This is a genomic window from bacterium (assembly GCA_021158245.1).
Taxonomy (GTDB): domain Bacteria; phylum Zhuqueibacterota; class QNDG01; order QNDG01; family QNDG01; genus QNDG01.
Map to the genome: position 1 here is coordinate 1 of JAGGVB010000195.1, position 57,671 is coordinate 57,671.

The window sequence follows — 57,671 nt, forward strand, 5'->3', positions numbered from 1 at the left end:
GATAATTATGCCATAGAATTTAATAAACAAAATCTTCCCATAGTACTTGTAGATTCTTTTCATTCCAGCATGGATTCATTTTTTATAGAAAATAAAAAGGGTGCATATGCAGCTACAAAGCATTTAATTGATCTTGGGCATAAACGTGTAGGCATGATAGATGCGCAGTTGAAAAGCACTCCCGCAAAAATCAGGCTTGAAGGTTATAAATCAGCACTTAAAGACAAAGATATTCCTTTTGATAAAAAATATCTTGTGATCAGTGATTCTGATGAAAAAAGCGACGGTTTCAGCAGAGAAGCTGGTTATAGTGCAATGAAAAAACTTTTAATGCTTGGGGAAGAAAGGCCTACTGCTGTATTCGTTTCAAGCGATATTCAGGCAGTCGGTGCAATGAAGGCCATACGTGAACATAAATTAACAGTTCCTGATGATATAGCTATAATCGGATTTGATGATATAGAATTTTCCGAGGCCATTGGATTAAGCACAATGAAACAGCCCATGTTTGAGATGGGGAAAATGGCTGTTGAAATACTTCTGCAGAGAATATCCGGACAAATATCCGGTGTTTTTCATAAAAAATTTATACCTGAACTTATAATTCGAGATACATGCTGAAGTAATTAATTTAAAATTTATTGCATTAAACAGGGGTATGACTAATGAAAAAAAGATATGCGTTGCTTTTTTCATCCCTTCTTTCGATTCTGATTATTTTAACATCTACCCACTATTTAATTGCCGGAACAACCGGCAAAGTAAGAGGAATAATTACTGACGGGACAACGGGACAGCCTTTGATCGGCGCAAATATTATACTGGAAAATACCTTTCTCGGCGCAGCAGCTAATTTAAAGGGAGAGTACTATATAATTAATGTACCGCCGGGAATTTATACTATCCGTGCAACTATGATGGGCTATAAATCTCTTAGAATACAAAATGTCAGGGTTTCGGTTGACTTGACTACTACAATAAATATTTCTATGAATCCTGCAGTAGTTGAAACAGGGAAAAGCGTTACTATTGTAGCAAAGAGAGAAATGGTTGTAAAAGATTTAACCGCTTCCACGGCTGTTGTTGATGCAGCTGCAATGAGGTCTCTTCCAATCTCTGAGGTTTCAGAAGCTGTTCAACTGCAGGCAGGAATTGTTCGTGATGCAGGAGGCGGGCTTCATGTACGCGGGGGCAGGAGCGGAGAAGTAAGTTACTGGATAGACGGAGTTCCCGTAACAGATGTTTATGACGGCAGTTCTGTGGTTGAAGTAAATAAAGACATGGTTCAGGAACTGCAGGTTGTAAGCGGAGCCTTTAATGCCGAATATGGGCAGGCGATGTCAGGTATAGTTAATATAACAACTAAACAGGGAAATAATAAATTCGGAGGCTCTTTCACTTCTTATATTGGCGATCACATTAGCAGTCATGAATCAATATTCATGGGTATTAACGATATTAATCCCCTTGCTCTGAAAAATATCGAAGCAAGTATCCACGGCCCGATTGTCAAAGATAAAATATTTTTCTATGTGAATGCACGTTCATACAGATCAGACGGATGGCTTTATGGTAAACGCAAATACAATCCGGAAGCTTCAACAATTGCAATGCAGGGGATCAATGGTGACTGGCTGGAAGAAAACGCCCCTGACTATTTTGCCTCCAGTAAAGTTACAGACCCCGTGAATAATCTTCGTGGTTTCCAGTATATTTTGGGTACTAACAGGCAAATTGATTCTCTTGTCACATGGCAGATGCTGCCGGACTCCAAAAGAACTGTTCCTGACAGTTTCTACACTTATTACAACATGCTTAGAAATAATCATAAAAACGGTAAAGGCGACGGAGCCTATGTACCCATGAACTGGAATAAAAAATTCTATGCACAGGCAAAATTGATTTACAGAATTACTCCGTCTTTGCGGTTAACGTATAATTTTATATATGATAATGTCCGATACAATGACTATGAGAGAGATTTTCTGCTTAATCCTGACGGCGCAACAAGTAAATTCCGTGTCGGAGAAACACATATTGTGCAGTTGGTCCATACAATAAGCAACAGGACATTTTACAAAATAGCTTTCTCTCATTATACAAAAGGATTTAAAAGGTATCTCTACGAAGACATGCATGACCCCGGATATGTTCATCCTGATTTTTCTCTGCAGCAGGCTTATTCATTTAAAACAGGAGGAACATCTAATACTAATTTCCAAAGAGAAACAGGAACATCTGTTCTCAAAGGAGATCTGACAAGCCAGATTACTAATACGCACCAGATAAAAACAGGTGTTGAATACAGGGTGTATAAAGTATCTCAACAGGATATCTCTTTAAGGCCCTCTGTTAATCAGTCTCAGATAGACCTTGTTTTTGACAACCCGTATATAAAGACACGCGTAATGCCTGACAGTACAATTTATTCAAGCAGATATGTTCATCATCCAAAAGCTATATCCGCTTATATTCAGGATAAGATGGAATTTAAAGATATGATTGTAAATATCGGTGTCAGATTCGACTATTTTTCTCCTGACGGAGTTGTACTTAATGATGAAAGCGATCCGACTATTACAAATCCTATACGTGCTGAAAACAGATATCACGATTGGGGAAGTGACGGAGTGCCCAACACTCACGATGCTGACGGTACGGAAGGCAACGGAATATGGGATGCAGGAGAACCTGCAGTCACTATCTCAGAGAGGGAAAATTATTGGTACGGCAGAGCAAAAAGCAAGTTTCAGGTTAGTCCCCGTATAGGCTTTTCATTCCCTATTACCGAAGGGGGAGTTATCCATTTTTCCTACGGCCACTTTTTCCAGGTACCAAGGTTTGAGCTGCTTTATCAGAACCCTGATTTTGAGCTCGGATCAGGAACGGGTAATGTAGGAATTATAGGCAATGCAGACCTTGAGCCGGAGCAGACCATCAGCGGAGAGCTGGGGATTCAGCAGATGCTGAGTGATGATATAGCTTTATCCTTAACCGGTTATTTTCGCGATGTGAGGAACCTTACAGGAACAAGGGCTAAGGAGATAGTACTTTTCGGAGGAGCTGCAAAGTACAGTAAATTCATCAACAGTGATTTCGGATTTATCAGAGGTATTGTTGTGGCTCTTGATAAAAGATTCTCAAATAAGTTCAGTGCGTCAGTTGATTATACCATGCAGATTGCAAAAGGCACTAATTCAGATCCTGATCAGGCACGGAATGCGCTTGCAGGCGGAACCCTTCCTGAAGTTCAGCTTACTTCTTTAAACTGGGATCAGAAACATACTGTTAATGCATCTTTTTCATACAGTGATAAGAACTGGGGTTTCAGCCTTCTCGGGCAGTGGGGAAGCGGATTTCCATACACACCGAGAGCTACTACAGACATATCCACCCTTCTTACAAACAGCGAGAGAAAACCGGGAACGTACAATGTTGATTTAAGGGCTTACAGGGATTTCAAAATAGGATCAGGTAAATTGACTCTGTTTATGAGAGTTTTCAATCTGTTTGATACTTTAAATGAGCTTAATGTATACAATGATACAGGCCGCGCAGGATTTACTACAGATGAATTAACAGCAGCATCAACCAATCCTTCGCAGTATATAAATTCTCTTAATCAATGGTTTACAAATGCAGCATTTTATTCTCAGCCGAGAAGAGTTGAGATAGGGTTTACATATTCTTTTTAGTACGGAGTTTATATAATGAATAAAATATTAAACAGAACCATTATTGTACTCTTGTTACTCTCTTTCAGTTCGATATTTGCCCAAAGCGGGAGGCAATACAGGCGTTCTTCAGTAATGCGCGGGAATTTGGTGAAGACTGTATTTGGTAACTGGGGAGTAATCGGACAGCCTGCCGAGAAAGGCGACAGAGGGGCCTGGATTTATGACAACGACGGCTACATAGGAGACGTAAGCCCTTTGGTTGGTGCTGAAGTTGTTTCACAGGATAAGACATTCCACTCTGTTGTTGTATGCCCCGTTGACAGGCCGACAAAACAGCATGAGTTGTCGCCATCGGGGCAGTATTGGGGATTTGAACCTGTTGCAGGATATATCAATGAAGGGAAAGAAGGCGTTTCGCTTTTCAGTGATCCTGCTTCATGGCCGAGTCTTTGGCCTGATAAAATGAACGATCCTGAAGATGCAGGCTGGCCGGGTTCATGGAATGGCTTTTTCGGAAAAACTACAACAGCATCTGAAGAGTGTTATTTTGTAATGGATGACAATAACGATCAGGAATTTAATTATTCTGAAAATAATAAATGGCATGTGGCATTTAAGCCTGATGCGGCTGATCCGTCCAGAAATGGATTGGGGCTCGTTGTAAAAGTCCGTGCGATGCAGTGGTCGGATTTTTTGGCTCAGGATTGTATTTTCTGGCTTTATGAAATAACAAACACAAGTACAACAGATTACAGTAAAGTTGTTTTCGGTATGCTTGTAGGCACATATGTGGGAGTAACATCTACTGAAAATTACAATGAATATGATGACGACTATTCATTTTTTGATGTTCAGAATGATTTGACTTTTACTGCAGATTATGATGACAACTGCAGCAGAAATCCGCGCTGGGTTGGAGATGTTGGAGTCGTAGGTTATGCATTTCTCGAAAGTCCAGGCAATCCTTACGACGGAATAGACAATGACCATGACTCTGACAGCAATCCTTATATACACGGCACAGGCCCGTTTTTCTCTGAGGATGATTTTAAGAGCAGTGTAATCATGCCTGGTGACAAAGTTGTTCTTATTGACGATAACTACAACAGAACAGTAGTGGAAGTGCCAAACTATGATACTACTTTTGTAACAAGAGGTACAACAACAGGCCAGCATGCAGCAATTAGTATAGTACCGGGGGAGACTGAACTTGCTGAAGGTAATGTGATTTTTAAGGACGGGAAGCAATCCATTAATCCCAATGCCTACGATGGAATAGATAATGATCTTGACGGACTGATAGATGAAAATTATTATCTTCATTACAGGCAGATCAGGAAGGATCAAAAAGGGCATACTCTGATTGATATATTGAGCCCTGTACGCCACAAGGACTATATCAATGGAATAGGTGTGAATGATCCCTTGATTGATGAAAGACGCGATGACGGTATTGACAATGATGGTGACTGGAACTCCGAGTATGACGATGTGGGAGCAGACGGGATTATGGGTACAAACGACAGGGGAGAAGGAGACGGTATCCCCACTCCCGGAGAGCCCAATTTTGATCAGACGGATGTTGATGAATCAGATCAGATCGGCCTTACAAGTTTTGAATATTTTACTCCGTCAAATGATTTTTCAATGGCTGATGATGAGGATTTATGGAAACGTCTTTCTCCCGGGCATTTTGAAGTACCTGAATCAATAGTTAACAATAAACCTCAGCGGGGTGAGGACGGAGACTTTTTTTACGGCTCAGGATACTTTCCTCTCAGGGCAGGAGAGACTCAGCGGTTTTCTCTTGCACTTGTTTACGGTGATGGCGGCGGGCCTGATATGGATATTACTGATTTAATGAACAATAGAAAAACAGTTCAGAAAATATACGATAGTGATTATAGATTCCCGCCTGCCCCGGATAAACCGAAACTGAAGATTGTACCCGGAGATGGGAAGGTAACTCTTTACTGGGACAGAAAATCCGAAGAATCTTATGATCCTGTTTTGCATGAATATGATTTTGAGGGTTACAAAATATACAAAGCTACTGACCATAATTTCAATGAAGTATTTGATGTAACAGATGCAAGCGGTACTAAAATATCGTACAAACCTCTTGCCCAGTTTGATGTAAAAGATGAGTATGAGGGGTATTTCAGAGCAGGTGAAGATTTATTCCAGCAGAGCAAAGGAGCATCTTTTTATCTTGGTGAAAACAGCGGTTTAAAGCACAGTTTCGTTGATACTGATGTTGAAAACGGGAGACGGTATTTCTATGCTGTTGTGTCTTATGACAGAGGAAATGAAGAAACAAATATTTTCCCCAAAGAGTGTGACAAACGAATTGATGTCCTGCCCTCAGGAGAAGTAAAAACATTTCAGAATACAGCTGTTGTTATTCCAAATGCACCTGTAATTGGTTATAAACCTCCTGACGGCAGTGTTAAAATAAATTCAGATAATATCATCGGCACAGGATCTGTTTATTATAAGGTTGTTGATGAAGAAGCTTTGACGGGGCATAAATACAGAATTGAATTTTTTGATACTTCGGATGACGGAATTGACAATAATGATAATTGGGATCAGACTAAAGACGACGTGGGAACGGACGGTATTCCAAATTCAAATGACACAGACGATACCGAAAATAATGGTTTACCTGATTCAGGAGAGCCCAATCTGGATTATTTCGATGCAGCCGAATACTTTGTACCAATTACCACATCTTATTCAGTTCGCGATTTGACCGGATTAACAGAGTTGTTTTACAGCAAGGACACTCTTTATGTAAGGCTGGCTCATAAACATTTAATAAAAAGTTCTGTAAAAGTTACAAATCAGAACGGTGAGGATGTCCCTGATAGTAAATTAAATATTGATTATGTGAATGGAAAAATACGCGGCAAAAATAACGGTGATTTACTTTATGGAGAAAGCTATTCTATTACTTACCAATACTACCCTGTATACAGAAGCCTGTATATGGAAAAGAGCCCATATGCAGGGGAAACAAAGGATACATATAACTTCGATGGAATTTTCCTCTCTTTCCAGAATGAGTGGAATGTTATACTTGATACTTTAGCATCAGAATGGAGTACTCCGAACAAAGGCTATAATTTTACGGTAAATATAATTGATACATATTTCGGTTCAGAACATTTGCTTGGGTTAAGACATCCTTCCGATTATCAGATTATTTTTAATGATGCAATTGTAGATACTTCTCTTGAAATGACAAAGTATTTTGTAAAACCGATTCCGGTTAATTTCCGCATCTGGAATAAGACTGACCGGAAGTTTATTGATTTTATCTATAATGATACTGACAGAAATCAGGTTCTTTCTCCTTATGATGAACTGATATTTGTAGAGGGATATGAACCTGGTAAGACATTTTTTACATGGGATATATTTTTTACAAGCCTCACTGATACTACATACTCCTTTGGTACAGGAGATACCTTAACTATCAAAATAAAAAAACCGTTCAGAGCCGGAGATATTTTTGAATTCAGTACTGAAACACCGAGTATTGATAATTCAGTTGCATCCAGTCAAATGGATGAGATAAAAGTCGTACCCAATCCTTATGTTTCTGCAACTGCCCATGAACTGCCTTTACCGCCTGCAATAACCAGCGGGCGCGGTGAAAGAAAAATAGATTTTATACATCTTCCTGTGAATTCAAAGGTCCATATATTCACTGCAATGGGTGAGCATGTAATTACTCTTGAACAGGACGGTTCAATGTTTAACGGCACTTTATCCTGGAATCTTAAAACAAAAGAGAATCTTGATGTTGCTTCAGGTATTTATTTTTACGTTGTAGAATCTCCTGCAGGAGTTAAGCGCGGGAAATTGGGAATAATTAAATAATCGGTTATGTCAGATAACCCGGAGATATCCATGCAAAATAAGATAAAAAAAATAACTTTCTTGCTTGTGATTCTGGCCGGAAGCCTTGCAGTGCAGAAAATTGAAGCACAGTCAAAAGTGGGTACTTCATCAGCAGCGTTTCTTGGGATTGGAATTGGTTCACGTGCTGCTGCAATGGGAGGCGCTTTTACAGCATTAGCAAATGATGCATCTGCTTTGTATTATAATCCGGGCGGTATTGCGAGGATGGGAAAATCCCAGTTTGTTTTTTCTCATACTAACTGGATTGTTGATACAAATCTGAACTGGATTGGCCTGGTAATTAAACTTGACAATTCCAATGCTGTCGGTTTGAGTATTACACAGCTTGATTACGGCCAGGAGGAAGTGACAAATGTTTATCATCCTGAGGGAACAGGTGAGATGTGGACAGCAAAAGACCTTGTTCTTGCTCTTTCATACAGCCGTTTGCTGACTGACAGATTTTCAATAGGCGGCAGTGCAAAATACATTCAGCAAAAACTCTGGAATGAATCGGCATCAGCATTCGCCATTGATGTAGGGCTGCTTTTTATTACTGATTTTAAGGACATGAAGATAGGCATGAGTATTTCAAATTTTGGTAATGATATGCGAATGCAGGGAAAGGATCTTTTAAAGAGAATTGATATTGATCCTGATCATTTGGGAGATAACGAAACCATTGTAGGGAATCTGAAAACCAATTCATGGCCTCTTCCCCTGTTTTTCCGCGTAGGCGTATCAATGGATGTTGTCAAAATCGCAAGGAACAAAATTACATTAGCAGCAGATGCGTTCCGTCCAAGCAATAACTCCGGAAGTGTTAATGTCGGCGGAGAGTTTTCGTTTAATAATATGTTTTTCCTGAGAGGCGGGTATAAATCTTTGTTTATGAAAAAAACAGAAGAGGGGTTTACAGCAGGTATTGGAGTAAATGTCCCTATGTCCGGCGGATATACATGGTGCGTTGATTATACTTATATGGATTTTGGAGTTTTTGAAAATATAAAAATGATTTCAGCATCAGTAAAATTTTAAGGTTTTTTCAGGAGGGAGGTGAGAAATTCAAATTAATACGTGGTTTATATGAAAACAGGGGAATTTGACAATTTAGGAGGTAGGAAATGAAAAGATTTACTCTTTTGGCAGTTTTAGTCTTACTGCTTGCAGTTGCTGCTCTTAATGCACAAACCGTGAATGTTACTTTTCTGGTAAATACAGCAGCCGTACCAGATACATTAGGTCCGAATTCTGTTGTACAATTAAGAGGAAGCGGCGGAGATTTAACATGGGATGGCGGCTCAGCGATTTTTCTCCATAATGTCGGGGGAGATTACTGGCAGGGTACGTATGCTTTTCCTGCGAACACAACAATTGAATACAAATTCTATACTAACGCGGAACATGATACTGTATATGCGGGAGCAGGATGGGAGCATCAAGGCTGGGAAGGCGATCTGGCAGGAGGTAATCGTCAATTAGTACTTGGTGGTGTTGACACTACATTAGACCTCCAGTTTGTAAATGGCTGGAAGCAGGGAGCAACACAGTTCGAAGCGCCTTATGAAACAAATGATACTACTGCTGTCGTATATGTTCGAGTAAATATGCAGGGATGGGATGATTTTAATCCGAATACTCAGGTAATAGGATTACGAGGATCAAATACAAGTGATTGGGGAGAAACCGGGGATATTTCCTGGGGTACCACATATCCGTTAACAAGAGAAACAAATCATGTTAATGGCGGCAGCCAGAGATATTCAGGAGGCTATTTTTACTCAGGAGCTGTTCATGTGCCCAATACATATATTGGAGGAAGTATTCAATACAAAGTAGTTGTTCACAATGCAGGTGCTGATTTGAGCGAGGACTGGGGAAATATGGTGTATAACTCGGATCATCAGGATGTTGTGCGTGTCAGTGCAGATGATACGACTGCTCACTGGTTCTGGTTTGATGATCATAAACCAATTATAGTGAATCATCAGGATACTGTAATTGTTAATTTCCAGGCAGATATGAGCAAAGCAATTACAAACCGCGGATTTGCTTACGGCGATACAATTGAAGTCAGGTCCGGTTACTTTGGAACAGCGTCAGCGGTTAGTATTAAACAAATGGTACGCCAGGGATTTACAAATATTTATGCTGCAACTGATACAATTATTAGTTCAGTCGGGTCTGACCTGGATTATCAGTATTATCTGATTAAGAACGGTATTGAATACAGAGAGGTTTATTATAACTTCTACTATGCAGGACAGACTACAGGTGAGGCAGAAAGAAGAGCTGCTGATATAAGTTCAAAATCTCTGACAGTACAGGATATTTCCGATAGTCAGACAGACCTGCACAGAATGCCGCTTTTCAGAAACACTCAGACTTTAAGCCAGGACGTACTTGTTACATTTACATGCGATGTGCGGCCTGCTATTTATCAGCTCAAAGCCGGTGCTACTCTTGATGATATTCAGGGAAACCTTGATATATCAGACCCGGATTCTGTAATGATCCTTGGAGCTGCTATCAACGGCCCTGCAAGCGGCGGCTGGGGGACATGGGGCCCCGGCCTTATGTCAGATGCAGCTCATCAGATGTTTGATGACGGCACTAATGGCGATGCTGTTGCCGGGGATAGTATTTTTACTCTCCAGATTCAATTCTACAAAGATAGCACAAATAATGTCATAGGCCAGGAATTCAAGTTTGGAATCGGCGGCGGTGATAATGAAGGCGGTAAAGGCGGATACGGAAATAATCATATTGAAAATATTGACGATACTCAGAATACCTATACCATTGCTTCGCAGTTCGGAAGCATTAATCCTGCCTTCTACAGTGCATGGGATTATGATAATCAGGGCCCGTCAACTGGTGTTGAAGAAGATGGAATAGTGCCGTATGTTTTCTCTCTGCAGAACAACTATCCTAATCCGTTCAATCCCGAAACAACAATAAGATATACTTTGGGATCAGCGGAAAAGGTTAATCTTGCTGTTTACGACATGCTGGGGCGCAAGATTGCTACATTAGTCAATGCAAACCAGAAAGCAGGAGCATATACAGTTCGCTGGACAGGTAAAGATGATGCAGGAAGGAGTGCAAGTTCAGGAATGTATATATACCGCATTGAAGCAGGAAGCTTCAAAGTTTCGCACAAGATGGTATTGATGAAATAGGCTGGATTTAATTATTCGCTTAAATTAAAATCCGATCAGATAACAGGGGAGGGATGAAATTCTCTCCCCTGTTTTAAAAAGGCAGAGAATAATAATCCAGGAAGGTAAAAATAGTTTTGATAAAAGCAGTGAAAAAAACAATAATCAGGGTTTATATTTTCCTTTTGATTATTCTGAATACACCTGTTTTTTCTCAGAATAGCGTATCAGTTACATTCTGCTGTTATCCTTCAGGAGAAAACGTTGTAAGAGCATTCGTTCCTGGTACTTTTAACAACTGGGGGCCTAATTCAAACGGACGGATTTATCTGGGATCGCTATCACAGATGACCTTTATAGATTCGCTGTGCCTTTATGTCAAAAAACAAGATCTTACGGAAGGGAGTACTTACGAATACAAGTTTTACGAACACTACAATGATTCGGGAACAGATTATGCATGGATTACTGATCCTCTTAATCCTGGAAAGAATTCTTCTAATTACAATAATTCAGTACTCCATATAAAAAAAGGTTTTATTTTTGAGATTGCACCGGGGAACGGTTCAATTATTAATGATTCCCGGCCTGTTTTCAGTGCAAGTCTGTGTATTGATGCAAAGGATTCCATTCTTACTAACCAGTCGGAAATCTTCATTGATAATGTGTTTTACGGGAATGTTGATGATATCTTTATACCTGAGTTATCCATTGTTCATTCAAAACTGCCCTATCTTAATAACGGACTGCATTCTGTCAGGATTGAGGTTAAAACCTTAAACGGGTTGTCATTTTGCGATTCAACTGAATTCTCAGTTAAAGCAGGAGGTGTGTATTTTGTAACTCCGGATATCGACAGTCTTCTTGCTCCTGTCTATAATGTAAGATGGAAAGTTGAAACATCCCAAAAAGCAGTAAAGAAAATTACGTTCAATCAAATCGGCCGGTACCCGATTAATTTTACACCAAAATCTTCAGGACTGTATGAATATGCGATAACAGCATCGCATGGAAGAAATCAATATCAAGTGATTGTGGAAGACACTGCTGGGGCCATATCATATTCAGATACTTTAAATCTGGTTTATCCTGTTTCAAAAAAACCGGCAGCGAGAATAGATTTTGAGCTTCAGGGGGATGATATCTTGCTAAATGGCATCTGTGAGTATCATTACGGACAAAAATTGTCATATATCTGGAAGAATCAGGATACAAATTCTCTTGTTATTGAAGAAGCTGAGTCTTGTACAACGCGCACCGTACGAATTCCAAAACCGGTTTTACCGGGAGATTATTCATTTAAGCTGACAATTTACGATGAAAATGGTGATTCGGGTTCTGCTGTAAATTTTTTTACTGTGAACCGTGATTCAACTGTTACTTTTCCTGATTATGCTGCTGTTCCTCAATGGGTAAGAGATACGCGTATTTATTCATTGTTTTTTAAATCTTTTACTGCTGAAGCTACGATTGCAGCAGCAACACAAAAGCTTGATTATATAAAAGATATGGGATTTAATGTTATTTGGGTACTGCCTGTCATGGATGTTGAGGGAGAAATTGACAGAAATACAAATATAGGGTATAATATAATTAATTTATATAAAATAGAGCCGTCTTACGGAACCTCAGAAGATTTCAGGCAATTTGTAAAAGAGGCGCACAGAAGAGGTCTTAGGGTCATTCTTGATGTTACACCTAATCATGTCAGCCGTTCACATCCTATTGCCCTTGATGTACGTTCAAAAGGTATTTACAGCAGATATTATGACTTTTTTCAGCACAAAATTATCCCGCATAATGATAACGGCCTGGGCCAGACAGTATCTCAGGACGGCATTGTTTATTATACGGGATTTTCAAGTGCACTCTTAAACTGGAACTGGTCAGATGATGAAGCCCGCAAGTACATGCTGGATGTTTATACATATTGGCTGCAGGAGTACAACATAGACGGTTTCAGGTTTGACGTTTATTGGGGGCCTCACAGGCGTTACGGAAGAGAAGATTTTGATATCCATTTGAGGGAAGCTTTGCGAAAGCAAAAAGCCGACATTTTCCTCCTCGGAGAGACCTCAGGTACCGGAGAAGGTACAGAGGCTCAGTATGCTGATAAGGGAGGAGGAATAGACGCTGCGTATGACTGGGTATTCAGCGGAACAGTTGCGTCATTCCCGTCTGTAGTATCTTTGGATGGAGTTTTGTATAACAGCGGATTCAGGCCCGGGCAAAATTCATATTTTTTAAGATTTCTTGAAAATCATGATGAATTACGTGTGGCATACAGGTACAACAGTATTAACAAAACAATACCCGTATCAACAGCCATGTTTCTATCAACCGGAATCCCTATGATCTGGCAGGGGCAGGAAGTGGGAATGGGTTATGAAATGACCGGATCAAAGGAGTATCTTGCACGTTCAATCGTACAATGGGATTTATCCGGAAGAGAGAAGATTCTCGTCCATTATCAGAAACTTGCCCAGATAAGAAAACAGTTCCCTGCATTCGGACACCAGCCTGAAGATACGAATGGTGATAATAAAATTAACAGTGCAGATGAAAATGTTATACCGCGCTTAAGTACCTCGGATTCTAAAGTTTTTGCTTTTGCAAGGCCGTGGAAAGACAGAAACGGACTCGTTGTAATCAACATGGGCCCTTCCCGGACAGATGTTCAGGTTAACCTGAATCTGGCAAATTGGGCCAAATTTTCACATGTATATTCCGGTGATAACAAGTACTTTTTGAATGACTTATACAACAATAATTCAATCATGGAACAGGGGAAAGAACTTGATACACTAAGTGTGAATTTAGGGCCTTATGATGTTGCTGTATTTACAATCTCCTGTACAAAAGATTCCTTGATTCTGCCTGAAATCAAAACCGGATTTAAACAGGATAATGAAAAACATTTACCTGCAGAATTTCAACTTATGCAGAATTTCCCAAATCCCTTTAATGGAGAGACTGCCATCAATTACAATATTGTGTGCAGCGGAGAGGTTGAACTCTCAATTTTTAACATAAGAGGACAGAGGATAAAAACAATTATTAACAAGCATCAAAACCCTGGTTTTTATTCAGTATCATGGAATGGCAGGGATGACGGCGGTTTAAGTGTCAGCAGCGGGATATATTTATGTGTTCTCAGGTTTAATAAAATTATTAATGTTAAGAAATTAATTTTAAGCAGATAATGAAAAGATATACACAAATTATTATAATTCTCCTGCTGTGTGCAGGCTCTCTTTTTGGGCAGAATTCATACAGAGCCGGCCATTATCAGGAATATTTTGTAAAAAATAACAGAATAATTGTCAAGTTTGATTCTGTTGATATTTCCATATCCTTTTTAAAAGATAATATTTTCAGGTTTGCAATATCCGGGAAAGATGCAGAAAATGAAAGTGTTTCCGAAGTAGTTTATAAAAATGCGTTACTCCTTGATAGTTTAAAAATTAAATCCTGCCGAAATGCAATTTCCATTTCATATAAAAAAGTAAATTTGAAAGTAAATACAAATCCTTTGTCAATAAAAGTTGTAAATGAAAAGGGAAATACAATTTTAGAAGGTTTTCAGGAAGAAATGGTTAAAATTTCCGGACAATCCGTTAGGATAACCTTTAAAATGCAGAAGAACGACCATTTTTACGGTTTCGGAGAAAAGTGTCTGCCTTTTGACCGCAGGGGATACAAGTTCAGAATGTACAATACCCAGGTTTATGGCTACAGAAAAGAAACATCGGTAATGAGTATAAATATTCCTTTCTTCATTAATCCTGCAGGTTACGGGCTCTATTTTGATTCCTTTAAACCGTCATTTTTCGATCTCGGCAATTCTGATAAGGATTGTTTTTACTTCAGCGCTAATGAGAGGAATCTTTCATTTTATATGATTATCGGCAATAGTATAAAAAAAATTCTTTCCAATTATACATGGCTGACCGGAAGACAGCCCATGCCGCCCAGATGGGCAATGGGTTACCTACAGTCAAAATACGGGTATAAAAACGAAAAAGAGGCCAGGGATATTGTAAATTCATTTATTAAAAAAAGAATACCTTTAAGTGCTTTGATTCTCGATCTGTACTGGTTCGGCGGAATGCAGAAGATGGGTGCACTGAATTGGGATGAGAAATTATGGCCTGGATCGAATTCAATGGTAGAGGATTTTCTCTCTTCAGGTGTTAGAACTGTTTTGATAGAAGAACCATATGTAAATATTCAATCGACAAATTTTAAGGAGGCCGATTCTTTATCATATTTTGGATTCGATAAATCCGGCTCTGCATTAATTGATTCAACCTGGGCCGGACAGTGTGCTGTCATTGATATGACAAATCCGAAAGCAGCTGAATGGTGGTGGAAAAAGCACGTCCCTCTTATTAAGACCGGAATTGCCGGATGGTGGACGGATTTGGGAGAACCTGAATCAAATCCTCCTGAAATGAATTATTTGAAAGGCAGATCCTGCACGATTAATAATATCTATAATTTAATATGGAGCAGAACTCTTTTTAAAGGATATGAATCGGATTTTCCGAACAAACGCGTTTTTATGCTGACAAGATCCGGTTTTGCAGGAATGCAGAGATGGGGCACCTTCCCGTGGTCAGGCGATGTGGACAGAAGCTTCGGAGGACTTAAGTGCCAGATTCCAATAATGCTTGGAATGGGTATGTCCGGTGTCGGGTTCATGCATTCGGATATCGGAGGTTATGTGGGAAAACCTGATTCCGAACTCTATGCGAGATGGATAGCGTTTGGTGCATTTTCCCCGATAATGCGTGCACATGGAGTTGAAAAAGGTACAGAGCCGTGGTCTTTTGGCGAAGAGACAGAAAAGATTGCGAGAAGATATATTGATATCAGGTATAAACTTAGACCCTACAATTACTCCCTTGCCTACCTCAACCATATTAAAGGATGGCCTCTTGCAAGGCCTCTGGTTTTCAATTATCCTGATGATGAGAAAGTTTTAAATATGTCCGATGAATATCTGTGGGGTGATGATTTCCTTGTTGCTCCTGTACTTGAAAAAGGTGTCAGAACACGCGATGTATATTTCCCTGAGGGAGAATGGATTGATTTCTGGAGCGGCAAAATATTTTACGGCAAAAGTACACAAAAAGTAAGCGCTCCTTTGGACAAAATACCTGTATTTATAAGAAACGGCGCAATTATTCCGCAGCTTTACAGCTCTTCTCCAAACAAGCAGCTTAACAGAGATACTCTTGTTGTAGATTTTTATCCGAAAGGGTATTCGAAATTTACTCTGTATGAAGATGACTGTGAAACGAATGAATATATGTCAGGAATGTACGCAACAACATTTTTTTATCTGAAAGAAGAAGTTAATCTTGTAAATGTTTATATAGGGCCTTGTACGGGAACATATTCCAATAAGCCTGATATTAGATTATATTTGCTGAAAATACACAATGTTAAAACCAAACCTGTTTTTGTTTCCGTAAACAAAGGAATTATTTCAAAAAAGAACAAAAAATTTGCAGAAAGATGGATATATAACAGTCCGGATAAAACACTGAAGATATTCATTTCTGCTCATTCTAATAAATCTTACTTTATCAAATACTGCTTGTAATAATAAACTGGCAAGGAGGAGACATGGCAATAGTTGATTATCTTATAGTGATAATTTATATAATTGCAATTATTTTTGTCGGCATAATAGTTCAGCGAAAAGCATCGGCTGGTATTGATTCATATTTCCTCGGCAACAGGCATCTGCCCTGGTGGGCTTTGGGAGCATCAGGCATGGCTTCCAATCTTGATGTGAGCGGAACCATGATAAATACTGCATGGATTTTTGCACTCGGCGCAACAGGAATGTTTATTGAGATCAGAGGCGGTGTCACTCTTATAATGGCATTTCTTATGATATTTATGGGCAAATGGAACCGCAGAGCAAGAGTCATGACTATGGCAGAGTGGATGCGGTTCAGATTCGGGCCCAAAAGGGAAGGGGATGTCGCAAGGCTGGTTTCCGCTATCTCTATAATTATAGTAACTATTGCAATGGTGACCTATTTTGCAGTAGGCTCAGGTAAATTTATCAGTACATTCCTCGGCATACCTGATATAGGCAGAATAGAAGATCCTCTTACTCAGGAAGAGGTAAAATCTCTTGAAAGTTCAATCGAGATTGTGAAAAACAGGACGGATATTTTTCTGTCTGATGTTACTCAGGCATCTATGGAACTGCCTATGGCAAAATCGATGGAACGGGGAATGCAAAACATTGAATCCGGGTTTTTATCTATAAAAGAACACCCGAATAATATTACAAAATTATCGCGATTATCCCTGAAATTAAAAGATCAGTCTAATTTAATAAAATCAATCCGGCGGTCAGATAAATTTACTCAAATAATAAATAAAGAGCCTGACGGAGATTTATCTCTGCATTTTAATGACTTGTCAGCTCAATTCCTGAATTTTGAGCAGCAGTTTCAGAATTCGGCCTGTTATTCGATTTTTATTAGGGCACAATTTCTTGCTGCTTTTATGATGATATTTCTTGCCATGATTTATACTGTTGCCAGCGGATTGTATGGAGTTGTCTGGACAGATGTTTTCCAGGGGGCGCTGATTTTCGGAACAATATTCTATATATGTGTTACAACTTTTACAAATTTTAGAGTCCCGGAGAAATTTTTTATCTCAATACCCATGAAAGACGGTACTTTTCAGGCGCTGTCAACAACGAGAGAGGTGTGGACAAGCATTATACCGTCATTTCAGCTGCATTTTCCTGCTGATTCTGTTTATTCAATTTACAATCTGTTCGGAATTGCAATTCTTTTCTATTTGATAAAAGTAACTATTGAGGGAAGTGGAGGAACCTCTGGATACATGATTCAGAGGTATTTTGCATCTAAGAGCGACAGAGAGGCCGGGCTGCTCTCTCTGTTCTGGACATTCCTGCTCTCATTCAGATGGCCGTTTATTGCTTCAATTGCTGTTATGGGTGTTGTTTTCGGCACAACCAACGGAGTGATTAACGACCCCGAAACAGTGTTGCCTATTGTTATAAATAAACTGGTTCCTGCCGGAGTAAAAGGATTTCTCGTTGCAGGGTTGATTGCAGCAGCAATGTCGACTTTTGACTCTACGGTTAATGCGGGGGCATCGTACTGGGTCAAGGATATTTATCAGGCATATTTAAACCCGAAAGCATCTGAAAAGAAATTAATGCTTCACAGCAGGTGGGCATCAGTTATAATTGTAATTTTCGGACTTATATTCAGCCTGTTCATTAAAAATATTAATGAAATTTGGGGATGGATAACAATGAGCATCGGGGCAGGAATGATCATCCCGACTCTTGTTCGCTGGTACTGGTGGAGGCTTAACGGATATGGGTTTGCAATAGGAACTGCTGCAGGAATGATAGCTGCAATTATCCAGAGAATTATGTTTCCTCATGTGCCTGAGTATGTTTCGTTTGCTTTTGCCAGCAGTATCTCCTTTGCTGCCATGCTTATAGGAACATACGCTACCAGGCCGACAGATGACGATGTACTTTTTGAATTCTATAAAACGACCCGTCCGTTTGGGTTTTGGAGAAGTGTTCGTAAAAGATTTCCCGAATCTTTGCTTGCGAAAATTGATACTGAAAACCGCAGAGATAAACGTGCAATATGGCTTGCAGTTCCGTGGCAGCTTGTAATGTTTCTTATGTGGATAACGCTTATTATGAGACAGTGGGTGTACTTTTTTGAACTTCTTGCTGTATTAATTGCCCTTTCAGCCAGTCTCTATTTTATGTGGTTCAGGCATCTCTCAAAGGAAGTCAAAGTAGAAGCTGAAGTTTAATAAATTGAGGAGTTTATGGAAAACAGAAAAAGCGGCCTTCTCCTTCATATAACCTCTCTGCCGTCTAAGTTCGGCATAGGAGATTTGGGCCCTTCGGCATATAAATTTGTGGATTTCTTAAAAGAGGCAGGCCAGCATTTTTGGCAGATTTTACCTTTAAATCCAACTGACCTTTATCACGATAATTCACCATACCGCAGTGTTTCGGCATTTGCATTTAACACTCTTTTAATTAGCCCTGAGTTTTTGGTGCACGACGGGCTTGTTGATTCTGATGATATTAATATCAATATTGATAAAAACAGAATTGATTATAAAAAAGTCACATCCTGGAAGCAGGGGGTTTTTGAGAAAGCATTTTCGAAATTTTCTTTATTAAAAAATGAAACAGAGTTTGAAGAATTCTGCATTAAAAATCAGTCATGGTTGGAAGATTTTGCTCTTTTTACTGCTTTAAAAGAACATTTTAAGGGCAAGTCGTGGATTGAATGGCCTGATCCTTTAAAAAACCGCAACAAAGAGATTTTGTCAAAAATGCGTAATGAACTCGGATCAGGAATCATGAAAGTAAAGTTCCTCCAATATATTTTTTATAAGCAGTGGAACCAGTTAAAGAAATACTGTAATGATAATGGAGTAGAGATAATCGGAGATATCCCGATTTATGTGACACTTGACAGTTCAGACGTGTGGACGAATTCCGAGCTTTTTAAACTTGACGAAAATAAAAATCCGATTAAAGTTGCAGGCGTACCGCCTGATTATTTCAGTAAAACCGGCCAGTTATGGAGTAATCCTGTTTACAGATGGGATATCATGAAAAAAAACAGGTACAAGTGGTGGATTGACAGGGTACGCCACAATGAAAATATATTTGATATATTCAGGATTGACCATTTTAGAGGATTTATTGCCTTTTGGGAAGTTGATGCTAAGGAAGATACGGCAAAGAACGGAACATGGGTTAAGGCTCCGGCAAAAGATTTTTTTCGTACTCTGACCGCTGAATTGCCCGGGCTAAAGATAATTGCAGAGGATTTAGGATCTATAACTCCTGATGTCGTAGAAATAATTGATATTTTTAATTTTCCGGGTATGCGTGTTATACAATTCGCTTTCGGAAAGAATTTTCCGAAGAGTGAGCATTTACCGGATAATGTGATTACAAACTGTTTATTCTATACAGGAACTCACGATAATAACACTGTTAAGGGCTGGTTTAAAAAAGAGACTGATAAAAAGCAGCGCAGAAGAGTTTCTGAATATGCAGGGCAAAAAGTTACAAAGAAAAATGTAGCAGATATTATGATAAAACTTGTAATGGATTCAAAAGCAAATATCTGCATTATTCCGGTGCAGGATATTCTTTCACTTGATGAAAAAAGCAGGATGAATATTCCTGCAATAAATAGAGGTAATTGGAGATGGAAGCTGAAAGAGGGGCAGTTAGAAAATACCATTGTTGCTCAATTATCAAAGATGGTGAAAATTTATCGCAGGAAATAAAAAATTTGTCTGCTGTTAGGAGATTTTTATAATGCAGGGCAGAATTATTGAATTTATTTTTAAATAAGTACTGCAAATTTAGCAGGAGGGAAAACGTGTTATATAAAGTACACAGATATTGTAAAATTAACTTGCATTTTACTATGAGAATTTTTATAATATCTGTCTGCATTAAATCATTCCACCTATCAGAGAGTGGAACAGTTTATGGAAGTTGGAATTGTTATTCCGGCATATAATGCCGAGTCAAATATAAAGAACGTTCTTTTAAAAATTTTTAAGTACGTAAAGCCGGATAATATTTTTGTAATAGATGACGGATCTGCAGACAGAACATCGGAAATTGCTGATGAATTAAATGTAAAATGTATTCGTCACAATACAAATCTCGGTAAAGGAGAAGCTCTTAAAACCGGTTTCAGTGCGGCAGGGAAAACAGGGGTGGATGCGGTTATCACTATTGACAGTGACGGGCAGCATGACCCTGATAAAATTCCAGAATTTATCAGGATTATGGAGCATAACAATTCGGATATTGTTTTGGGAACAAGATCATTCGGATTATCAAATATGCCGATTGATCGGATTTTGTCAAACAGGCTAAGCTCTCTTGTCGTATCTCTTGTCTGCGGAAAATGGATTCCTGACAGCCAGTGCGGATACAGAATGATCAGGCTGAAAAGCCTTGATGCTCTTTCTCTTACAAGCAGTAATTTTGAACTTGAGAGTGAACTTCTGATTAAAGCTGCACGGCAGAAGAGGAATATTACTTTTTGTCCTGTTCCTGTAATTTATAACGGGACAGGCAGTAAAATTAACAGATTAAAAGATACTAAGCGTTTTTGTAAAATGATTATTGGAATTATCGGAAAAAGATGATGCTTGAGAACCTTGTTCATATTTTTAAATCTCTTCCGAAAGAAGCTGTTACCGCATTGATTGCAACTCTTCCGATTTTTGAATTAAGAGGAGCAATACCCTGGGCACTGTCAGCTCCTCCCATAGGAGGAGGGCTTTCATGGCAGAGTGCGTACCTTTTTGCAGTAATAGGAAATTTTATACCTGTTATTCCGATTCTTCTGCTCCTTGAACCTGTTGCAAAGGTTGTACGGAAGGTTAAGATAGGGGACAGTTTTTTAAACTGGCTTTTTGCAAGAACAAGAAAAAAGAGCGGAGTTATTGAAAAGTACGAAGCCCTTGGGCTCATAATATTTGTGGGTATTCCTCTTCCTGTTACAGGAGCGTGGACAGGTGCAATAGCGGCATTTATTTTTGGGATTCCTCTTAAGTATTCAATCCCGTGCATTATTGCAGGAATTCTTCTTGCAGGGGTTATTGTTACTCTTGCATCTTTGGGAGTTATAAATTTTATCGGTGTTATAGGAAACGGGGCGTAGCGCAGCCCGGTTAGCGCGCATGCTTCGGGAGCATGAGGTCGAGAGTTCAAATCTCTCCGCCCCGACAAAAGGGGCCGTCTATTAATGTCGGCCCCTTATTTAAGTATTTATCAAACCACATCAGCATACGGTAAAGAACATCAACCCTGTGCTGTTTTTCTCTGAAACCGTGATTTTCTCTCGGATACCTTACAAAACGGGTTTCAACTCCGTATCTCTTTAACCCCCTGTAAAACTGGCTGCATTGGGCTATGGGGTCAATAACGTCATTTTCTCCGCATAAAATCAAGGTGGGTGTTTTAACGTTTTTAACATAAGTTATGGGAGACATGCGGATAAAATCATCGAGATTCTCGTACGGAGTGCCAAGATACCAGGTGTCATAAGGATTAATACCAGGTGTTTCTGACCCGTATTCAACTGCAAGATCAATAACAGGCGCTCCTGATACTGCTGCTTTAAACATGTTTGTCTGTGTTACTGCCCAGGCACTCATGTACCCGCCGTAAGACCATCCGCCGATACCCAGCTTTTCTTTGTCTGCAATGCCTTTAGAAACAATATAGTCAGTTCCTGCAATAACATCCTTAAAATCTATTCCGCCCCAGTCTTTTTTAATTATCGCCATAAAATCGTACCCGTACCCTGAAGATCCCCGGATATTGGGGCACAGTACAACAAAACCCTTTTTAGCCAGAACCTGAGCCCAGGAATCAAGCCTTCTTGCAAAACGCCCGGACGGGCCTCCGTGTACATTTATAACAGCAGGGTAAGAGTCCTCCTGTTTATATCCAACAGGTTTATAAATAGACGCTTCTATCATTTTTCCGTCAAAACTTTTATATTTTATTATTTCAGGTTCAATCAGATTTAGCGTATCCCATGCAGCATTAAAACTACTTATTTTTTTGCACGATTTAAAATCCTCGGAAATATAAATCTCGGAAGCTTCTGTAAAATCACTCCCTGTAAACAGTAATTTGCCGCCTGAATAACAGAAAGACCTTGATGGATTTGTTTGGGGAGTGCCCATTAATTCGGCTTTACCTTTTACGGAAATTTTATAAAAAGAGTTTGTAAATCCGTTTTGAACGCTTGCAAGGATATGATTGTTGTCAATCCAGACAAAATTATTAACCTGATGGTCAATTTTATTTATTGTAAGATTTACAGGGTTGCATTTTTTAAAGCCCGTAATAAAAATATCATATTCATCAAGGCCGTTGTTTCTTGCACCGAGGAAGGCGATTTTTTTTGTGTCAGGAGATATTTTTATATTTGAAAAGGGCCTGGGCGGAGTTATTAACAGCTCCATTTTATTTGTTTTAATATCCAGAATGTAAATGTTGTTTGTTAAAAGTTCCGGAAAGATGTTTTGAGTCGCTGATATTAATAATTTTTCTTTTCCAGGTATCCATCTGTATTCTGAAATACGCCATTTGCCTGTAATTAAATCTGTTGTCTTTTTGGTTTTGATTTCAAAAAGTTTCAAAACCGATGGAGTTTCGTCATAATCTTCAACAAAAGCATCGTCTTTAGTATCCTTTTTCTTATCTTCCTTTTTACCTGTAAGAAAAGCAATGTACTTTCCGTCAGAAGATAATTCAAATGAGCGGATGCTGGTCTTGCTTTTTGTCAGCGGTTCTGCTTCTCCGCGGTTTAATGAAATCCGGTAAATCTGTCTTTTATCATTACGGTTGGATAAAAACATAAGTTTTTTGCTGTCAGGTGTCCAGCGTGGCCGGTTATCCGATTTATGTGAACCTGTAAATCTTTCAGCTTTTTTTAAAGATAAATCATAAAGCCAGATATTGGTTTTTGTTTTGAAATCCTTAACAGGCTCGGAAACAGTAAACGCAATAATTTTTCTGTCAGGGCTAACCTGAAAATCGTAAATTCTTGCGCTTCTTGTTGATTCCACAAAACGTGTAATTTCCTTTTTTAAATTTACTGCCAAAGAGTCTGCTTTCTGCGGGAATGCAGAATTTGCAGTAAGAAGTACGGAAATGATAAGCAGAATAAAAACAGTTTTTACATTAGGTGTGCAGGGTGATTTTTTCTTTTGCATAATTAATACCTCCTTTTGGTGTCATGGGAATTGTAAACAGGGAATGCACCTATTCTGCTTTATGTGTTTTTGTTTCTTTTTAATAAATTCCCGGATATCTTTATGTAATATAAGAAAATTATTTGTATTTTTGTGGAAAAAGATAATGTAAAAATTCCGTTGATCATTGATTATTATATTAAACCTGTTTACTCAGGCCGGTTCCCTCCTGTCTGAGAATAGTAAGCTCAGTATTAATTAAACGAATTTATTATTTGTTTCAAATGTTTGTGAAGAATAAATAATAAAAAAATACTTGACAAATCGTATAATTTTAGTTATTATGAACAATATTATTTATGCATAATGTTTTAAGGTAGACATCTGCAGGTGTGCAGGACTTACCATCAAAGGAAAAGAGGTAACATTGGCCATAGTAGGCTGTTTTAATGTTAGCTGAAAATATCAGAAGTTTAAGAAATCCCTGACTTCAAATTCAGTTTGAATTAAAATATAGTGAGTGGTTAAGATAATGATTTTATTTTCATATTGAAGACATATCTTTTTGTAACTTGGGTAGTATCTTCAATAAATACGAAAGTAATATTTATTATTTCTGTTCCGATCCGGGAATAAAATATGTAAGGTGTTATTACGGCTGTCGGGCAGATTTACAATAAAATAATTTAGTAATGAGAATCGCAGGAATTAATCACAGGAGGATTTTATGTTTTATTTCAGCAGGAGTAAAAAAAATCAGTTTGTCCTAAATGTTGTTATTCTTTTACTGTTTATCTGTCTTCCGCTGCTGAATTGTAATTCCGGCGGTGATGACAAGGCAAAAAATAAAAATCAGACATCTGCGTTTATTCACAATAAAAAAGACGGGTTGTGGAAAAATAAAAAGAAATTAAACTTTGAAGAAATATTGTCAATCGGGGACGAACAGGGAGATGATAAGCATGCTTTATACATGCCGGTTGCTATTCAGACGGATGAGGATGGCAATATTTACATTTGTGACCGCGGCGATCATGCAGTTAAAGTTTATGATAAGCAGGGTAGGTTTCTTTATAATATTGGTCATAAGGGAATGGGGCAGGGTGAGCTGATTAACCCTTATTTGATGGCATTGGCAGGAAACAAGCGTTTGATTGTTGTTGACAGGCAGAGAAATGTTAATTCTTTCAGCTTGTCCGGTAAATTTTTAAACAGTTTCAAGGTAAAAAAAGGCAGGCCGTACAGCCTGTTTTGTGATGCAGGTAAAATATACATGACATTTGCAATTCTACCTTTTCTTCCCACTGAGGATCAATACAAGAAAATGGTATTTGTGTATAATTTTAAAGGTGAAGTTGTCAATTCGTTTGGAAAGCCCCATCCAATGGGTGAAGCACCGTCCGGAAAACAATTTTCATCGGGTTTCATTTGCGGAAATAAAAAGAATCTGGTGCTTGCATGTGAGAGCCTTTATAAGATGGAAATATATAGTACTGAAGGACATCTTGAATCTGTTATTGATTGTGAGGCGGATTTTTTCCCGCAGCCGGAATTGGTTTCATTGTCCGTACCTGTAAAAATGATTGCCACCAGATCTGAAAGTAAAGCAGTTAACTTATTTCCTGACGGCAGGATTTTATTGACAATTCTTGACAGGGGAATTTTATACAAAGAGGAATACAAAAAGAGAGTTCAACCGGGTTCTGTTCCCGAGGGTTTGAAAATACATTACAGTCTGTTTGATGACTATGGACATTTACTGCAGAATTTTGATGATGATATGGAAAAGCATGGTGTCATTATTTACATAGATTCCGAGGGTCTTGTCTATACAATAAGCAGTCCTTATCAAGTACCTGTGGTCAGAAAATACCGAATATCTTTTATTCCTGTTTCGTAACAGTACAGCGCTGAGAAATAATTATACAGAAATGTTTATTTGTAAGTGTTTGTAAACCAAAATAATGACTTTGTTAATAAATTTAAAAGTGTAAAACTGTTTAAAAAAACTTGTTTTTTTATCTTTATTTTTGTACATTGGATGTATATTAAATGTCAGTACAAATAATAAAGGTGTAATCATGGCAAGAACAGCAGTAATTCAGGCGCGCATTGACCCGGAAATAAAGAAAAAAGCACAAAATATTTTTTCAGAATTAAACATTACTATGTCCGAAGCAATTTCTTTATTTCTTACTCAGGTTACTTTAAACAGAGGTATCCCTTTTGATATACGTATTCCCAACAGATTAACTGCAAGGACCCTGAGTGATTCAGAAACAGGAAAAGAGCTGCATCAGGTTTCCGATGTGAATGAGTTGTTTAAGGAGCTGGATATTTGAATATTGTCTATACTACTCAGTTCAAAAAAGATTTTAAGAGAATGAAGAAGCAGAATAGGGATCTTGATAAATTAAGATATATTATTGAGGAACTTGTCAGCGGCAGGAAGCTTGATCGGCAATTTCGTGATCATCAATTATCAGGTATGTGGAATGGGCACAGAGACTGCCACATAGAAACAGACTGGATTCTGATTTATCGAATATCTTCCGGAACTTTATACTTAGAGCGTACAGGATCACACTCAGACCTTTTTAAATAGTTTATTCAATTTAATTTCCATTATGGGGGAAATATGCGAAATCTCCATTATATTATAATGTTTTTGATTATTTTTTCCTGCAGCAGACAAAAGGATCCCAAAACTTTTCGATCCGATAATCATAAGGTTATACAAGCCATTGATTGTTATAACTCGTTTAAAGCGCCGGATAATTGGAATGGAAATTTTGGATTTAAAGACAGTGTGCTAGTTGTCCACAATCCGGAACAGGGGCTCTATCATGACTCCGACAGATTATTAGTTGATAAAAGGCCTTTTCTGACAATTGATGAAAATTCCGGACACGCGCTTAGTGCTCAAATGATTCTGTCTGATTTCCAAGGTAACATTTATGTGTTTTATCAAAAAAACAATTCAAATTACAGCATAATTAAAAAATATGATCCGGCCGGCCGTTTGCTTGCGGATTTAAATGAAGAGAATGGCCTGGAGAAAATCAGTGACTGGTCGTTTTGGGATGTTGATGAAAAAGATAATCTTTTTGTGTGTGAATACGGTTATTCCGGTTATCCGTTTCTACGGTTCAATAAAAGGGGAAGTTTGACTGTAAAGGAGTTGATACCGTTCAGAAAGAATTTTCTAATGGGATTCTTCTTAAGAAATAATAATATTTATTTGTTAACTGATGTCAATATCAGAGACAACAGAGTGATTAAAATTAGTAAAGTATCAGAAGATCTGAAATTTACACGGGAATTATACACGAAAACATGTAAGCCCTTAATCAAAGTGCCGATTTTTTCAGGTTCATTAACTTCATTTTACAAACCATATTCAAAACTTAAAAATAAATGGGCAGTTGATTCTGAAGGTTTGCTCTACATTGCAGATACTTCACAATATCAGATATCTGTTTATAATCAGAACGGAGAACTTGTCAAAGTAATTGACAGGCCTGATTACAAACCCTTAAAGGTCACAGATATAGATAAACAGGTTTATTATGACAGACAGATTCTTCGGACCGCCTTATGGCAGCGGGATTCCTGATAAAATAAAGAGGCGGATAATCAAAGAGTATAAATTCCCTGTTTATAAACCCGGGATCAAGAAGATGATTATTGATAATGAAAATCGTATCTGGGTTTTAACATACGAAATCAATGATCAGTATTTTTCAGGAGTGGATATTTTTGACAGACAGGGAATTTTTTTACAGCGTGTATGGATGAGTCTTTTCCCTGAATTTGTCAGGGATGATAAAATTTACTGTATCTTTGATGACGGATACGGTGATGCTGTGAGTAAAGTGTATGCCTTTGTAAAGAATGTGCAGTAATGTATGTTTTAGATGTTTTTTAGCGCTGAGAAAATTGTTTAATATAATGAAGTTGCTTTTTCAAGAAATTAGGTTCCTCCGAGAAAGAGTTAGAAAAAAATAGTTGACTTTGATCAAATTCCTAATTGCAGCTTATCCTATTTCTTCTTGTATCGTAATTTTTTAAAAATAATGACTAAAAAACGCTGGCTGGCTAAAAAATCTTTTCCGACGATCGAAAATTGCACATTCTTAAACAGACATTTTGTGAAGTGAATAGAAAAAGCCCAAAACAAAAGATTTTAAAATGCATTTCATATATCGGTTTGAAACCGGCCACTTAATGCAGATTGAAATAAAACACAGCAATGTTTCAATGGTCGTAACATATTGATAAAAAACAACATAGCTCTTTCATATAATATTTAAATGAAGTTTGGCAAAGATTTTGCTGTATATCATCTCGAAATGAAGAAACAATGCAGTCTTATATAAAGTTTGTTCGGAGGATAAAATGCAGAGGAAAGTTAGTATTACGATATTTGCCGTGATTTTGAGCATGGCAGCAAATATTTTTGCGCAGGAGAAGACAAGTAAACTTCTACCTGACGAAGTAGGCGGTAGCTTTATAGCAACACGCCAGGATCAGACAACAAGAAATGCTCCGGGCCCCGGTGCAGGCCCTGGATTCTCCCTGTATGCAAAGTACAACCTGAACCCAAGGATGTTTTTTACAGTAGGTGCAGGTTATGTTTCTGCAACTGATAATATTATGAGATTTGATAAGGAAAAAGTGTCTCTCTTTCCAATGGCTGAACTGCGGTTCGGTTATAATATAATGTCAGGGAAATTTTCACCATATGTAAATGCCGGAATTATGGGATTCAAATCTGTTTATACAGATAAACTCGCAAATACAACCACAAATATGAGATACGATCCAGCATTTACTGGCGGGCTTGGTATGAGTTATAAATTGAATAAGCAGTTATCCCTGAATGCAGGTGGAGATATAGCTTATGCATTTATGAGCACTACATCGGGAAATGTTGGAAAACCTATCTTTTGGATGGCAAAAGCTGGCGTAAGTTATGCACTCGGCAAATCAACGAAGAAAGCCAAAGGCGAAGAGATAGAATATCCGGTTGACAATAATGAACTTGCAATTGACGATCTGTTTAAAATGAATTCCGATGACAATACTTCAGGAAAGAAAAAATCAACTGTTAAATCTGGTAATAAAAGTGAAGATGATGCCCTTGCACTTCTTTTCGGGGAATCCGAACAATCCGGAAGTGATGTAAATGCAGGAACCTCAACAACTAAATCTGCTGATAATTACAATAGTTCTGCAGAGACATCAAATTATTCAAGGCCGAGAAATGCAAATGAACTAATTGCACGGGTTGAGCAGCTTCAGGCTGAAATTGACAGGAACAGAAGAGAAGTTGATAACCTGAAAAGTAAAGTATCGGAAAATGAGCGCACACTTGCTCAGGTTTCAGGCAAAGTCGCAGGCCAATATGCAGGTATTGAGCAAAGCTCAGCTGGCAGAGTAAGTGATAACAGTTTTAAATCCAATTATAAACAGGCTTTGCAATACTTCTATAATAGAAATTACAAAGAGACAATCCGAATGATGCGCAGCCTGCTTTCTTCAAATCCGGATAACCGGCTTGCAAGTAATTGTCAGTACTGGATTGGCGAGAGCTTAAATGCTATGGGTGATTATCGCAGTGCGGTTCAGGCATTTAATTCGGTTTTGTCGTACAGAAAGTCATACAAATTTGATGATGCGCTTTTAATGGCAGGCCTCTGCTCTCTAAAACTTGGTGATAAAAGCACTGCACGGGAAAGATTCCAGAAACTTGTCAGTAAGTATCCGGATAGTGAATACGCACCAAAAGCCATGAGATATCTTGGCAGATTATAAGTAAACTCCTTCCTCATTTTCATATAAAGAAGTTACAGCCCCCTTCTCCGAAATGGAGGAGGGGGTTTTCGTTAGTTTTTTATCAGCGAATTACACGAATTACGCAAATTAAATATTGACAACTGACATAATATAGTTAAAAGATATCTTGAAATATGCTTTAATTATTAATATCTTAATGAGCAAAATAAAACAAAATTCAAAAGGAGTTTCGTTCATGAAGATAGGTATAATTTCGGACAGTCATGATAATCTCCCTGCATTAAAAAAGGCTGTAAGCCTTTTTAATGACATAGAAGCTGATCTTGTAATACATGCAGGAGATTTCATCTCTCCCTTTGTTTCATTGCCTCTTAACGAGCTCGAAATGGATTTTATCGGTGTATTCGGGAACAATGACGGAGATAAATTAAATCTTCAGAAAGCATTAAAAAACAGGATTTTTCGTTCACCTCATATTATTGAGGTTGAAGGAAAAAGAATTGCGATCATGCATGAGCCGGATTATCTTGAAAGCCTTGAAAAAAGCGGTGATTTCAGCGCTATCATTTACGGACATACTCATGAAGTAGATATAAGAGGAGATAGAACGCTGATAATTAATCCCGGTGAGTGCGGAGGCTGGATTAATGGAGAGAGAACTATTGCATTGTGGGATACAATAACAAATGATGTAAATATTTTACGAGTTTAATGTAACTATTTTAAAAATATTTCGTCTCTAAGATTGAGACCATGAAACAGAGAACATATAAAAATATCTTAAAGAGCCATAAGAACAAGGTTTACAGTTACGCCTTCTATTTTCTGCACAACCACCAGGATGCAGAAGACGTAACTCAGGAAGTATTTATAAAACTCTGGAATAACAGGGAAAGTGTTGAAAGTAAAAGAATAGTTTCGTGGCTGATGAGAGTGACCCATAATTACTGTATTGATTTAATAAGACAGAAAAAGGATTCGAGAAGCCAGCAGAAGGTACTTCGTACAATAGATTGGGAAATAATGGATAAAATGGAAGGAACAGATAAAAATCCGGAATATTCATACGAGAGACGTGAGACAAAGGGCATACTTTTATCTGCAATTCAAACATTGCCTGACAATGTCAAGAGCATGATGCTTATGCACTACTTCCAGGGTTTGAAGTATAATGAGATATCCGAAATGCTGGATGTTAATGAAAACACAGTAAAAGTGACTGTGCACAGGGGGAGAAAAATATTAAGGGAAGTATTAACAGAAAGATTTCCCGAAAGAGCGAGGCAGTACAATGAATGACAGATGCCTTAAAATAGAAGGGCTCATTGAGCGTTTTTTTGACGGAGAAACCACAAGAAAAGAAAATCGTGAAATTCAGAGGCATATTAAGGTTTGTGAGAACTGCAGAAAACTTGTTTATCAAAATCAGGATATAACTGATTTCTTTACAAATCTTCCCGAATTAGAATGCCCTGAAACGGTTTTGGATACAATAAATAATTTCGCTCAAGTTGAAAGAGTTCCAAAAAGAAAAAAAATAATTGATCTGCATACTTTGTTCAACTGGAAAAGTGCAGTAGTGGGAATCGCTTTTTCAACAGCCATTATTTTTCTTATTGTCAGGCCTTATTCAAATCAGATGCCTGCAGACAGGCCATATCCTGTGTATAAACAGAAAGATATTGAGAAGGCTAAAATAGAAGCGTTGTGGAGTTTAGGATTTATAGGAAATAAAATGAGAAAAAGCGAAATAAAAGCTGTGAAGGAAGTTTTTTATAAGAGTCTCCCTGAAACGATAAAAAAGAGTTTAGAACAATCTGTTCCAATACTCTTCGGAGGTAAAAAATGAAAAGGACTGTATTTTTAACCGGACTATTAAGTGTGATATTTATAGTAACCGGATTATTTGCTCAGGATACTGATATAACAAGATTGCCCGGATACATTAATTTGGAAAAGATCAAGATTCCAAAATCGGCATCGGAAATTACTGATATTTCTATCGGCCCCGGTTTGTTAAAATTACTTTCCGGTACAAGTTCGGATTCAAGTATGAAAAAAGGGATTTCCGGAATTATGTCAATAAGGGTGAAATCTTTTGAGATAGATGATTCGGAAGCAGGTAAATTGTTAAAACAGCTTCAGGAAATTATCCGAAAAGTTGAAAAGGATAAATGGGAATCCATAGTCAAAGTTAAAAGCAAGGATGAATTTACAAACATCAGCGTTAAAATGAATTCGGGAAAACCTGTCGGGCTTTTAATTCTTTCTTACGAAGCCGGAGATAAGGTTACACTTGTTAATGTCTGCGGTAAAGGGATTGACCTGAATGCAATAAAAAACATGGGCATGGACCTTGGCGGATATGAAGATAAGCTTGACAGCCTGGATATGAATTTTTAAAAAGTAGTTCGCACATAAAATTGTAAAACCCTGACAGGGCTTCAAACCCTGCCAGGGCTTTATTTTAATATAGATGTTAAATCATTTTTTTCTGTCAAAAAATCCTATTGCTCCCGAAAGAATTATCATAGTTGTGAGGAAACACCTATGAATAATGCACTGCCCAAAGAAGCAAATCCGCGCCAGATTGAGAAAAACAGGGAACCGAATGCTATCATTGTTGTCAAAGTCGTGAGAAGTATGGCCTTTCCTGTGCTGGCAAATACAGTGTGAATTGAACCTTTGCCTTCAATACTGTAAACTGCATACCTGCAAGGTGCATCAGGCCTACCATCCAGATAATTCCTACTGTCAGAGGAAGCATTGCAATTAAGGCATCTCTTACAGAGCGGAAATCAAGCAGCAGCAGAAGGAAAACAACAAATACTGTCAAGTATAGTGCATTACGGCCGTCTCTGCCTATTACTTTCATCAGAGTCTGAAAAATAGGAGGCATTCCTGTAACCCGTTTGCTTATAGATTTTATATCTTTCACAAAGTTATCCAGAAATACCCTATCTGTCCACATGTTGGAAGCCGGATAAATTGTAATAAGGAACAGAGATGTGTCATTGTTTGCGTAACGTTCAATAATCTGATCCGGCACCGGCAGGGTTTTAATTGTGATTTCATCAGTAGATGCCATATTGGCCACAGTCTTCTTGAAATAGTGGGCAAATACCTGCTGGAATGAAGAAAGATTCCTTGCAGATTTATCAGGATTTTTTAAAATAAACTTGCTGAGATTTGCAATCCTGTTAACAGAAGAAGAATCATCAGGGCTTCCGGTAAGAAGTGCACATGCTTTATCAACTTTATCCTGTCCGCCAATGTATGCCATATCCTGAAGTTCCAGAACGTTCCAGTTAAGCCTCTCGATTTCATGGCTCAGGCTTCCAATTTCTGCTTTATTTAATTTTAAATGCACTGTGGAACTTAAAATAGTCTCTTTTATTTTTTTAATTAAAGGAGACCTGCTTTTCTGTTCTTTTTTTGATGGAATATATTGCGAGATATCTTCGACAAGAGCTACTGTTGGAAGGTTTCTGTATTTTTTAGCAAGCTCTTCACATTTTTCAGGTGTTTCTGCAAGTACAAGAGCGTAGTCCATTGTGAGATTGAATTTATCAATAACAGTATCCATAAGTGCAATTGACGTAAGCCCCTTAGGCTCCATATGGAGATAGTTCTGATCAAAAGTTATCTTTCCGGCGGAAAGAAGGAGCAGAATAGTTGCAGCTACTGCTCCGATCAAAGTAAACAGATATTTTTTGCTTAAAAATATACTTGTAGCGCCGAGGCTTCTGAAAGTTATGTCCTGTTCTTTAATAATAGCGCCTTTTTTCTCCTTTTTTCTCTCTGATATAACCAGAAAAATCGGGAGTACCAGGAATGTTTCAACAAGCATGGCAATAAGGCCCAATCCGGTTACAAGCCCCATCTCCTTCATACCCTGGGAAGAACTTATCATCATTGTAAGAAAGGCAAAAGCAGTAGTAATGCCTCCGGTTATTATTCCCTTGCCGTTTTTATTAAATGTAATCTCAAGAGCTTCATTTATTGATTTACCCTGCCGCCTCCATTCTGTAAATCCTGAAATTATGTGTATTGCAAAATCAATTCCCAATCCCACAAGAATGACAGACATCATCTGTGTCATGATGTTGAGTGTTCCAATGAGAATGCTTGTTAACCCCATTGCCCACAATATTCCGATGAACAGATTTATAACAGCATAGATAGGAGCAAGCCACATTCTGAATGATACCATCAGAATGATGAGAACGGCAATACCTGCAATAGCAGTTGTATAGTTAGCGCTTTTTTCCCGTAAACCATTTCATCTCTTGCGAGTGGTATTGTGCCTGTAAGCCCTGTATCAACTCCCGGAAATTTCTTTAAAGATAAATCAACAAGAGATTTAATATTGTCAGTTGCAGAAACAACTTTTTTAATATCAAGTGCAGAAAAGTTGGGTATGACATTCAAAATTAATGCTTTTTTATCATAGGAAAGAAAATAGGGATCGCCTATGATAAGATTATCAGCCGTTGATTTTATTTGTGCGGAGGAGATGTGCTTCCCTGCAGTATTTTTTTCCAAATCCGAAATTAAATCATTGATTCCATAAAGAAAATGAACAGCATTATCTTCCTTTTCTCTTGAGGATATTGACTCTTCATTTTCGCTGTATTCTTTTTCCATTGAGTCGTTAATGTGCCTGATCAGAGGCAGAAGATTGGGATTTGTGTAAATGGGCATAAAGTTTTTTAAACTTTTTTGTTTTATGAGCATAAGGCCGTGATGTTTTAAAAAGTTAGTGTCTGTCTTATAATCAACGCGTTTTACAAAAGAATATGTTTGTTTCCCTGTTGTATCTTTAAGTGCAAGAAGCCTGGGAGCGAGATAATCTCCAAATGCTTTTACGTTCCCTGAACTACAATTACAATGCTTGAGGCGGATTTGAACTCTTTTAATATTCGGCTATATTCAATAGTCTGAGGGTCTTTTGCAGGAAGAAGATTTGTCCACTGCATTGAAACTTTAAGCTGAGAGACAAATGCCATGAAAAAAAGTGTAATAACAGCAGTAATGAAAATCATACGTTTTGTACCTAAAAATCTAAAATGAAATTTAATACAGAAAAAAGCTTACTCATCGTTATCAATTTTCGATAATTGTCATTTGTTCTTTGAAATATTGCCATCAAAAAGAGTGGAAAATGTCATTTCATACATCCACACGTTGTTTTATAAGGTTCTATGCGTACTTGTCCTGTTGGAGCGCTCGTTCTTGTATTTTTATTGAGATTTAATTGTATGGTAGCTGAATGTCAAACCTCCTCCATCTCTGTTTAAAGTAAAAGTGTTTGTACACCCTCAATTCATATTGTCGACCTGTTTTGATTAGTTTGGCAGGGACAAGTATGAACCAATTTCGAAATGTTGCATGCTCTTGTTTGAAAAACTTTTTGACTTTATATCGCATCATCACAGAGAGGTTATAGGCAAGTATATTCAAATTTATATGCGCCACGTTGTCCCAATTTTTTTAATCGGACGCTTATGACATCTTTATTGAATTGTTTTTTTGATCCTAATATTGCCATGACTAATGGATCACCTGTAAAATGTGTGATTCCTTTAATACGATTAACCCCTGAAAGGGATGCCAGGATAACAGACATGAGAACATGTGCATCCGTGAATTTGGTAGAATTGTAAATGTCTGTCGAGAAAACATCATTGAGTTTTGACCTAATCCAATGTTGTTAAAATACTTCATGATTGGTGACAAACCTGCATATTGTGTTAACATGGTACCAGTGAATGAATGTTTGATTTTTTTGCTTTTGAATTTTGATTTTTTTTGTTTATTTTTCTTTATCGGATAGGTGATCCTTTTTTTTATATTTGAAAGTGTCGTAACTTATTAAATATAATATCTTTGGGTCACTTATCCGATGATTCTATTTTAGATTTTTAGGTTATAATAAAAACGGAGTATTGATTGAGCGTTTAACAGGCCCTGAAGATAATATATCATTAATTTATTTTAAAAATAACAGACTTTGGGCTTACGGAGAGGATTCACTCCTTTTTTATGCTTTTAATATTTAGTTTATTTATGAATTTAATTTATAAAATTTATAATATCATTAAGCTACCGCATACAATTACACAGAATGCCGGGATGGTATTATCTAATTTTGGGGAAATTATAGAAACAGAACGAATCGTTTGAGATTCGCAACGAGATGAATATGTTATGATGCCCAATCATATCCATGCCATAATTGTATTGAAAAAAACAATTGATGGAATGGGTGACGGTTCGCACGTAGAGACGTACGGCCGTGTGTCTCTACGTGCGATCTACATATTTTCACATTTGTGTCTCCTTGATTTTAACCGTAAATTTTACTATATTATCCGGATTATAGTAAAAGGGGCAGTAATCCAAGGAAAATAAATATTTATCAAGGGTCTATGGAACAGAGAATATTTAAAAAATATCAAAAAGAGCCTGTTGTTAAAATAAAGGTTGCTCAATTTGGAGATTCAATTGATTTCGATGTAACAGGCAAATTTTCCGCAATTGATGATTTCGGGAATGTAATTCTCGACAGTGTTGATTCATCCGCAGGATGGAGGCTAAAGAAGTTTTCATACGAGCCTGCTACGTTTGTATTTTCAATTCTTGTATATAAAAGCAAAAATAAAAAGCAGGTTGAGAAAGTATCGGAAGAGCTGCGTATTAAAAATATAGAAACCCAGATCGATATCAGGGGCGGTTTGATTACTTTGAATGATAAAGTCATTACTGACAATACACATTATTTTCTTGTAACAGGTACATTTAATTCTTTAAAGGAAGCAAAGGATTTTCAGAGAGCATATCTCTATAATTTCAACACAGATATCGTAATGGAGAAGATACGCGAGGCGCGGTCTGTAATGGAAATTTTTGATATTGAATATCATCATTCGGCAAAATTTATAAATTCCATAAGAATTATTCAGGCAAATAAGAGTGGTGAAATTGTTTTAAAGGGTGTAAAGGTCGGAGAAGGCCATAAATGGTCTTTCAGGATGGATAAGATATGTCACGATCCGGTAGTGTTCAGAAACGATAATAACGGTAAATTAATAGCAGTTTCTGAAATAGGCCTGGAAAAGTATCTTCGCGGGGTTGTCCCTATGGAGATGCGGCAGGACGCACCTGAAGAAGCATTGAAAAGTCAGGCTGTAGCTTCGAGAGGATATGCAATATCTATGATAGGTATTGCCCATAACAGGGACTATTTTGATCTCTGCAGTGAACCGCACTGTCAAATTTTCGGAGGAGCCGGACAATGGGATAAAAGAGCTGACAAGGCCATAAAAGAAACAGCAGGAGAAGTACTGTATTCAGGATCAAAATTATGTGATTCTTTTTTTACACCGGTTTGCGGCGGTTTTACAAATGACGGAACTTTTAAAGAGCTTTTTATTCACAATACAAAACTTAAGGGAGAACTTGATACTGTAAATGCACAAAGTAAAGTGTCAGGCCTTGAGCATGAAAGAGATATTTTAGATTGGGTAAGTACAGAACCGGATGTTTTTTGTAAAAATGGCAATCAGCAGGGAGAAAAAGTAAGGGTGAATCACGAAGGTAATACCTTCCGCTGGTCAGTTTCGCTTGACAGGCGTGATATAGAAAAGTCAGTCAGGCGTTTTACGGGGCTTGATACAGGGACTATTTATGATATAATTCCAGTGAAGAGGAACAAATCAGGACATGTGTATGTGATTGAGATTATAGGCAGCAGGAAAAATATTATTATGAGCGGTTATAACAAAATATGCAGAATTTTTTCCCGTTCAGGACTGGAAAGCACATGCTTTTATGTGGAGAGGGTTCAAGTCTCCAATGGTATTCCGGGTTCTTTTGTTTTTACAGGTGCAGGCGAAGGAGAGGGGATAGGTATGTGCCAGTCTGGCGCAGTTGAAATGGCCTTACAAGGGCATAATTATAGAGAGATTTTAAAACACTATTTTGGTACGGATACTATAAAAAAATTATATTAACCGTGAATTTGAATAACTGGAATAGTGCTTCATTTTGTTTATTTGTTGAGGAGTTTTAATGTACGATGATTTATTAAATAAGATGAAACCTGTTAAGGAGCGGCTTGATCAACTTCGGGGGCATCTTTAACTTAGATGATAAAATAAAGAGAATTAATGAATTAGAGCAAGAGAGCTCTGTTGCTGATTTCTGGAACAAGCAGGAAAATGCGCAGAATGTATTAAAAGAGTTAAATGAACTGAAAGAGTGGGCTGACAGCTGGAATAAACTGAATGATAAATATGATGAGATGATGCTTTTGCTGGAACTTGCAAAAGATGAAAAAGATGATGATACATTCAGCGAAGTTGCACAGGAGATTGACCAGATTGAGGATAATATAGAGCGGCTTGAACTAAGCCAGATGCTGAGCGGGCCCAATGACTCAAATAATGCAATTATCACAATTCATCCCGGAGCAGGCGGTACAGAATCTCAGGATTGGGCGGAAATGCTTTTCCGCATGTACATACGTTTTTGTGAAAGAAGCGGTTATAATGTATCAATAATGGATTTGCAGACTGGAGATGAAGCTGGCATTAAAAGCGCTACTCTTGAAGTTGCAGGAAAGAACAGTTTCGGATATCTAAAAGCAGAAGCCGGAGTTCACAGGCTTGTGAGGATTTCCCCATTTGATGCCAATAAAAGACGGCATACTTCATTTGCATCTGTTTTTGTTTATCCGGAAGTTGCCAATGAAATTGAGATTGACATTAAACCTGCTGATTTAAGAATTGATACTTACAGAGCATCCGGAGCAGGCGGACAGCATGTTAATAAAACAAGTTCTGCCGTACGGATTACACATCTGCCGACAAATATCGTGGTGCAGTGCCAGAATGAGCGTTCCCAGTTTCAGAATAAAGCAAATGCAATGAAGATTTTAAAAGCCAGGCTTTATCAGCAGCGGCTGGAAGAAGAGAATAAAAAACTTAAGGAAATTGAGAAAAACAAAAAGGATATTGCCTGGGGCAGCCAGATACGGTCTTATGTTTTTCATCCTTATACAATGGTTAAAGACCACAGAACAGGAGTGGAAACTTCAAATATTCAGCAGGTAATGGACGGAGACCTTGAGGCATTTGTCAGAGAATATCTGCTTCAGTTCAGTTAAAAGAATCAGGAAAGGAGAGTAGTATTGAATCCTCTCAGTTTGCTCAGAAATCAGAGACTGCAGAAATTAGAAAATCTTCGGGAACAGGGAGTTCTGCCCTATGAATATTCCTATAACCGTACACATACAGCAGAAGAAATTGTTTCTAAATATACTGAAGGAATGGATGCATCTGCTGCAGGAAGGATAATGTCATTAAGAAGAATGGGCAAGGCGAGTTTTGCCCATATTATGGATGCATCTGGAAGAGTGCAGATCTATGTAAAGCAGGATAATGTAGGTGAAGACGGATATAAAATTTTTAAAAATCTTGACCTCGGAGATATTATAGGGGTTAAAGGCCAGGTTTTTAAAACCCGTACAGGAGAGATAACACTTCTTGTAAAAGAGCTTAAACTTCTCGCAAAAACATTGAGGCCCCTGCCAATTGTAAAAGAGCAGATAAAAGGTGATGAAAAAGTAGTATACGATGCTTTTGCAGATAAAGAATTGAGATACAGACAGCGCTATGTTGACCTTATTGTCAATTCCGATGTGGTAAAAGTTTTTAAAGCACGTTCAAGAATTGTATCAGAGATGAGGCATTATCTTGAAGAGAGAGGTTATCTTGAAGTTGAAACACCTGTTCTTCAGCCTATATACGGCGGCGCAAATGCAAGGCCTTTTGTGACTCATCATAATACACTTGATATGACATTTTATCTGAGAATTGCAGATGAGCTCTATCTCAAGCGTCTGATAGTAGGCGGGTTTGAGGGCGTTTTCGAGATTTCCAAAGATTTTAGAAACGAAGGCATGGACAGAGATCATAATCCCGAATTTACCATGATGGAACTCTATGTTGCTTATGAAGATTATGAATTCATGATGGATCTTGTAGAAGATATGGTGTCTAAAATAAGCACGAAAGTTTTCGGAAGAGATGTTGTAGAAGTGGAGGGCACAAAGATAAATCTTAAACCGCCATGGAAACGGATGACTTATTTTGGAGCAATAAAAGAGTATACCGGTTATGACCTTTTTGGAAAAGATATTGAAGAAATTTATAATATAGCAGAAAAATTAAAAGTTGAAGTTGAAAAAGGTGCTGATAAAGGGAAAATTTATGATGAAATATTCTCTGTGTTTGTAGAACCGAAACTTATTGAACCGACAATAATTAAAGATTTTCCTTTGGAAATTTCACCTCTTGCAAAAAAACACAGATCTCTCGAAGGCCTGACCGAAAGGTTTGAAGCATTTGTTCTTGGTAAAGAACTGTGTAACTCGTTCAGTGAGCTTAATGACCCCATTGACCAGAGAGAAAGGTTTGAAGCTCAAAGCAAACTTAAGGCCGAAGGAGACGAAGAAGCAATGGTAATTGATGACGACTATATACGTGCACTTGAGTACGGTATGCCTCCGACAGCAGGACTGGGTATTGGTATTGACAGGCTGGTTATGCTCCTTTCCGGAGAGCCTTCTATCCGTGATGTGATTCTGTTCCCTCAGATGAGGCCTGAGAATGTTAAATCTACAGAAGGGCAGGAGTAAAAGTGAAAAATGCCTACGAATTTTTTGTTGCAAGGCGTTACCTTAAAGCAAGAAGAAAAAGAGGTTTCATCAATATCATAACGTACATTACTATACTCGGTGTAACGATTGGAGTTGCCGCGCTTATAATTGTACTTTCTGTGATGAACGGATTTGAGCAGGAAGTCAGATCCCGTATAGTGGGTTTTGACGGCCACATAAAACTTCGTACATTCCATTTTAAAGGTATGGCTGACAGTGATTCTGTCATGAAGAAAATAGCGGATATTTCCGATATAAATGGAATGTCGCCCTATATAGATGATAAAGGAATTTTACGGAGCGGCGACGGCAGTGACGGGGTTATGGTCCGGGGAGTTGATCCTGAGACATTCGGGAAGGTATCTGAGATTCCGAAAAATATTGTATATGGCGAGATGAATCTTAATATGGCTGAAACGAGAGAAGGGCAGAAACTTCCGGGAATAATCATCGGAAGATGGATCGCTGACAGGCTGATGGTTGATATTGGTGACAGAGTGATTCTAATCAGCCTTAAAGGCGTGGGCTCAATGTTTCAGGCACCGCCGATTAAACAGTTCGTTGTTACAGGTTTTTTTGAGACAGGAATGTACGAGTTTGATAACACATTCGTATATATATCACTTAAATCGGCACAAAAGCTATTTATGATGGGAGATAAGGTTTCAGGTATTGAAATACACCTTGATAACCTGTACCGTGCAGACAAGGTGGTTAAAGAGATTGAGAACCGCCTGGGATTTCCATATTATCCTCAGACCTGGTATGAGATGCGGAAAACACTGTTTTCATGGATGCAGCTTGAAAAATATGCTGCGTTTCTGATTCTCTGCCTTATAATACTTGTTGCTGCTTTCAACATTATAAGCACTCTTATAATGGTTGTTATGGAGAAAACAAGGGAGATCGGCATTCTTAAATCTATGGGTTCATCGTCAAAAAGTATAACGCGTATTTTTCTGTATCAGGGTTTGATTGTAGGTATGATAGGAACCCTGACAGGAAGTATTATTGGATACGGATTATGCTGGATTCAGCAGAAATACGAACTGTTTCACCTGCCCGGTGATGTATACATAATTTCAGTACTGCCTGTAAAAATGCAGTTTACGGATTTTATTTCAATTGCTTCTGCAGCAGTATTAATCTGCCTTGCAGCAGCGCTTTATCCGGCCAGAAGGGCATCACAGCTTGCGCCTGTTGATGCTATAAGATATGAATAGGGGTAGAAATTTGAAAAACGAGAGCATACTCTCTGCAAAAAATATATCAAAAAGTTATTTTATGGCGGAGTCCCTTGAGCTGAAAGTGCTCGAAAGTGTTAATTTGGAAATATACAAGGGGGAGATAGTATCTGTTATAGGAGAATCCGGAGTCGGCAAAAGCACGCTTCTGCATGTACTGGGCACTCTTGATAAACCTGAACAGGGAGAACTTTTTCTCAATGATACAGAAGTCTTCGCAATGAATGGTAATGAAATTGACAGTTTCAGGAACAGGACAGTCGGGTTTATATTCCAGTTTCATCATCTTCTTCCGGAGTTTAGTGCTCTTGAGAATGTTGCAATGCCCGGGCTTATTGCAAGAATAGATTCGAAAGAGGTCTATGAAAAAGCTGAAGAGCTTCTTGTAGAAGTCGGACTAAAAGAGAGAATGAAGCATAAACCTTCTGAACTTTCAGGAGGGGAGAAGCAGAGAGTTGCGTTTGCAAGAGCACTTGTGAATGATCCTGTAATTGTTCTTGCGGATGAGCCTACAGGTAATCTTGATACTGTTAACAGTGCAGTTGTGCGTGAACAGATGTGGGAACTTGTAAGACAGAAAAATAAGGCATTTGTTGTTGCAACACACAACAGGAATATTGCAAAATATTCCGACAGAGTTCTTGAAATAAAGAATAAAGCTGTATTGGAGATAGACAAAGAGTCTGTGTAACAGAACAAAAAGGAAGAAAATTGTCCTGGCGTGAAATTTGCAGAAAAATGCTGTGGCCCGTATGATTTTAGGATTTGAAACTATGCAAAGGTTCAAAGCGTTTTATTAACAGAGGTATTTAAAAAAAATACGTTTTCTATAGAGGTTATCAAAAATGATAAAAAATAATTTTTCTCAAAGGGTACAGGTTGTTCTTCAACTGTCGCGGGAGGAGGCGCTCCGCCTTGGCCACGATTACATTGGCACCGAGCACCTTCTGCTTGGCGTGATAAGAGAGGGCAGCGGCATTGCCATAGAGATACTTCAGAATATCGGTATTGATCTTGACGAATTAAGAAAAGCAGTGGAAGATGCAGTAAAATCAACAGGCGGGACAATAACAATGGGTAACATCCCGTTTACAAAAAGGGCGGAACGTGTCCTTCGTATTGCATCTTCGGAAGCTGAAAAATATAAACAAACGGTAATAGGAACGGAACATATACTTCTTGCTTTATCAAAGGATACTGACGGAGTAGCTGCAAGCGTACTAACTGATTTCGATGCAAGATACGATGCTATTATTGAAGAGCTGGAGAATATTTTACGAGGTTCGTCAGCTTCTCAGAAAGATACAAAGAAAAAATCAAAAACACCCGCACTAGACCATTTTGGCCGGGATTTGACCGAAATGGCAAAGAAGGATGAACTTGATCCGGTCATAGGCAGGGATATGGAGATACAGCGCGTAGCTCAGATTTTGTCCCGAAGAAAGAAAAATAATCCTGTTCTCATAGGAGAACCCGGTGTGGGTAAGACAGCTATTGCCGAGGGATTGGCAATGAGAATAGTAGAGAAAAATGTTCCGCGGGTTCTGCATGACAAACGTGTGGTAACTCTTGATCTCGGCTCTGTAGTTGCAGGTACAAAGTACAGAGGCCAGTTTGAAGAGCGGATGAAAGCAATTATGAATGAGCTCGTAAAGTCAAGAGAAATAATACTTTTCATAGATGAGCTTCATACAATTGTAGGTGCTGGAGGAGCTTCGGGTTCCCTCGATGCGTCCAATATGTTCAAGCCTGCTCTTTCAAGAGGAGAGCTGCAGTGTATAGGTGCTACAACTCTTGATGAGTACAGGCAGTTCATAGAAAAAGACGGCGCACTTGAAAGACGTTTTCAAAAAGTAATTGTTGACCCGCCTTCAACAGACGATACTTTAAAAATTCTTTTCGGGTTAAAAGACAGATACGAAAAACATCATCGCGTTGAGTATACCGACGAAGCATTGAATACTGCGGTACGTCTTTCGGAACGCTATATTACAGATAAATTCCTGCCGGACAAGGCCATAGACGTTATGGATGAGGCAGGAGCAAAAGTGCATCTTGCAAATATTAATGTCCCTCAGGAAGTGACAATGCTTGAGGAACGCCTTAAAGTTATAAGAAGAGAAAAGAATAATGTTATACGCAAACAGGAGTTTGAAAAAGCGGCTGTTCTGCGTGACAGAGAAAAAAAGATTATTAATGAACTGGAAGAGGCAAAGGAAAGATGGGAGAGCGAACTCGGAGAAGTCCTTGCGCAGGTTACTGAAGAAGATATATCTGAAGTAGTGGCAATGATGACTTCAATTCCTGTATCAAGAGTTGCTCAGTCGGAAACTGAAAAACTTCTTACCATGGCTGATGAGATGAAGAAGAGAGTTATAGGCCAGGATGAAGTAATTGATTTGTTGAGCAGAGCGATACAGCGTACGAGAGTAGGCCTTAAAAGCCCTAAAAGGCCCATAGGATCCTTCATCTTCCTCGGGCCTACCGGTGTGGGGAAAACATATCTTGCACAGGAACTTGCACGTTACCTTTTTGAAGATGAGAAAGCTTTAATCCGGATAGATATGTCTGAATTTATGGAAAAATTTGCCGTTTCAAGGATGACAGGCGCGCCTCCGGGATATATCGGATACGAAGAAGGCGGCCAGCTTACTGAAAAGGTAAGACGTCATCCATACTCTGTTGTGCTTTTAGATGAGATTGAAAAGGCTCATCCCGATGTATTCAATATACTCCTGCAGATTCTGGATGAAGGGCATCTTACAGACGGATTGGGGAGAAGAGTTGATTTTAGAAATACAATTATGATTATGACGTCAAACCTCGGTTCAAGACGGGTAAATAAAACTCAATTTGGGTTTAACAGGGATGATAAAGTTGATTATAAAGCAATGAAATCCTCAATACTTGAGGAAACAAAGAGGCTTTTTACTCCGGAATTTTTGAACAGAATTGACGATATTGCTGTATTCAGGCCTCTTTCAAAAGAAAGTATAATGAAGATAATAGACCTTTCCCTTGAAGATGTAAAAGAGTCTCTGCGGCTCAAAGATATTGATTTTACCCTTTCTGAAAAAGCAAAGGAGTGGCTTGCTGATAAAGGATTTGACCCATTGCTCGGCGCAAGGCAGATTAAACGTACAATTCAGAAATATATTGAAGATTCACTTGCAGAAGAATTGTTAAAAGGGAAATTCATAGAAGGAAGCCATATTGTCGTAAAACAAAAGAGCGACGGACTGGAATTTATAGATAAAGAGCTTAAAGATGTAAAGACAAAATAGGCTGTGCAGAAGGGGCGAGTGATGGCAAAAAAATTGAATGGTAAAATAGGGAGAAGGGAATTTATTAAAACTGCTGCCGGGACTGCAGCAGGGCTTTCATTATTTCCCCTGTCGTCGTTTTCAAAATATTCAGATAAACCTTCCATTATCGTTGTAAAGAACGGGTCCCCTGCAGAGCTTGTCAGGAATGCTGTGGAGAGTCTCGGTGGTATGTCAAAATTTGTCAGCAAGGGCGATATTGTAGTGTTAAAGCCGAATATGTCGTGGGACAGAGTTCCTGAACAGGCTGCTACAACAAATCCTGAAGTTGTTGCTGAGGTTGTAAAAATGTGTTTTGATGCAGGGGCCAAAAAAGTAAAAATTTTTGATAATACATTAAATGAAGTAAGAAGATGCTACAAAAGAAGCGGTATACAGAAGGCTGCTGAAGAGTTGGGAGCGGATGTCATGTACGTGCGTCCCGGAAAATTTAAAAAAACATCAATTCCCGATGGAAAGCTTGTTAAGTCGTGGGCGTTGTATGAAGATGCTCTTGATGCTGATGTATTGATAAATATTCCAATTGCAAAGCATCACTCGCTTTCCGGCGTTTCTCTCGGTATGAAGAACTATATGGGGTATCTCGGAGGTAACAGAGGCAAGTTTCACAGAGATTTTAATGTTAAAATTACTGATCTTAATACAAAATTTAAAGCGGATCTTACTATTTTGGATGCATATAGAATGCTTCTGCGAAATGGCCCGAGCGGCGGGAATGTTAAAGACGTTGCATTAAAAAAGATAGTTGTTGCAGGAACAGACCCTGTTGCAGTGGACAGCTATGGGGTTAAAATGTTCGGTTTAGACCCTCTGAAAACAGGATTTTTAAAAGAGGCGGAAGAACGCGGACTGGGGCAAAATAATTTGTCCCGCATAACAGTAAAAACGATATCTCTGTAAAAATAGATATTTATAAAATATTTTTAATAAATAACTATCCTGCATTATTAAGAAGTATAATGAAAAGGCGGATTCACACTGAAAATGTGCGGAAATGACATGAGTGAAGCATGTCATTTTCGGAAATTTTAATCAGGAATCCAGGGCCGGGACAGGTGTTTATTCCTGAATATTCGTTTAAATATGGTTGTGATTCATGAATAATGCAGGCTATATAATTCAGGGGTCTCATATATGAGAACTGCCCGTCGTATTTCTCAGATGTTTTTTTTACTCCTTTTTTTTGGGCTTTTTTTGTGGGCTACTTATCCTTTAAAGCGATTCATTCCTGTAGATATATTCTTTCGGTTTGATCCTCTTGTTTCTATAACTGCATCTCTTGCTGCAAGAAGTTTTATCTTGAAGTTACTGCCGGGGCTGCTGCTGCTGACAGTTTCTATCTTTCTCGGAAGATTTTTCTGCGGCTGGATTTGCCCTTTGGGATTCATTATAGATATTTTTAACAAGCTTTTCCCAAAAAAGAACACTGAAAAGACCGGTTCTGATTTCAAGTGGATAAAGTATTTTATTTTTCTTGCCTTATTTACAGGTGCTCTGTTTTCAATACAGGTAACAGGCCTCTTTGATCCGTTCTCAATACTTACGCGATCTACGACTCTGTTTTTGTATCCTTTATTCGTAATTACAACGGAGGGCATATTTAATGCTCTTGTAAGTGTTCAATTTCTTGAAGACCATGTTTATCAGTTATGGGATGTATTAACAGGCTCGGTGCTTCCGGCATCTCAGCAGATCTTTAAAGGGTCCGGATTAATAGCTCTTATTTTTATAATTATTGTATCTTCCGCTGTTTTCCAGCGTCGTTTCTGGTGCAGAAATATTTGCCCTCTCGGAGCTTTGTACGGGTTGTTCTCAAAATTCAGAATATACAAAAGGAATGTATCGGATAAATGCACAGCCTGCGGTATGTGCCGAACAGAATGCAGGATGGATGCAATATCTGAGGATTATCTGTCAACAAATAATTCAGAATGCATATCATGCATGGATTGTGTAGAAGTGTGCCCGGTTGATGCTGTCAAATTTTCCTTTTCCAAAATAGAAGTAAATAAATCAAAAGATGTTGATTTGAACAGAAGAAGAATTCTTGCAGCAGGCCTTACAGGAATTGTTGGTTCTGTAATTGTAAAAAATGCCGTATCAAAACCATCGGTCAAAGGCAGTGTTGTAAGGCCGCCGGGGTCAGTGGAAGAATCAAAATTTCTGGACCTCTGCATTAGATGCGGTGAGTGTGTAAGAGTTTGTTCCACATCAGGGGCAGGTCTGCAGCATGCGCTGACTGAAAGCGGTTTTCAGGGAATCTGGACGCCTGTACTTTTTCCTGAAACAGGTTACTGCGAATATAACTGCAACCTTTGCGGAGAAGTATGCCCTACAGGAGCAATCAAATTTTTACCGATCAAAGAGAGGCAGCAGATTAAAATGGGCACTGCTCATTTTGACAAGACAAGATGTATCCCGTGGTATTATGGTGAGGACTGCATGGTATGTGAAGAACACTGTCCTCTTCCTGATAAAGCAATTAAGTTCCGTAAAACAGATGTAGTGACAATTGACGGTAAAAAAGCAGAGGTAAATTTACCCTATGTAATAGAGGATTTATGCATAGGATGCGGAATATGCGTAAACAGATGCCCTCTTGAGGGTAAAAAAGGTATTTTTCTTACTAATGCTGATGAACAGCGTTTATAATCTAAATAAAGGGAGGAAGATATGCGTAAAAGAGTAATGGTAGTAGTCCTTGGTGTTGTTTTAGTATCATTATCTTTTTCAACACAGGCTTTTGCACAACTCGGCATAAGAAAGGGAATCAAACTGGGTTACACTTCCGCAACGCTTGCAGGTGACGGAATAACTGTAAGTGTTGATCCGTTAAAAAATTTGACAGGAGGAGTGTGCCTTGAGTTTAATATGCTGATATTTTCTCTTGAAGGAGATGTCTTGTATGAGAAACGGGGTGCGGATTTCGGTGCAGACGGAAAAAAGGAGATAACATACATATCTATACCTCTGCTTGTTAAGAAAAAGTTTCTGCCGATGCTTGTACATCCATATATTATGGGAGGCTCTGAATTTAATTATCTGATTTCAGCAAAGAAAAAAGGTGTTGATATTAAAGAAAATTTGAATTCTCAGGATATGTGCCTTACCTTCGGAGCAGGTATTGAGTTTTCATTCCTTGGTAAAAGTGCATTCGGTGAATTCCGTTACAGCTACGGATTGAATAACCTTGCAAAAGATTCCTCTCTTCCTTCTGAGCGGAATCGTGCAAGTCATATAATGGTAGGGATTCTATTCTAAGGATTATTAATGAATGTTAAAGATTTTACAACCAGGTTTTTGGTTGCGCTTTTTGGGATACCGGTAATATTTATTGCAGCACTCATCGGAAAAGAGGTTTTTTTAATTTTTGTTGATATTGTTATGCTTGCTGCACTTGTTGAGTTTTATTTAATGGTTAAAAACATAGGTGTTTTCCCGCAAACAGCAGGGGGAGTTATATTCCTCCTGCTGTCAAGCCTTGATATATATTTTTATCATGGCAGAAGCCTGTTATTACTTTTAATTTTTTTTATTATTCTTACACTTCTATCCGAGCTTCTTAGTAATAATATTAACAAAGCTGAAAATGCAGCGTGGACAATAACAGGTGCAGTTTATGTCGGCCTTCTTATGTTCTTTTTGCAGTTGAGAGATATCCCCGAACATTTTAATATTCCATACATTACAGGAGGAAAAATAATAATAGTTATTTTCTCCATAATATGGACATGTGATACTGCAGCTTATATATTCGGCTCATCATTTGGGAAACATAAACTTGCTTCAAAGATAAGCCCTAAAAAAACCGTTGAGGGAGCTGTCGCAGGACTTATAACCGGTACAGGAATGACAATACTTCTGGGATATTTATTACTTCCTGAATTGATATTAATAAATTATATTATTATCGGAATTATAATCGGGATATTCGGACAGTTAAGTGATCTGGTTGAATCAATGTTTAAGCGCGCAGCAGGTGTTAAAGATTCGTCTAATTTGCTTCCAGGTCATGGCGGTATGCTTGATAGATTTGATAACCCTATTCTATCTGTTCCTGTTATTTATGCTTATTTAATGTTGTTTGTTTTTTAATTTTATTTAGGAAAATTAATTTCTATGACTTTTTCCGTATGTGGTTTCTATAAAAACAAGCAAAGTGCCCTTTATGAATATATTTAATAGTTCCTGATTTTATTTACTAAATACTTGACAATTTTAACTTTAATTTATACGTTTAGAAATATAACAGCCTATTTTGTAAAATATGTTACAATATTGAAAAAAATTCCGGTTGGGTTACGGAAGATTTTGCCGGTTGACATATTTGTTACAATTTTGATATAAATTCGATATCACCGTAACCCATGTAATAACAATGATATATGGCTTATTTGATGTTTTGGTATGTTAGTTGCTTTTGTAAACAATGACGGAATCTTATATGGGGACATAGAATTAAGGAAAAATTTATGAAATCACAAATTATTGTTTTCCTTGAGCATGAAACAAGCAGCTGGCATGATCTTGAAAAATCTTTTCAGGAACATAATTTTATTGTCATACATGCAGACAATTTTAAGGAAGTTATACGCCTTATTGAAAATGATAAACCTGATGCAGTAATAATTGACTGGAAGCACGGGAGGGGAATTGTGCAGTCCATTATAAAACAGGTAAATGTGTTCAATAAAAATAGTGTTCTTGTTGTACGTGCATTGAATCTAAGTTATAATGATCAAATTTCTTTGCTTGAACAAGGCATAGATGAATGTTTTGATGAATCTTTAAACGGGGATCTTGTTGTTGCCAAGATATCCGCATTGATGAGAAGAGTGAGTTTTGTTAAAGAAGAGCCCAGAACTCTCAGAGCAAAGGATGTTATTATAAACCTTGACACGCAGCAGGTAATCAAGGGTAACAGGAAGATTGAACTTACATTTACACAGTTTAAAATCCTGTATCTTCTCGCCTCCAAACGTGATTATGTTTTTACAAGAGACGAAATTCTCACAAAAGTCTGGGGTGAGAATTCTTATGTTACTGACCGTACTGTAGACGTTCACGTAAAAAGGCTTCGGGAAAAACTCGGTGAAAGAAATAAATCATCGGATTACATACAGACCATACACGGCCTTGGATACAGGTTTGCATAATATTAAAAAATGATACTGAGAGATAAACTGATAAAATGAAACGTCAGGAAAAAATTGATTTTTCAATAGCAGGAGAGGTAAGAACTTCCGGTTTTTCGGAAGGTTCAATTTTTCTGCGAACAGTATTCAATAAAACCAATTCAAAGAAAAATACTGCTTCAGTACAAATTCAGAAATATTTGAAAAGAGTAACTGATATTGTCGGTGCAGTGATGCTGCTTATAATCACTATGCCCCTGTTCGCAGTAATTAGTGCAGTCATTAAAATGAGTTCCAAAGGCGGAATATTTTACAAACAGAAACGTGTCGGTTATAAAGAAAATATATTTATAATCTATAAATTTCGAACAATGCAGCAGACAGATCAGAATGAAAAAGATCACCAAAAATATGTGCGCTACCTTCTTAAAGAAGGAGTTAACTCTAAAAAAAATGCTGAGTTTGTTTCATTATATATTGAATACATTGAGAGTCATATAACACCTGTCGGACGGTTTTTAAGAGCAACAAGCCTTGATGAGATTCCTCAGCTTTTTAATATACTAAAAGGGGATATGAGTTTTGTAGGGCCAAGGCCTCATCCTGTGTATGAAGTTGCCGAATATAAAAAATGGTACAGAAGAAGGTTGAAAGTAAAACCGGGGCTGACAGGGTGGTCAAAACTAAGAATCAGAATGGCACCGGAAAACTATGAGGAATCAATTCTTTTAGATCTCTGGTATGTAAAAAACTGGAACATTTTACTTGATTTGAGAATTGTGTTTCTTACGTTTCCTCTTGTTCTTTTTATGAAGGATGCCCATTAATGTAATTAAGGGGAGTATAATGAGATTTAGAAATAGAAGAGTACTTGTCACAGGTGGAGCAGGATTTGTCGGGTCAAGATTAGTCGACAGAATAGTTGAAGAGGGCGGAAAGGTGATTGTACTTGACGATCTTTTTACCGGCAGAAAAGAGAATATCAGCCATATTAAAGAGGTTGAGTTTATTCATAATTCTGTCACTGATTTTGATATTGTTTCAAAACTTGTAAAAAGATCGGATTTGGTTTTCAATCTTGCAGTCAGAAATATAATTGTATCTACTGCATCTCCTCAACTTGACTTTCAGGTAAATACAGGCGGTATTTTTAATGTACTCCTTGCTGCAAAGAGCCACAGTGTGGAGAGAGTTATTTACACTTCCTCTGTGTCAGTCTATGGTAATCCTCATTATCTTCCAATAAATGAAGATGACAGGCTCTACACTCTCAATCCCTATGCTGCAAGCAAGCAATCCGGTGAAAATTACTGCAATGCTTTTTATGAGACGTATGGTATCTCCACTACAATTCTCAGATTCTCAAATGTATATGGAATAAATCAGATGCCTCAGAATCCGTACTGCGGAGTTATATCTAGATTCTTCAGCAGGATTATGAATGGGCAGCCGTCTCTGATTCACGGTGACGGGCTGCAGACGAGAGATTTTACATATGTGGATGATGCTGTGGAAGCAACGATAAGAGCTGCTGTAAGCCCTAAAGCAGAAGGGCAGATTTTTAACGTAGGGACAGGATTTGAGACGAGTATAAATGACCTTGCAGAAAAGATATCTGAAATTGTAGGAGTCCCCCACAATCCGGTCTATGTGGATAAACGTGATATTGACAATATACGCAGAAGAGTTGTAAATATTGAAAAGATAAGACGTATTCTCAAATGGATTCCGACCGTAACGCTTCATAAAGGGCTTGAGAATACTTTTGAATGGCTTGATTCTACCAATGATTTAAAGGCGCACAAAAAAACGGCAATGAGAGTTACTTTATCAAATAATTTTACTGCATAGGTGTTTGGCTGAACATGAATTCTTTGGTACTGAATCTGAAAAGAATAAAGACACGCTCTGCCGGGTCTTTGATAAAGAGAATTTATTCTATTGAAAGAAGGTATGGTTTTAATAAAAAGAGGTTTAAATCTTATCTTGTTAATTTTATTAAAATGACTTCTTCAATGGATATTACGCCTTGTTTCCCTGTGCCGGGTGCTGTAATTTCAAGGAATATGGATTTTTTTAGAGAGATGAATAACCTGGGGGCGGATTTTGCAGCTCATGGATTTGTACATATTGATTATTCTCTTGTCACCGACGAAGAATTTAAAAGGCATCTGACTGAGATTAAAGAAGTATTTGGAAGAGCAGGAATTGAGTGCAGAGGTTTTAGGTTCCCGTTTTTCAGAAAGAAGAAGGGATATAAAACCGCTTTGATGAATGCAGGCTTTGATTGGGACAGCAGTGAGGTGGTTTCGTTTCCGATAAATGATGGGTTTTCTAAAAAATCAAAAATGAAAAATTATTACAAAATAAGAGAGACCTACGAACCTTTTGAATACGGAAAAATCAGGCAGACCCCTGATTTTGACGGGACACTTGTTGAAATTCCGGCTTCAATTCCGGATGATGATATCTTAGTTGAACGCTTTGGAATGAAATCAGAAGATCCGCGCTGGAGTATCTGGCCGGAAATGCTGAATAAAACAAAAAATGACGGAGGGCTTCTTGTTGTACAGGCACACCCTGAACGCTACAATGAGTTCAGTATTCCGCTTAAAAATCTGATAGAAGAAGCGAAAAGCTGTAATGATATCTGGATTACTTCCATGAATAATCTGTCGGATTGGTGGACAGAGAGAAGCGGATTTAAAGTATCTGTAAAAAAGGAGGGGGAATTAAAATACAGGGTAAATGTTAAAGGAAGCCAGAAACTAACTGTTCTTGTGAAAAATGTGATAAAGAAAAAAGAAGATGATTTGCAGTATTCTGAATACAGCAAAATAAAAGAGAGGTCGTTTGTTATTGACTGTATTAAGAAGCCGGTAATAGGCATTTCCCGTTCAGCAGGCAAGGAGATAAAAAGATTCCTTACAAATGAAGGCTTTGTATGGGAAGAAGCTGAAGAAGGGTCAAATTTCAGCCTTTTTATAAAAGGGGACAGAGAGCTCGGAGAGAGGTTAAAGCTTAAGGTTTTAAATGATATTGAAAAATGTCCATACCAGTTAATTAGAATATGGAGATGGCCTGGAAATAAAAAGTCAGCTTTTATATTAACCGGTGACATTGACGGTGTAACTCAGTGGGATATATGGATGAGAAATTATGGAAAATGAAAACAGCAGGACAATTGAGATAGGTGATCTGTTCAAACCCATAAAGCGTAATATTGGTATAATAATTATATTTTTTGTTACAATTGTGGGAACAGTTATATTCTTTACTGTTACAGCAGAAAAAGTATACGAAGCATCTGCAGTTCTTTCAATTCAGGAAGCAGTACGAACCCAGAATCAGCTTGTAGAAGTGCCTTCTGTGCTATATCAAAAGTATATTGTTCAAAATCAGGTGGCAGTGCTTGAAAGCAGGTCTTTAGCCGGCAGAGTTATTAAAGACCTTATGAATTCGGAATACAGTGACTCTCTTAAAATTCTCGGAAGAATCAAGAACCGAAGTGCATCAGCGTTTTTCAGAAAAATTTTTAATAAAAGGGCGGGAAAGAGCAGGAAGAATAGCCTGCCGAGTTTTGATAAAAAAATAAGCCGCTTCAGGAAAGCAACAACTGTTTCTTATGGGCAGGAAACGAATATTATCAAATTAAAAGCGCGTTCAAACGTTCCATGGGAAGCAGCCTTTATTGTAAATACGTGGTTAAAAGCGTATCAGGATTATAATAGATCGGATACAAAGGATGAAGTAACACAAACCAGAAATTTTCTCGAGAAGAAATTAAAAGAATATGAACGGAAACTTACGCAGTCAGAACAGTCTCTTGCAAAGTATCAGAGAAAAAATAAGGTAGTTTCACTGCCTGATGAATCGAAACAGATTGTAACACAATTGGCAAATTTCCAATCATCATACAATTCCACAATTACTGAGCTTCAATCTATTAAACAAAAACTTGCATATCTTAACAGCCAGCTTGATGAGAGCAAAAAGAACCTTGTTAAAGATATGGCAAATATTTCCAACCCCGTTCTCGGCGAGCTTCAGAAGGATATGGCTGAACTTGTTTCAAAAAGAGCAGCTTTTGAGGCACAATTGATAGGTGCAGGTATTGAGCCTTCAACAAATTCAAAAATGAAAGAGATGGACAGCAGGATACAGGGAATAAGGCGGAGAATTATAAAAGAGACAAAAAAGCTTGTTGAAAACGGGCTTAATAATATGAACCCTCTTGGTAAATCGGAAAACTTGATCACAAAAATTCTGGAGCTTGAGACAGATTATAAGGCCCTGAGTGCAAAAGCATCATCACAGAAAAAGATAGTGGATACTTATACAGCACAGCTTGAGATGCTGCCCGATAAGAAGCTGCAGCTTGCTAAACTGGAACGTAATGTACAGGTAAATAACAAAATTTATTTCATGCTTCGTGAAAAAGCAGAGGAAGCAAGAATAAGGCAGGCCGGGCAGATAAGCATTGCACGTATTGTTGATTTGGCAAATCCTCCATCCAAACCAGTTAGCCCAAGGCCCATGCTGAATCTGTTTTTTAGTATATTCTTCAGCCTGCTTCTCGGAATTGGCGTTGCATATGCCAGGGAATATTTCGAAGATTCAGTGAAAGGCCCTGATGATGCAGAGTACCTTGGCATGAAAGTAATCGGAACAATCCCTGTGGCAAAATCAGATAAAAGAAAATTATTGAGGAAAAAGAAAAACAGGGAATGGGGGATTACACGGGCGAGACAGATTCTTCCCTATTTTCTAATACAACAGGACAGTTATTCTCCTATTGCCGAATCTTACAAATCTCTGCGCACAAAACTATTTGCTGTTGAAGGAGAAAAAAGGCGTACAATCTTATTAACAAGCCCGGGTCCGGCTGAAGGAAAATCTACAACTGTGGCAAATCTTGCAATTACGGTTGCTCAAAAAGGTGTTAAAACCCTCCTTGTTGACAGTGATCTTCGGCGGCCTGTTCTTGATATACTGTTTATGGGATCTCATAAAAGGCTTGGCCTGGCAAATTATCTTAAAGGTGAGGAGAGCATACAAAAATTAGTCAGGCCTACAACTGTCAGAGGGCTTGATCTTATGCCTGCAAGTATGTCAGTTAAAGATGCTGCAGAGCTTTTAAGTTCAAGAAATATGGTGAAATTTATACATGCAGCTCAAAATATGTATGATATGGTTATTTTTGACAGCCCTCCGATTCTGCCTGTGAGTGACGCTACCATTCTGTCATCTCTGGTAGACGGAATTATCCTTGTGATGAGGGCTCATAGAACTACTAGAGATTCAGTAAAGGAATCACTGTCAATTCTGAACAGTGTAGGGGCAAATATCCTCGGCGGCATTATTACCGGAACCGAGAGGAGAAAATATTACAAATATCACGGTTACTATAATGGGCCGCATACAAAATAGATCAGTTAAGGAGTCAGAATATAAAATGGGCCCGGGAGCAATTGTCATTGGAGGACATTTTCAGGGGCTGGGTGCTGTTCGTGCGTTGGCACGTCAGGGTATAGATGTAGTTGTTATTGATAAGGAACACTGCATATCACGCTTTTCGCGTTACTGCAGTAGATTTTACAAGAGCCCGGATGTACTTGATCATAAAAAAATTTATAAATTTCTTGAATCTCTGTCAAATATTAAAGGAATGAAGGGAAGAGTGATTTTCCCGACTGATGATGAAACAGTGCATTTCCTTTCAACATATCATACCAGGCTTTCTGATAAATATAGATTAATAACTCCTGATTGGACTATAGTTAAAAATGTCTATAATAAAAAACTTAGTTATAAGCTTGCATCAAAACTGGATATACCGATACCAGCAAGCTTCTTCCCCGGAAATTTTGAAGAACTTGGTAATCATAACCTGAGATATCCGGTAATTATTAAACCTGCGGTTATGAGGCCATTTTTCAAAGTAACAGGTAAGAAAGTTTTTAAGGCTGTCAATGAATCGGAATTAAGGAAAGCCTACAAACTTGCAGCAACGATAATTGATCCTGAAGAAATAATAATTCAAGAGCAGATTCCAGAACCGGGGAAGAACCTCTATTCATACTGCCCTGTAATGGACAGGGGCAGAGTGCTTGCATCAATAACCGCACAGCGCCTTCGCCAGCACCCAATGGATTTCGGCAGAGCTACAACTTTTGCTGAAACAAAAATCGTCAAAGAACTGGAGCCCTATGCTGTTAGATTTTTGAAAGCTATAGATTACAGCGGGTTAGCAGAAGTAGAGTTTATATATGATATCAGAGATAATGCATACAAGTTTCTCGAAGTTAATCCGAGGATATGGGGCTGGCATTCCATTGCTTCAGGTGCAGGGGTTAATCTTCCATACCTTGCTTATAAGCAGGCATTAGGGCGTTATGTAAGAGCTCATCAATTTAAAACAGGTATAAAATGGTTCAGAGTTATAACTGATGTACCGGTCGGCGCAGTAGAGATAATAAAAGGGAATATGACAGTAAAAGATTTTATTAATTCATACAGAGGTAGAAAGGAGTTTGCGGTTTTTTCATGGAATGACCCAATACCTTTTTTCGGAGAATTATTGCTTTTACCTTATCTTTATAAAGTACGGGGGTTCTAAAATGATTTTTTTACCAATTATTTTCAATATATTTATTTCAATGCTTGTTCTCAGTTTACTATCGATAAAATTGAATATTGTCAGGCCTGTTGTAATGAGAACAGCAGGTGTAATCGCTGTATTATCATCATTAAGCGCACAGGTAATATACACGGCTCTGTCTGGATTGTCGATTTTATATCTGATTCTACTGGCGATTGTAATATCTTTGGGTATCTCTTTTCTGATAATTATGTTAATGTTTTTCAGAGACCCTGAACGGAATATTCCTATAGAAAAGGGATTTATCCTTTCCCCTGCAGATGGTACTGTACGCTATGTAAAAGAAATTAAAGAGGGCGAAATTGCTTTTTCAGAAAAAAAAGGGAAAAAATTTCCGTTAAAGGAAATCACGCATACGGATATTATTAATAACGGTGCTTATGTAGTAGGCATTGAGATGAGTATAATTGATGTTCATGTAAACAGAGCGCCAATTGCGGGAACTTTGAATCTTATTCACAGTTCTCCCGGGAAATATTTATCTCTTAGGAATATTGATTCGGTTCTTGAAAATGAAAGAGTAACCACTCTTTTTACTGGAAAAGATATATCCATTGGTGTTGTGCAGATCGCATCACGTATTGTAAGAAGAATTGTTGTTTACAAAAAATTACATGACAAACTTTCTGCAGGTGAAAGATTCGGAAGAATTACATTCGGGTCTCAGGTTGATGTTATTATTCCTGATGCTGCAGGCTTGAAGATTAATGTAAAACAGGGTGATTTTGTAAAAGCAGGTACAAGTGTAATAGCCCAATATTAGTGCTGAATAAGAAAATCGGGAATTTGTGTATGTCAAAAGAATTAAAAACAGTTATCCTTGCTTATCCGGATAATCCGGTAGGGAGTAAATTTATTTCAACATTCATTAAAGGAAATATTTCTGTTTCAGCGGTTATTGTAGAAGAATCAGCAAGATCCTCACTTTTGAAGAGATTTAATGACAAGATAAAAAAGGATGGTTTTGCAGGTGCGGTTAAGAGAATAATTGAAGTATTTATTCTTAAATTAATGAAAAAAAGAATTGTTGATTATGTTGAGAGAGCAGAAATACCTCTTTATTTTGTAAATAAATTTAACAGCACGGAATGTGAAGTGCTTTTAGATGAATTAGGCCCTGATTTGATCATAATTGCTTCGGCACCAATTTTAAAACCCGAAATATTTTCAAAAGCATCAATAGGATGCATTAACGCTCACCCTGGATGGCTGCCGAGGTATAGGGGTATTGGGGCAAACGCATA

The 57,671-nt window shown here is 38.0% G+C and carries 40 protein-coding genes, 1 tRNA gene and 1 pseudogene (1 of these 42 running past the window's edge); 40 read left to right on the plus strand and 2 right to left on the minus strand.

Annotated elements, in window-relative coordinates:
- The 12 genes from J7K93_11515 to J7K93_11570 all read left to right on the plus strand — a co-directional run.
- Positions 1-621 (plus strand): substrate-binding domain-containing protein (locus tag J7K93_11515; protein MCD6117637.1); only part of this gene is annotated, 621 nt, incomplete at its 5' end.
- A 44-nt stretch (positions 622-665) separates the two neighbouring features.
- Positions 666-3,695 (plus strand): TonB-dependent receptor, encoded by a 3,030-nt coding sequence (locus tag J7K93_11520; protein ID MCD6117638.1) that lies wholly within the window; start codon positions 666-668, stop codon positions 3,693-3,695.
- A 15-nt stretch (positions 3,696-3,710) separates the two neighbouring features.
- Complete coding sequence (locus J7K93_11525) at positions 3,711-7,565, plus strand: hypothetical protein (GenBank protein MCD6117639.1); 3,855 nt, start codon at positions 3,711-3,713, stop codon at positions 7,563-7,565.
- A gap of 30 nt (positions 7,566-7,595) precedes the next feature.
- Complete coding sequence (locus J7K93_11530; protein MCD6117640.1) at positions 7,596-8,624, plus strand: PorV/PorQ family protein; 1,029 nt, start codon at positions 7,596-7,598, stop codon at positions 8,622-8,624.
- Positions 8,625-8,710: 86 nt separating this feature from the next.
- The gene (locus tag J7K93_11535) at positions 8,711-10,768 is read left to right on the plus strand and encodes a T9SS type A sorting domain-containing protein (GenBank protein ID MCD6117641.1); all 2,058 of its coding nucleotides are present in this window, start codon (positions 8,711-8,713) and stop codon (positions 10,766-10,768) included.
- Between the two features lie 128 nt (positions 10,769-10,896).
- The gene (locus J7K93_11540) at positions 10,897-13,950 is read left to right on the plus strand and encodes an alpha amylase C-terminal domain-containing protein (protein ID MCD6117642.1); all 3,054 of its coding nucleotides are present in this window, start codon (positions 10,897-10,899) and stop codon (positions 13,948-13,950) included.
- Positions 13,950-16,358: a glycoside hydrolase family 31 protein gene (locus J7K93_11545; GenBank protein ID MCD6117643.1), complete on the plus strand. Its 2,409-nt coding sequence runs from the start codon at positions 13,950-13,952 to the stop codon at positions 16,356-16,358. Before J7K93_11540 ends, J7K93_11545 begins: the two co-directional genes overlap by 1 nt.
- A gap of 434 nt (positions 16,359-16,792) precedes the next feature.
- Entirely contained in the window at positions 16,793-18,592 is a 1,800-nt protein-coding gene (locus J7K93_11550; GenBank protein ID MCD6117644.1) for a sodium:solute symporter, read from the plus strand.
- Between the two features lie 15 nt (positions 18,593-18,607).
- Positions 18,608-20,098, plus strand: coding sequence for a 4-alpha-glucanotransferase (gene malQ / locus J7K93_11555; protein ID MCD6117645.1), 1,491 nt, complete (start codon positions 18,608-18,610; stop codon positions 20,096-20,098).
- A 207-nt stretch (positions 20,099-20,305) separates the two neighbouring features.
- Positions 20,306-20,977, plus strand: coding sequence for a glycosyltransferase family 2 protein (locus J7K93_11560; GenBank protein MCD6117646.1), 672 nt, complete (start codon positions 20,306-20,308; stop codon positions 20,975-20,977).
- On the plus strand, positions 20,974-21,495 hold the full coding sequence (locus tag J7K93_11565) for a small multi-drug export protein (protein ID MCD6117647.1): 522 nt from the start codon (positions 20,974-20,976) through the stop codon (positions 21,493-21,495). The genes J7K93_11560 and J7K93_11565 overlap by 4 nt, the downstream gene beginning before the upstream one ends.
- Positions 21,486-21,560: transfer RNA gene (locus tag J7K93_11570), tRNA-Pro, on the plus strand. Before J7K93_11565 ends, J7K93_11570 begins: the two co-directional genes overlap by 10 nt.
- Here J7K93_11570 and J7K93_11575 read toward each other — a convergent pair.
- The gene (locus J7K93_11575; protein ID MCD6117648.1) at positions 21,542-23,563 is read right to left on the minus strand and encodes a S9 family peptidase; all 2,022 of its coding nucleotides are present in this window, start codon (positions 23,561-23,563) and stop codon (positions 21,542-21,544) included. The two genes, J7K93_11570 and J7K93_11575, sit on opposite strands and share 19 nt — an antisense overlap.
- Before the next feature lie 706 nt (positions 23,564-24,269).
- On the opposite strand from J7K93_11575, the gene J7K93_11580 reads away from it, so the two are divergent.
- The 10 genes from J7K93_11580 (at position 24,270) to J7K93_11625 (ending at position 31,744) form a co-directional block, all read left to right on the plus strand.
- Positions 24,270-25,442 carry a 6-bladed beta-propeller gene (locus tag J7K93_11580; protein MCD6117649.1) on the plus strand — a complete coding sequence of 391 codons (1,173 nt, stop codon included), beginning with the start codon at positions 24,270-24,272 and terminating at the stop codon, positions 25,440-25,442.
- Between the two features lie 181 nt (positions 25,443-25,623).
- Positions 25,624-25,884: a type II toxin-antitoxin system RelB/DinJ family antitoxin gene (locus tag J7K93_11585; protein ID MCD6117650.1), complete on the plus strand. Its 261-nt coding sequence runs from the start codon at positions 25,624-25,626 to the stop codon at positions 25,882-25,884.
- A gap of 2 nt (positions 25,885-25,886) precedes the next feature.
- Positions 25,887-26,147 carry a type II toxin-antitoxin system YafQ family toxin gene (locus tag J7K93_11590; GenBank protein ID MCD6117651.1) on the plus strand — a complete coding sequence of 87 codons (261 nt, stop codon included), beginning with the start codon at positions 25,887-25,889 and terminating at the stop codon, positions 26,145-26,147.
- A gap of 33 nt (positions 26,148-26,180) precedes the next feature.
- Positions 26,181-27,158, plus strand: a complete 978-nt coding sequence (locus tag J7K93_11595) for a hypothetical protein (protein ID MCD6117652.1) — start codon at positions 26,181-26,183, stop codon at positions 27,156-27,158.
- Positions 27,112-27,447: a hypothetical protein gene (locus J7K93_11600; protein MCD6117653.1), complete on the plus strand. Its 336-nt coding sequence runs from the start codon at positions 27,112-27,114 to the stop codon at positions 27,445-27,447. The genes J7K93_11595 and J7K93_11600 overlap by 47 nt, the downstream gene beginning before the upstream one ends.
- A 493-nt stretch (positions 27,448-27,940) precedes the next feature.
- Positions 27,941-29,359, plus strand: coding sequence for a tetratricopeptide repeat protein (locus tag J7K93_11605; GenBank protein MCD6117654.1), 1,419 nt, complete (start codon positions 27,941-27,943; stop codon positions 29,357-29,359).
- A gap of 217 nt (positions 29,360-29,576) precedes the next feature.
- Positions 29,577-30,053, plus strand: coding sequence for a metallophosphoesterase (locus tag J7K93_11610; GenBank protein ID MCD6117655.1), 477 nt, complete (start codon positions 29,577-29,579; stop codon positions 30,051-30,053).
- A 41-nt stretch (positions 30,054-30,094) separates the two neighbouring features.
- Positions 30,095-30,640, plus strand: a complete 546-nt coding sequence (locus J7K93_11615; protein ID MCD6117656.1) for an RNA polymerase sigma factor — start codon at positions 30,095-30,097, stop codon at positions 30,638-30,640.
- Entirely contained in the window at positions 30,633-31,190 is a 558-nt protein-coding gene (locus tag J7K93_11620; protein ID MCD6117657.1) for a zf-HC2 domain-containing protein, read from the plus strand. Before J7K93_11615 ends, J7K93_11620 begins: the two co-directional genes overlap by 8 nt.
- A complete protein-coding gene (locus J7K93_11625; protein ID MCD6117658.1) occupies positions 31,187-31,744 on the plus strand; it encodes a DUF4252 domain-containing protein in 558 nt (185 codons plus the stop codon). The genes J7K93_11620 and J7K93_11625 overlap by 4 nt, the downstream gene beginning before the upstream one ends.
- Before the next feature lie 81 nt (positions 31,745-31,825).
- Here the strand turns inward: J7K93_11625 and J7K93_11630 are convergent.
- A pseudogene (locus tag J7K93_11630) lies at positions 31,826-34,386 on the minus strand (MMPL family transporter).
- A gap of 1,386 nt (positions 34,387-35,772) precedes the next feature.
- Between J7K93_11630 and J7K93_11635 the strand changes: the two are divergent.
- The 18 genes from J7K93_11635 to J7K93_11720 form a co-directional block, all read left to right on the plus strand.
- A complete protein-coding gene (locus J7K93_11635) occupies positions 35,773-37,356 on the plus strand; it encodes a SpoIID/LytB domain-containing protein (GenBank protein MCD6117659.1) in 1,584 nt (527 codons plus the stop codon).
- A gap of 89 nt (positions 37,357-37,445) precedes the next feature.
- Positions 37,446-38,510, plus strand: a complete 1,065-nt coding sequence (gene prfB, locus J7K93_11640; protein MCD6117660.1) for a peptide chain release factor 2 — start codon at positions 37,446-37,448, stop codon at positions 38,508-38,510.
- A 24-nt stretch (positions 38,511-38,534) separates the two neighbouring features.
- On the plus strand, positions 38,535-40,043 hold the full coding sequence (lysS, locus tag J7K93_11645; protein ID MCD6117661.1) for a lysine--tRNA ligase: 1,509 nt from the start codon (positions 38,535-38,537) through the stop codon (positions 40,041-40,043).
- Positions 40,044-40,045: 2 nt separating this feature from the next.
- A complete protein-coding gene (locus tag J7K93_11650; protein ID MCD6117662.1) occupies positions 40,046-41,287 on the plus strand; it encodes a lipoprotein-releasing ABC transporter permease subunit in 1,242 nt (413 codons plus the stop codon).
- 61 nt (positions 41,288-41,348) lie between these two features.
- Positions 41,349-41,999: an ABC transporter ATP-binding protein gene (locus J7K93_11655; GenBank protein MCD6117663.1), complete on the plus strand. Its 651-nt coding sequence runs from the start codon at positions 41,349-41,351 to the stop codon at positions 41,997-41,999.
- Between the two features lie 154 nt (positions 42,000-42,153).
- Complete coding sequence (locus tag J7K93_11660) at positions 42,154-44,592, plus strand: ATP-dependent Clp protease ATP-binding subunit (GenBank protein ID MCD6117664.1); 2,439 nt, start codon at positions 42,154-42,156, stop codon at positions 44,590-44,592.
- 21 nt (positions 44,593-44,613) lie between these two features.
- Complete coding sequence (locus tag J7K93_11665; protein MCD6117665.1) at positions 44,614-45,531, plus strand: DUF362 domain-containing protein; 918 nt, start codon at positions 44,614-44,616, stop codon at positions 45,529-45,531.
- A gap of 234 nt (positions 45,532-45,765) precedes the next feature.
- Positions 45,766-47,283: a 4Fe-4S binding protein gene (locus J7K93_11670; protein MCD6117666.1), complete on the plus strand. Its 1,518-nt coding sequence runs from the start codon at positions 45,766-45,768 to the stop codon at positions 47,281-47,283.
- Positions 47,284-47,304: 21 nt separating this feature from the next.
- On the plus strand, positions 47,305-47,892 hold the full coding sequence (locus J7K93_11675) for a PorT family protein (protein ID MCD6117667.1): 588 nt from the start codon (positions 47,305-47,307) through the stop codon (positions 47,890-47,892).
- A gap of 9 nt (positions 47,893-47,901) precedes the next feature.
- Positions 47,902-48,726, plus strand: coding sequence for a phosphatidate cytidylyltransferase (locus J7K93_11680; GenBank protein MCD6117668.1), 825 nt, complete (start codon positions 47,902-47,904; stop codon positions 48,724-48,726).
- A 377-nt stretch (positions 48,727-49,103) separates the two neighbouring features.
- Positions 49,104-49,787 (plus strand): response regulator transcription factor, encoded by a 684-nt coding sequence (locus J7K93_11685; GenBank protein ID MCD6117669.1) that lies wholly within the window; start codon positions 49,104-49,106, stop codon positions 49,785-49,787.
- A gap of 35 nt (positions 49,788-49,822) precedes the next feature.
- Positions 49,823-50,593 carry a sugar transferase gene (locus tag J7K93_11690; GenBank protein MCD6117670.1) on the plus strand — a complete coding sequence of 257 codons (771 nt, stop codon included), beginning with the start codon at positions 49,823-49,825 and terminating at the stop codon, positions 50,591-50,593.
- A gap of 19 nt (positions 50,594-50,612) precedes the next feature.
- A complete protein-coding gene (locus J7K93_11695) occupies positions 50,613-51,617 on the plus strand; it encodes an NAD-dependent epimerase/dehydratase family protein (GenBank protein ID MCD6117671.1) in 1,005 nt (334 codons plus the stop codon).
- A 14-nt stretch (positions 51,618-51,631) separates the two neighbouring features.
- Complete coding sequence (locus J7K93_11700; protein ID MCD6117672.1) at positions 51,632-52,936, plus strand: polysaccharide deacetylase family protein; 1,305 nt, start codon at positions 51,632-51,634, stop codon at positions 52,934-52,936.
- On the plus strand, positions 52,926-55,196 hold the full coding sequence (locus J7K93_11705; GenBank protein ID MCD6117673.1) for a polysaccharide biosynthesis tyrosine autokinase: 2,271 nt from the start codon (positions 52,926-52,928) through the stop codon (positions 55,194-55,196). The genes J7K93_11700 and J7K93_11705 overlap by 11 nt, the downstream gene beginning before the upstream one ends.
- Positions 55,177-56,385: an ATP-grasp domain-containing protein gene (locus J7K93_11710; protein MCD6117674.1), complete on the plus strand. Its 1,209-nt coding sequence runs from the start codon at positions 55,177-55,179 to the stop codon at positions 56,383-56,385. Before J7K93_11705 ends, J7K93_11710 begins: the two co-directional genes overlap by 20 nt.
- A gap of 1 nt (position 56,386) precedes the next feature.
- Entirely contained in the window at positions 56,387-57,190 is an 804-nt protein-coding gene (locus J7K93_11715; GenBank protein ID MCD6117675.1) for a phosphatidylserine decarboxylase, read from the plus strand.
- A gap of 29 nt (positions 57,191-57,219) precedes the next feature.
- Positions 57,220-57,671 carry the 5' portion of a hypothetical protein gene (locus tag J7K93_11720; GenBank protein ID MCD6117676.1) on the plus strand. The gene runs 313 nt beyond the window's last position, so 452 of the gene's 765 nt are visible here — the first part of the coding sequence; its start codon is at positions 57,220-57,222; its stop codon lies off the right edge, out of view.

What these genes read in the sequence shown, in the direction of transcription:
- J7K93_11535 (MCD6117641.1), top strand. Translation starts at nt 8,711, where the DNA reads ATGAAAAGATTTACTCTTTTGGCAGTTTTAGTCTTACTGCTTGCAGTT.
- J7K93_11705 (MCD6117673.1), top strand. Translation starts at nt 52,926, where the DNA reads ATGGAAAATGAAAACAGCAGGACAATTGAGATAGGTGATCTGTTCAAA.
- J7K93_11580 (MCD6117649.1), top strand. Translation starts at nt 24,270, where the DNA reads ATGTTTTATTTCAGCAGGAGTAAAAAAAATCAGTTTGTCCTAAATGTT.
- J7K93_11610 (MCD6117655.1), top strand. Translation starts at nt 29,577, where the DNA reads ATGAAGATAGGTATAATTTCGGACAGTCATGATAATCTCCCTGCATTA.
- J7K93_11605 (MCD6117654.1), top strand. Translation starts at nt 27,941, where the DNA reads ATGCAGAGGAAAGTTAGTATTACGATATTTGCCGTGATTTTGAGCATG.
- J7K93_11715 (MCD6117675.1), top strand. Translation starts at nt 56,387, where the DNA reads ATGATTTTTTTACCAATTATTTTCAATATATTTATTTCAATGCTTGTT.
- J7K93_11620 (MCD6117657.1), top strand. Translation starts at nt 30,633, where the DNA reads ATGAATGACAGATGCCTTAAAATAGAAGGGCTCATTGAGCGTTTTTTT.
- J7K93_11525 (MCD6117639.1), top strand. Translation starts at nt 3,711, where the DNA reads ATGAATAAAATATTAAACAGAACCATTATTGTACTCTTGTTACTCTCT.
- J7K93_11665 (MCD6117665.1), top strand. Translation starts at nt 44,614, where the DNA reads ATGGCAAAAAAATTGAATGGTAAAATAGGGAGAAGGGAATTTATTAAA.
- J7K93_11700 (MCD6117672.1), top strand. Translation starts at nt 51,632, where the DNA reads ATGAATTCTTTGGTACTGAATCTGAAAAGAATAAAGACACGCTCTGCC.
- J7K93_11565 (MCD6117647.1), top strand. Translation starts at nt 20,974, where the DNA reads ATGATGCTTGAGAACCTTGTTCATATTTTTAAATCTCTTCCGAAAGAA.
- J7K93_11680 (MCD6117668.1), top strand. Translation starts at nt 47,902, where the DNA reads ATGAATGTTAAAGATTTTACAACCAGGTTTTTGGTTGCGCTTTTTGGG.
- malQ (MCD6117645.1), top strand. Translation starts at nt 18,608, where the DNA reads ATGGAAAACAGAAAAAGCGGCCTTCTCCTTCATATAACCTCTCTGCCG.
- J7K93_11670 (MCD6117666.1), top strand. Translation starts at nt 45,766, where the DNA reads ATGAGAACTGCCCGTCGTATTTCTCAGATGTTTTTTTTACTCCTTTTT.
- J7K93_11545 (MCD6117643.1), top strand. Translation starts at nt 13,950, where the DNA reads ATGAAAAGATATACACAAATTATTATAATTCTCCTGCTGTGTGCAGGC.
- J7K93_11710 (MCD6117674.1), top strand. Translation starts at nt 55,177, where the DNA reads ATGGGCCGCATACAAAATAGATCAGTTAAGGAGTCAGAATATAAAATG.
- J7K93_11635 (MCD6117659.1), top strand. Translation starts at nt 35,773, where the DNA reads ATGGAACAGAGAATATTTAAAAAATATCAAAAAGAGCCTGTTGTTAAA.
- J7K93_11600 (MCD6117653.1), top strand. Translation starts at nt 27,112, where the DNA reads ATGACAGACAGATTCTTCGGACCGCCTTATGGCAGCGGGATTCCTGAT.
- J7K93_11655 (MCD6117663.1), top strand. Translation starts at nt 41,349, where the DNA reads ATGGCGGAGTCCCTTGAGCTGAAAGTGCTCGAAAGTGTTAATTTGGAA.
- J7K93_11530 (MCD6117640.1), top strand. Translation starts at nt 7,596, where the DNA reads ATGCAAAATAAGATAAAAAAAATAACTTTCTTGCTTGTGATTCTGGCC.
- J7K93_11685 (MCD6117669.1), top strand. Translation starts at nt 49,104, where the DNA reads ATGAAATCACAAATTATTGTTTTCCTTGAGCATGAAACAAGCAGCTGG.
- J7K93_11560 (MCD6117646.1), top strand. Translation starts at nt 20,306, where the DNA reads ATGGAAGTTGGAATTGTTATTCCGGCATATAATGCCGAGTCAAATATA.
- J7K93_11625 (MCD6117658.1), top strand. Translation starts at nt 31,187, where the DNA reads ATGAAAAGGACTGTATTTTTAACCGGACTATTAAGTGTGATATTTATA.
- J7K93_11690 (MCD6117670.1), top strand. Translation starts at nt 49,823, where the DNA reads ATGAAACGTCAGGAAAAAATTGATTTTTCAATAGCAGGAGAGGTAAGA.
- J7K93_11520 (MCD6117638.1), top strand. Translation starts at nt 666, where the DNA reads ATGAAAAAAAGATATGCGTTGCTTTTTTCATCCCTTCTTTCGATTCTG.
- J7K93_11575 (MCD6117648.1), bottom strand. Translation starts at nt 23,563, where the DNA reads ATGCAAAAGAAAAAATCACCCTGCACACCTAATGTAAAAACTGTTTTT.
- J7K93_11660 (MCD6117664.1), top strand. Translation starts at nt 42,154, where the DNA reads ATGATAAAAAATAATTTTTCTCAAAGGGTACAGGTTGTTCTTCAACTG.
- J7K93_11615 (MCD6117656.1), top strand. Translation starts at nt 30,095, where the DNA reads ATGAAACAGAGAACATATAAAAATATCTTAAAGAGCCATAAGAACAAG.
- J7K93_11595 (MCD6117652.1), top strand. Translation starts at nt 26,181, where the DNA reads ATGCGAAATCTCCATTATATTATAATGTTTTTGATTATTTTTTCCTGC.
- J7K93_11695 (MCD6117671.1), top strand. Translation starts at nt 50,613, where the DNA reads ATGAGATTTAGAAATAGAAGAGTACTTGTCACAGGTGGAGCAGGATTT.
- J7K93_11550 (MCD6117644.1), top strand. Translation starts at nt 16,793, where the DNA reads ATGGTGACCTATTTTGCAGTAGGCTCAGGTAAATTTATCAGTACATTC.
- J7K93_11675 (MCD6117667.1), top strand. Translation starts at nt 47,305, where the DNA reads ATGCGTAAAAGAGTAATGGTAGTAGTCCTTGGTGTTGTTTTAGTATCA.
- J7K93_11585 (MCD6117650.1), top strand. Translation starts at nt 25,624, where the DNA reads ATGGCAAGAACAGCAGTAATTCAGGCGCGCATTGACCCGGAAATAAAG.